51 protein-coding genes are annotated in these 50,614 nt (G+C 40.6%); 34 read left to right on the forward strand and 17 right to left on the reverse strand.

Features of this window, described 5'->3' with window-relative positions:
- Window positions 1-135 precede the first annotated feature (135 nt).
- The 17 genes from Q7J41_RS04525 to rpmH form a co-directional block, all read right to left on the reverse strand.
- Window positions 136-582 carry a single-stranded DNA-binding protein gene (locus tag Q7J41_RS04525; protein WP_304885648.1) on the reverse strand — a complete coding sequence of 149 codons (447 nt, stop codon included), beginning with the start codon at window positions 580-582 and terminating at the stop codon, window positions 136-138.
- 11 nt (window positions 583-593) lie between these two features.
- On the reverse strand, window positions 594-881 hold the full coding sequence (gene rpsF, locus Q7J41_RS04530; RefSeq protein WP_026394927.1) for a 30S ribosomal protein S6: 288 nt from the start codon (window positions 879-881) through the stop codon (window positions 594-596).
- 112 nt (window positions 882-993) lie between these two features.
- Entirely contained in the window at window positions 994-1,626 is a 633-nt protein-coding gene (locus Q7J41_RS04535) for a stage II sporulation protein M (protein WP_304885651.1), read from the reverse strand.
- Complete coding sequence (locus Q7J41_RS04540) at window positions 1,623-1,829, reverse strand: DUF951 domain-containing protein (protein ID WP_304885653.1); 207 nt, start codon at window positions 1,827-1,829, stop codon at window positions 1,623-1,625. Before Q7J41_RS04540 ends, Q7J41_RS04535 begins: the two co-directional genes overlap by 4 nt.
- Entirely contained in the window at window positions 1,819-2,718 is a 900-nt protein-coding gene (locus Q7J41_RS04545; RefSeq protein WP_304885655.1) for a mechanosensitive ion channel family protein, read from the reverse strand. Before Q7J41_RS04545 ends, Q7J41_RS04540 begins: the two co-directional genes overlap by 11 nt.
- Window positions 2,719-2,727: 9 nt before the next feature.
- Window positions 2,728-3,381, reverse strand: coding sequence for a CvpA family protein (locus tag Q7J41_RS04550; protein WP_304885656.1), 654 nt, complete (start codon window positions 3,379-3,381; stop codon window positions 2,728-2,730).
- Window positions 3,378-4,463, reverse strand: a complete 1,086-nt coding sequence (locus tag Q7J41_RS04555) for a hypothetical protein (RefSeq protein WP_304885657.1) — start codon at window positions 4,461-4,463, stop codon at window positions 3,378-3,380. Before Q7J41_RS04555 ends, Q7J41_RS04550 begins: the two co-directional genes overlap by 4 nt.
- Before the next feature lie 44 nt (window positions 4,464-4,507).
- Window positions 4,508-5,401 (reverse strand): ParB/RepB/Spo0J family partition protein, encoded by an 894-nt coding sequence (locus Q7J41_RS04560; protein ID WP_304885659.1) that lies wholly within the window; start codon window positions 5,399-5,401, stop codon window positions 4,508-4,510.
- 2 nt (window positions 5,402-5,403) lie between these two features.
- Window positions 5,404-6,168: a ParA family protein gene (locus Q7J41_RS04565; protein ID WP_304885661.1), complete on the reverse strand. Its 765-nt coding sequence runs from the start codon at window positions 6,166-6,168 to the stop codon at window positions 5,404-5,406.
- 237 nt (window positions 6,169-6,405) lie between these two features.
- Window positions 6,406-7,128 carry a 16S rRNA (guanine(527)-N(7))-methyltransferase RsmG gene (rsmG, locus tag Q7J41_RS04570; protein ID WP_304885663.1) on the reverse strand — a complete coding sequence of 241 codons (723 nt, stop codon included), beginning with the start codon at window positions 7,126-7,128 and terminating at the stop codon, window positions 6,406-6,408.
- Window positions 7,121-9,022 carry a tRNA uridine-5-carboxymethylaminomethyl(34) synthesis enzyme MnmG gene (mnmG, locus tag Q7J41_RS04575; RefSeq protein ID WP_304885665.1) on the reverse strand — a complete coding sequence of 634 codons (1,902 nt, stop codon included), beginning with the start codon at window positions 9,020-9,022 and terminating at the stop codon, window positions 7,121-7,123. Before mnmG ends, rsmG begins: the two co-directional genes overlap by 8 nt.
- 10 nt (window positions 9,023-9,032) lie before the next feature.
- A complete protein-coding gene (gene mnmE, locus Q7J41_RS04580; protein WP_304885667.1) occupies window positions 9,033-10,412 on the reverse strand; it encodes a tRNA uridine-5-carboxymethylaminomethyl(34) synthesis GTPase MnmE in 1,380 nt (459 codons plus the stop codon).
- Between the two features lie 168 nt (window positions 10,413-10,580).
- Entirely contained in the window at window positions 10,581-11,210 is a 630-nt protein-coding gene (gene jag / locus Q7J41_RS04585; RefSeq protein WP_304885669.1) for an RNA-binding cell elongation regulator Jag/EloR, read from the reverse strand.
- Window positions 11,211-11,240: 30 nt separating this feature from the next.
- Complete coding sequence (locus Q7J41_RS04590) at window positions 11,241-12,203, reverse strand: YidC/Oxa1 family membrane protein insertase (protein WP_304885671.1); 963 nt, start codon at window positions 12,201-12,203, stop codon at window positions 11,241-11,243.
- Window positions 12,204-12,236: 33 nt separating this feature from the next.
- Window positions 12,237-12,449 carry a membrane protein insertion efficiency factor YidD gene (gene yidD / locus Q7J41_RS04595; protein ID WP_304885673.1) on the reverse strand — a complete coding sequence of 71 codons (213 nt, stop codon included), beginning with the start codon at window positions 12,447-12,449 and terminating at the stop codon, window positions 12,237-12,239.
- Between the two features lies 1 nt (window position 12,450).
- Window positions 12,451-12,789 (reverse strand): ribonuclease P protein component, encoded by a 339-nt coding sequence (rnpA, locus tag Q7J41_RS04600; RefSeq protein ID WP_304885675.1) that lies wholly within the window; start codon window positions 12,787-12,789, stop codon window positions 12,451-12,453.
- A gap of 64 nt (window positions 12,790-12,853) precedes the next feature.
- Window positions 12,854-12,988 (reverse strand): 50S ribosomal protein L34, encoded by a 135-nt coding sequence (rpmH, locus tag Q7J41_RS04605; protein WP_084504966.1) that lies wholly within the window; start codon window positions 12,986-12,988, stop codon window positions 12,854-12,856.
- A 463-nt stretch (window positions 12,989-13,451) separates the two neighbouring features.
- Between rpmH and dnaA the strand changes: the two genes are divergently transcribed.
- The 34 genes from dnaA to Q7J41_RS04775 form a co-directional block, all read left to right on the forward strand.
- A complete protein-coding gene (dnaA, locus tag Q7J41_RS04610) occupies window positions 13,452-14,807 on the forward strand; it encodes a chromosomal replication initiator protein DnaA (protein WP_304885678.1) in 1,356 nt (451 codons plus the stop codon).
- Between the two features lie 196 nt (window positions 14,808-15,003).
- Window positions 15,004-16,116, forward strand: coding sequence for a DNA polymerase III subunit beta (gene dnaN, locus Q7J41_RS04615; protein ID WP_304885679.1), 1,113 nt, complete (start codon window positions 15,004-15,006; stop codon window positions 16,114-16,116).
- A gap of 236 nt (window positions 16,117-16,352) precedes the next feature.
- Complete coding sequence (locus Q7J41_RS04620) at window positions 16,353-16,592, forward strand: RNA-binding S4 domain-containing protein (protein ID WP_304885681.1); 240 nt, start codon at window positions 16,353-16,355, stop codon at window positions 16,590-16,592.
- The gene (gene recF, locus Q7J41_RS04625; protein WP_304885682.1) at window positions 16,574-17,689 is read left to right on the forward strand and encodes a DNA replication/repair protein RecF; all 1,116 of its coding nucleotides are present in this window, start codon (window positions 16,574-16,576) and stop codon (window positions 17,687-17,689) included. Before Q7J41_RS04620 ends, recF begins: the two co-directional genes overlap by 19 nt.
- 33 nt (window positions 17,690-17,722) lie before the next feature.
- Window positions 17,723-19,639, forward strand: a complete 1,917-nt coding sequence (gyrB, locus tag Q7J41_RS04630) for a DNA topoisomerase (ATP-hydrolyzing) subunit B (protein ID WP_304885684.1) — start codon at window positions 17,723-17,725, stop codon at window positions 19,637-19,639.
- Between the two features lie 20 nt (window positions 19,640-19,659).
- A complete protein-coding gene (gyrA, locus tag Q7J41_RS04635; RefSeq protein WP_304885686.1) occupies window positions 19,660-22,161 on the forward strand; it encodes a DNA gyrase subunit A in 2,502 nt (833 codons plus the stop codon).
- A complete protein-coding gene (locus Q7J41_RS04640) occupies window positions 22,161-22,613 on the forward strand; it encodes a PTS sugar transporter subunit IIA (RefSeq protein WP_304885687.1) in 453 nt (150 codons plus the stop codon). Before gyrA ends, Q7J41_RS04640 begins: the two co-directional genes overlap by 1 nt.
- Window positions 22,614-22,647: 34 nt before the next feature.
- Window positions 22,648-23,298, forward strand: coding sequence for a ribulose-phosphate 3-epimerase (gene rpe / locus Q7J41_RS04645; RefSeq protein ID WP_304885689.1), 651 nt, complete (start codon window positions 22,648-22,650; stop codon window positions 23,296-23,298).
- Between the two features lie 27 nt (window positions 23,299-23,325).
- Window positions 23,326-23,610, forward strand: coding sequence for a PTS sugar transporter subunit IIB (locus Q7J41_RS04650; RefSeq protein ID WP_304885690.1), 285 nt, complete (start codon window positions 23,326-23,328; stop codon window positions 23,608-23,610).
- Window positions 23,611-24,011: 401 nt separating this feature from the next.
- Complete coding sequence (locus tag Q7J41_RS04655) at window positions 24,012-24,689, forward strand: class I SAM-dependent methyltransferase (protein ID WP_304885736.1); 678 nt, start codon at window positions 24,012-24,014, stop codon at window positions 24,687-24,689.
- 304 nt (window positions 24,690-24,993) lie between these two features.
- Window positions 24,994-26,565: an ABC transporter substrate-binding protein gene (locus Q7J41_RS04660; protein WP_304885692.1), complete on the forward strand. Its 1,572-nt coding sequence runs from the start codon at window positions 24,994-24,996 to the stop codon at window positions 26,563-26,565.
- An 88-nt stretch (window positions 26,566-26,653) separates the two neighbouring features.
- Window positions 26,654-27,601 (forward strand): nickel ABC transporter permease, encoded by a 948-nt coding sequence (nikB, locus tag Q7J41_RS04665; protein ID WP_304885694.1) that lies wholly within the window; start codon window positions 26,654-26,656, stop codon window positions 27,599-27,601.
- A complete protein-coding gene (nikC, locus tag Q7J41_RS04670) occupies window positions 27,601-28,524 on the forward strand; it encodes a nickel transporter permease (RefSeq protein WP_304885696.1) in 924 nt (307 codons plus the stop codon). The genes nikB and nikC overlap by 1 nt, the downstream gene beginning before the upstream one ends.
- A 10-nt stretch (window positions 28,525-28,534) precedes the next feature.
- Window positions 28,535-29,527, forward strand: coding sequence for an ABC transporter ATP-binding protein (locus Q7J41_RS04675; protein WP_304885698.1), 993 nt, complete (start codon window positions 28,535-28,537; stop codon window positions 29,525-29,527).
- A complete protein-coding gene (locus Q7J41_RS04680) occupies window positions 29,511-30,281 on the forward strand; it encodes an ABC transporter ATP-binding protein (RefSeq protein ID WP_304885700.1) in 771 nt (256 codons plus the stop codon). Before Q7J41_RS04675 ends, Q7J41_RS04680 begins: the two co-directional genes overlap by 17 nt.
- A gap of 196 nt (window positions 30,282-30,477) precedes the next feature.
- Window positions 30,478-32,007: an ABC transporter substrate-binding protein gene (locus tag Q7J41_RS04685; RefSeq protein WP_304885701.1), complete on the forward strand. Its 1,530-nt coding sequence runs from the start codon at window positions 30,478-30,480 to the stop codon at window positions 32,005-32,007.
- 11 nt (window positions 32,008-32,018) lie between these two features.
- Window positions 32,019-32,792, forward strand: coding sequence for a class I SAM-dependent methyltransferase (locus Q7J41_RS04690; protein ID WP_304885702.1), 774 nt, complete (start codon window positions 32,019-32,021; stop codon window positions 32,790-32,792).
- Window positions 32,789-33,556 (forward strand): ABC transporter ATP-binding protein, encoded by a 768-nt coding sequence (locus tag Q7J41_RS04695; RefSeq protein ID WP_304885703.1) that lies wholly within the window; start codon window positions 32,789-32,791, stop codon window positions 33,554-33,556. Before Q7J41_RS04690 ends, Q7J41_RS04695 begins: the two co-directional genes overlap by 4 nt.
- Window positions 33,540-34,010 (forward strand): ATP-binding cassette domain-containing protein, encoded by a 471-nt coding sequence (locus Q7J41_RS04700; protein ID WP_304885705.1) that lies wholly within the window; start codon window positions 33,540-33,542, stop codon window positions 34,008-34,010. Before Q7J41_RS04695 ends, Q7J41_RS04700 begins: the two co-directional genes overlap by 17 nt.
- The gene (locus Q7J41_RS04705) at window positions 33,992-34,339 is read left to right on the forward strand and encodes a hypothetical protein (RefSeq protein ID WP_304885738.1); all 348 of its coding nucleotides are present in this window, start codon (window positions 33,992-33,994) and stop codon (window positions 34,337-34,339) included. Before Q7J41_RS04700 ends, Q7J41_RS04705 begins: the two co-directional genes overlap by 19 nt.
- Before the next feature lie 161 nt (window positions 34,340-34,500).
- The gene (locus tag Q7J41_RS04710; RefSeq protein WP_304885707.1) at window positions 34,501-35,868 is read left to right on the forward strand and encodes an MATE family efflux transporter; all 1,368 of its coding nucleotides are present in this window, start codon (window positions 34,501-34,503) and stop codon (window positions 35,866-35,868) included.
- A gap of 301 nt (window positions 35,869-36,169) precedes the next feature.
- Window positions 36,170-36,886 (forward strand): class I SAM-dependent methyltransferase, encoded by a 717-nt coding sequence (locus Q7J41_RS04715; RefSeq protein ID WP_304885709.1) that lies wholly within the window; start codon window positions 36,170-36,172, stop codon window positions 36,884-36,886.
- Between the two features lie 26 nt (window positions 36,887-36,912).
- Window positions 36,913-38,514 carry a nickel ABC transporter substrate-binding protein gene (gene nikA / locus Q7J41_RS04720; protein ID WP_304885711.1) on the forward strand — a complete coding sequence of 534 codons (1,602 nt, stop codon included), beginning with the start codon at window positions 36,913-36,915 and terminating at the stop codon, window positions 38,512-38,514.
- An 89-nt stretch (window positions 38,515-38,603) separates the two neighbouring features.
- Window positions 38,604-39,533 (forward strand): nickel/cobalt ABC transporter permease, encoded by a 930-nt coding sequence (opp1B, locus tag Q7J41_RS04725; protein WP_304885713.1) that lies wholly within the window; start codon window positions 38,604-38,606, stop codon window positions 39,531-39,533.
- On the forward strand, window positions 39,533-40,408 hold the full coding sequence (gene opp1C, locus Q7J41_RS04730) for a nickel/cobalt ABC transporter permease (protein ID WP_304885715.1): 876 nt from the start codon (window positions 39,533-39,535) through the stop codon (window positions 40,406-40,408). The genes opp1B and opp1C overlap by 1 nt, the downstream gene beginning before the upstream one ends.
- A complete protein-coding gene (locus tag Q7J41_RS04735) occupies window positions 40,405-41,391 on the forward strand; it encodes an ABC transporter ATP-binding protein (protein ID WP_304885718.1) in 987 nt (328 codons plus the stop codon). The genes opp1C and Q7J41_RS04735 overlap by 4 nt, the downstream gene beginning before the upstream one ends.
- A complete protein-coding gene (locus Q7J41_RS04740) occupies window positions 41,309-41,968 on the forward strand; it encodes an ABC transporter ATP-binding protein (RefSeq protein WP_304885720.1) in 660 nt (219 codons plus the stop codon). Before Q7J41_RS04735 ends, Q7J41_RS04740 begins: the two co-directional genes overlap by 83 nt.
- Window positions 41,969-42,046: 78 nt before the next feature.
- On the forward strand, window positions 42,047-43,567 hold the full coding sequence (locus tag Q7J41_RS04745) for a methyltransferase domain-containing protein (RefSeq protein ID WP_304885722.1): 1,521 nt from the start codon (window positions 42,047-42,049) through the stop codon (window positions 43,565-43,567).
- Window positions 43,568-43,600: 33 nt separating this feature from the next.
- The gene (locus tag Q7J41_RS04750; RefSeq protein WP_304885724.1) at window positions 43,601-45,343 is read left to right on the forward strand and encodes an ABC transporter ATP-binding protein; all 1,743 of its coding nucleotides are present in this window, start codon (window positions 43,601-43,603) and stop codon (window positions 45,341-45,343) included.
- Window positions 45,336-47,090, forward strand: a complete 1,755-nt coding sequence (locus Q7J41_RS04755; protein WP_304885726.1) for an ABC transporter ATP-binding protein — start codon at window positions 45,336-45,338, stop codon at window positions 47,088-47,090. The genes Q7J41_RS04750 and Q7J41_RS04755 overlap by 8 nt, the downstream gene beginning before the upstream one ends.
- Before the next feature lie 67 nt (window positions 47,091-47,157).
- The gene (locus Q7J41_RS04760) at window positions 47,158-47,901 is read left to right on the forward strand and encodes a class I SAM-dependent methyltransferase (RefSeq protein WP_304885728.1); all 744 of its coding nucleotides are present in this window, start codon (window positions 47,158-47,160) and stop codon (window positions 47,899-47,901) included.
- A gap of 156 nt (window positions 47,902-48,057) precedes the next feature.
- Window positions 48,058-49,209 (forward strand): ABC transporter substrate-binding protein, encoded by a 1,152-nt coding sequence (locus Q7J41_RS04765; RefSeq protein WP_304885730.1) that lies wholly within the window; start codon window positions 48,058-48,060, stop codon window positions 49,207-49,209.
- Window positions 49,200-50,279: an iron ABC transporter permease gene (locus tag Q7J41_RS04770; RefSeq protein WP_304885732.1), complete on the forward strand. Its 1,080-nt coding sequence runs from the start codon at window positions 49,200-49,202 to the stop codon at window positions 50,277-50,279. The genes Q7J41_RS04765 and Q7J41_RS04770 overlap by 10 nt, the downstream gene beginning before the upstream one ends.
- The coding region (locus Q7J41_RS04775) for an ABC transporter ATP-binding protein (RefSeq protein ID WP_304885734.1) at window positions 50,272-50,614 on the forward strand (343 nt) is incomplete at its 3' end. The genes Q7J41_RS04770 and Q7J41_RS04775, both read left to right, overlap by 8 nt.

Consider the following 50,614-nt stretch of genomic DNA (forward strand, 5'->3'; position numbering starts at 1 on the left):
GTTATTTATACTATTGATGATAATGTATTATACTATGATTAAATAAATGTTATGCATAGTGTAGGGTTACATCATGCTTTAAGCTTGTTTTTACCTGCGTTTTATCCAGTTCTATGTACCTTTATAGGCAGGTGGCTAAAAAGGTATATCGTCATCATCGGCCATCAGATGAAAATCTTCATCCAATCCCATTACTGACATATTATTATTATTTGCTTGTGGCGCTGAAGCTTGTTGGTATCCAGTTGTGGAATTTGAATCTTTCCGGCTGGATGACAGGAAATTAATCTCATCGGCAACAACTTCCGTCACATAACGTCGTTGACCATCCTGTGCGTCGTAACTTCTTACTTGTAGTCGTCCTGATACACCAATTTGGCTACCCTTTGACAAATATTGACCAGCAAATTCTGCCTGTTTTCCCCACACGACAATTGGCACGAAGTCAGCTTCTTTTTGACCATCTTTGTTTTTAAAACGACGATCCACCGCTAAGGTAAATGTAGCTACCGCTTTGCCCGTTGTTGTGTTTTTTACCTCAGGATCTCGGGTTAGTCTTCCTACTAGAATTACTTTATTCACAGAACTGCCCCCTATTTCTCTTTTTTAATAACGATGCTTCGAATAAACTGTTCGTTAATTTTGTATAAATGATCCAATGCATCAAGTACTGAGTTCTCAGCTTTGAAGTCTACTAATACGTAGAAACCTTCTTGATACTTTTTATCGATTTCGTAGGCTAATTTTCTTTTGCCCCATTCGTCGACTTTTTCAATCTCTCCAGCTGCTTCAATTACAGCCTTTACTTTGCCGACTAATTCTTCAATCGCTTCTTTTTCAAGATCCGGTTTTAAAACAAATAATGTTTCGTATACTCTCATTCCATTTCACCTCCTCATGGACTATGGCTCACTTTTCCAGCGAGCAAGGATTACAGCTTTTAATTATATCATATCTTCCAATTCATGCAAGGATTTTATTTTTATTTTTTATTTATAACGGCGCAACTGCGTTAAATAGAATTGGCGTCATAAATGTTTCGATAAAAGCCGCTAAAAAGAAAAGTGGAATCAACCATAGCAGATAAATTCGCAAACATCCAATCACCGCCTGTTTTAATTCACCTTTAAAACTTCTTCTTAAAATTGTTTTCGACAGTTTAAAACAGAGATGAACCCCCAGGGTTACACCTAACACCAGGGCCGGAATCTCAATCATACCATGGGGCAAAACACCAACCAGAAAAGCAAACCAACCGATGCCATTGGTTTGATAAACGGCTCCAATCAAGCCGATAATGATGGCATTGGAGGCCAGCGAAAACAGCGGCAAAAATAAAAAAGGAATAACGCCCAAAAGACTACTGATTCCGCTGGCAATGACATTATTCAGAAAAATGCCGAGCCACAGGTCGATGCCAGTGCTATTAAGAAATCCCTTCTGATTGAATAGTGCCTGCAACTCCATAAAATAACTTTGACTCAAGGTTGGATCATTGAGAAATAGCAAGGTATTTAAAACAATCATGATACCAAAAAAAGCCAGGCAGAAATAATATGTTGATTTAAGTTTTTTTTCAAAATAGCTTTCGGCGCCATTCCATTGGGTCATAAAAAAAGTTTTCATCGCTCACCCTTGCTCTCACTATTTAGAATTTTCTTGATCTGTTTATTGAATTTTGATCGTTGCAGCATGACAATATGTCCACAACCGAGACATTTTATTTTAATATCTGCCCCGACCCGGATAATTTCCCACTGAAAGCTCCCACAGGGGTGCTTTTTTTTCATTTCTACCCGATCCCCTAATGCATAAACTTTAGTTTCCATGTTTTGCCTCTACTTCTTTTTTAATACCGGCATCCTTAATTGATTCATGGGTATAAATAACTGACTTATTGTATGGAATTTCGACTCCTTTTTCTTGGAAGACTTCTTTGATTCGTTGACGCAATATATTTTCAGCCATAAATTTAGTCGATGCATCCTCATCGCAAACGACCCGTATATTAACGGCTGATGGATCAAGCCGTGTTACGCCTTGGACTTCTGGTCTCGTTTTGAATAACTCTTCATGATTCTTATGTAGATCATCACATAACTCTTCAAGTAATTCGGTCACCTTAGCAATGTTTTCTTCATAGGCGATACCGACATCCACAATAGCTTTTATATGACCTTTTGAATAATTGATCAAACGGTCAATTTTCCCATTATGAATAATAAAGAGCCCGCCATTAAATTCCCGGACACTAGTGGTGCGGATGCCAATGGCCTCGACAATGCCATAATGGGTTTCGTCAATGATCACATAATCGCCGACACTGAATTGATTTTCAAAGACAATCACAAATCCGCTCATCACGTCTTCGACAATGCCCTGGGCACCAAAACCAATGGCCAAGGTTCCTACGCCGGCTACCGCCAACAGTGAACCGACATTGATAAACTGACCCAGGATAATCAGACCTGCCAGGGTCCAGATGCTTGCTCTGGCGGCCGTTTTTGTGACATTGTTTAAGGTAATGATGCGCCGGGCATCTCTGGCTTCAAGCCCGGCCTTTTCGCCGTCAAAAATCCGGTCAACAACACCAAAGGTGATTTTTAAGCCGATCATAACGCCAATCAGGACAATTCCGCAAATCAGACATTTATGCAAAAGATTTGAAAAATCGATTTGACTGATATAGGATGAAAAACTTGTTGTTATATATTCCATTATCGTCTCCTATTGAATTCCCATGTAGTTAAGTACCATTGGTGCGGCAATTTGCAGCAGGTTGCTGTTTTGGGCGGTTGGCAGATTTGACACGCCACCGGTCGAAAGATTAATGACTGAAAACACCCACAGCATGACGGCGATGATTGCGCCCCCTAAAATCAGTCCGATCAGCATTCCGGCCAAGTGATTGATTGTTCCGATAACCGGAATTTTCGATATTCCCAGAAAAATAATCTGCAGGAGCCAACAAAAAACGGATACCCCCAGAACAATGATCCCAAAACTGATACTCTGGGCAATGCCATGGATGATCAATGCGGTCATGGTGGCAAGGCTCTGATCGGTAGCGGACTGACCACCGTTGCTCGCCGCTGCTCCCAACAGTGAGTTAGTTAAACCGCTTTGCTGGGCACCCAGATCCATCAACGACTGGGAAAACGCTTCCACATTGATGGTTTCAAATAAGCTGTTAAGCACTCCCGTCTGAATCAGCCAGTCGCCCAGCAGCGGCGAAAATATCCAGGCGATTACAAAAGATGCAATAAATCCCCCGAAACTGATCAGGGTATTTATTGCACCTCGTTTGTATCCTATGATTCCTGAAAGCGAGCAAATCAGGATGCAAATAAAATCAAGTGATGTCAATGCTGAAAAACTCATTTTTTATTCCTATAGTATTCTTCGATGTCTTCTTCGTTGATGATCCGTACGGCACTGGTTTCCATTAGGAAGGACTTGTCGTCTGTTTCTTCATGCTGGTTCAGCCCTTTATTTAAATTTTCCAGTTCGATGGGATGAGACAGATCCCAGTCGCCGACTGTTTCTGACTGTCCTTTACCACTTACCGCAGCGGTCGTAATATCCGGCATCGCGGCGGGTTGTATTTCGGACTCATAGGCTGGCTGAACTCTTTCTGCGGTGAAGCGTTTTTCTTCCGTGACGGGATCAATTGTTTCAAAAAGTCCGGTTTCTGATTTGCCTCCCCGGCGCGGTTTTTTATAATTTGTTCGTTCTGGTGCGACATAGTTATCATCAATGATTACTTCGGTCATGTTCATGGTTTCCGGTGCATTGGGGGTAAATCCTTCATTGATTTGTTCATTGGAAAGACCATCCAAACCAATGCTTTCACGTTTTGGCACACGTGATTTTTTTCGCGGTTTCTTCTTTTCTTTTTTCGTTTCCAGATCGTACTCCAGATCCCGCTGATCTTCGGCCTTGGTTTCTTCCCGGTATTTGTGACCCAGGAGCCGTCCTAAAACAATCCCAATCACCTGAAAGACAATCGTCAATACTAATCCGATTCCAAATAATACAAAAATTGATATCTCACTACCAATTAATTGATAAATTAATCCATATGGTAGATACCAAAAAATCGTTGGTGCGGCAATAAAAGCAAATTGATTCCAGATACTGCTTGTATCCTGTCCTGGGAACATGGTCGAAACAACCGTTAATGTCCCGGTTAAAACGACAATCGGAATCAGACTGTATAGCATGTATCTTATCGTCTTGGGTTTTTCATCACCACTGATATTCTTAAAGCAGATTGCAAACAAGGTGATCCAGAATGCGCCAATGGTCAATAATTGGATACCATTAAACAGATAGTTAAAATCGCTTGTTCTGATCAGATCAAATACATTTTTAAATATCAGAACAATCACAATATATAGGATATTACCTAATACTGCAGCTTCTAGAGCTGATAATCGTCTCTTTCTTTTGATTTGATTCATTATTTTCTCCATTTCATATTCGAATTGTCGTAACTTGACAGATCCTAATTTGTTTTTTCATATCCCAATTGTTCGAGCAGACGATCCAGTTCTTCCAGTGACGAATAGACAAACTCGATTTTTCCTTTTTTTCCGCGGCTACTTAAATGCACTTTGGTCTCAAATTTTTTCTCCAAAGCATCCTGGATTTCGATGATATAACCTTTGTCGTCTTTTTTCTTTTGCAGTGGTTTTGCCAGACCTTCGGTTTGCATTTTTTTGATGCGATTTTCAGCTTCTCTGACACTCATGCCCTTTTCAATGATCTCGTTGGCAAAAACTTCCATTTTTTCCGAATCTTCCAGAATAAGAATTGCCCGGGCATGCCCCGAGGTAATCTGTCCCTGCGCCAATTGGTCTTGAATCGTTGTTGGTAGTTTTAGCAGCCTGAGGGTGTTGGCAATGGCCGTTCGGCTTTTCCCGATTCGAATGCCAATTTCGCCCTGGGTCAGGTTGAAGTTTTCCATCAGTGCCTCAAAGGCCATCGCTTCTTCAATACTATTCAGGTTTTCCCGCTGCACATTTTCAATAATGGCAATCTCCAGCACTTCTTCCGGGGGGAGATCTTTGACGATCACCGGAATCTCTTTCAGGCCGATCATATTTGCTGCCCGCCAGCGTCTTTCGCCGGCAATAATGGTATATCCCTTTGTTTCTGGTTTAACCACCAGTGGTTGGACGATGCCATGTTCTTTGATCGACGCGCCCAATTCTTCCAACTTACTGCGATCAAAGGTTTTTCGGGGTTGTTTCGGGTTTGGTCGAACGTTATTTGTTTTTACATAAAAAACAAGCTTTTCAAGGTCAACCTCCAGTATTTCATCTTCTTGTGAGGTCACCACCGCTTCGTCGGGAAACAACGCTCTCAGCCCTTTTCCTAAACCGGTATTTTTTCCCATAACTACTCCTGTCTCTGTATAAACTCTTTTGCAAGAGCAAGATATGCTTTCGATCCTTTTGATGCATTGGCATATTCAAAAATAGTTTGCCCATAGCTGGGTGCTTCTGCCAGCCGTACATTTCTAGGAATCATCGTTTCATAAACCTTATCTTTAAAATAGTCGACCACTTCATCGACAACCTGATTCGATAAGTTAGTGCGGCTGTCGAACATCGTCATCAGCACGCCTTCAATTTCTAATTGCGGGTTTAACCCCTGTTTGACCAGACTAATGGTATTCATCAACTGGCTCACCCCTTCCAAGGCATAAAACTCGCATTGGATCGGTATCAATACCGTATTTGTCATCGCCAGGGCATTAATCGTCAATAACCCTAATGATGGTGGGCAGTCAATAAATATATAATCATAGAATGGTTTGACATTTTCAATGCTATTTTTAAGGCGCAATTCTCGCTGCGGCATATTCGTCAGTTCAATCTCGGCTCCGGCCAGATCTGGATGAGATGGAAGGATATGAAGATTATCGTAAGAAGTCGTCAGAATGATCTCTTTAAGGTCATCGCCGTGAATAATGCCATTGTAGACGCTTTTTTCTAGATTATTCTTTTCAATTCCGAATCCACTACTGGTATTTCCCTGGGGGTCGATATCGATGACCAGGATCCGGTATCCTTCCAAACTGAGGGCAGTGGTTAAGTTTATATTTGTGGTTGTTTTTCCAACACCACCTTTTTGATTAAATACTGCCACGATTTTCGCCATACTCTACTCCTTAAATTTAATCACTCGCTCGATGTTTGCGAAGCTACCATAAACAATCTGGCTCATTTAGTTCTGATGCTATTAATTTTTGCCAGTCTCATGTTTCACGTGAAACATATGAAAAGACTAACCATCTGCATATTTTCATTTTCAAGAGATGTTTCACGTGAAACATCTCTTGGAAACCAGGTCAAATAGTATCATAAAACCCTTTATTTCTTCTTGCAATTTTAATATTTAAACGGGGAATACTTCTTTTTTGATCTTGCCATTGATGCGTGGAAATAGATCAGGTGTTGATTTTATCTTTTCCACATTCATTATAACATGAACATAATCGCTTTGCAGTAATAAACCCTTTTCTATTTCAACTATTTTCCCACCCAAAACGGCGATTGGCTTTCTGGCCGCTTCCAGCTCTTCCTGGTAATCTCTCCCTTTCATCGACAAAAATCGTCCCCCCACCTTTGTCAGTGGTAAGCAGTATTCAGCAAGGAGGGTCAGATTTGCCACTGCCCGGGACGTGACTACTTCATATCTTTCCCGGTAATTACTGTTTTGTCCCAATTCTTCGGCTCGGCCATGAAGAATTTTAACGTTGCTAATCCCTAACTCCTGGGCAATGGACTGAACCACATTCAGTTTCTTTTTAGTGGAATCCATTAAGGTAATCTCCGCCTCTTCTAGTAGAATAGCCAACGGAATACCCGGAAAACCACCGCCGGTTCCGACATCCAGGATGCTTGACCGGGGGTTTTTGATCAGTTTAAGCAGGGTCAGGGAATCTAATAAATGAAGCTTGATAAACTCATCTTCATCGGTAATCCGAGTCAGATTGATGTGTTTATTCTTTTCTAACAGCTGATCCATATAAGCGATCAGCTTTTCTGCCTGTTTTTCATTGATAGCTATCTCGACCTCTTTGCCCAGGGCAATCAACTTTTCACTACGATTATTCATTATCTGTTCCATCCTTATCTGAACTTCTTCGGCGCTGTTCCATGGCAATTAACAAAACCGAAATATCCGCCGGCGAAACCCCGGAAATTCGGGAAGCCTGTCCCATTGACAGGGGCTTTATTTCCTGAAGTTTTTCGGCCGCTTCGATCCGCAGTCCACCGATTTTAATGTAATCAAGTTCGGGCGGTATCAACTTGTGTTCAAGCTTTTTAAATTGTTCTACCTGCTGCAGTTGTTTTTTAATATAGCCTTCATACTTGATCTGAACCTCAACCTGTTCCACCACACTCCAGTGCCGGGTTGGCCGTTCGGGATCAAAAATCGCGGTTTGCAGATATTTAACTTCCGGCCGCCTGATCAGTTCCCCGATCGATAAACCATGCTGGATCTCCGAGCTGCCAAAAGATTTGAGCGCCTCGTTGTTTTGTTGATTGGGTTTGACAATAACCTGATTGAGACGGATGATTTCCTGTTTGATCTGTTCTTTTTTCTCCCGGAACTTCTGATAACGGCTCTCACTGATCAGTCCGACCCTATGTCCGATCTCGGTTAACCGCAGATCGGCGTTATCCTGCCGTAACAATAACCGGTATTCGGCCCGGGATGTCATCATCCGATAGGGTTCGTCGATCCCCTTAGTAATAATATCATCGATGAGTACCCCAATATAACCTTCGGATCGATCAATGATTATCGGTTGTTCACCCCGTGAATAAAGCGCTGCATTAATGCCGGCAATCAGCCCCTGAGCACCGGCTTCTTCGTAACCGGAGGTACCGTTGATCTGTCCGGCGAAAAACAAACCCGCAACCTCCTTGGACTCTAGTGAAGCCTTTAACCTTGTTGGATGGATACAGTCATATTCGATGGCATAGGCCGAACGCATAAATTCCACCTTTTCCATTCCCGGCACCGTTCGATATAAGGCAATCTGAACATCCTCTGGCAGACAGGACGACATCCCCTGGACATAGATTTCATTGGTATTTAATCCTTCCGGCTCCATAAAAATCTGATGTCGTTCCTTATCATGAAAGCGCATCACCTTGGTTTCAATGGAAGGGCAGTAACGGGGGCCAATCCCTACCACGTCTCCGGTATATAGCGGTGATCGCTCAATGTTGGCATTGATAATATCATGGGTTTCCGGGTTGGTATAGGTCAGGTAACAGGGTACCTGGTCGATATCAATCCGATCGGTTTCAAAGGAAAAGGGAACGATGTGTTCATCACCTTCCTGAATAATCATTTTGGAGTAATCCAGGGTTTTCGCATCGACCCGCGCTGGCGTTCCGGTTTTAAAACGCTGCAGTGCGATGCCATTTTTTTCGAGACTGTCCGATAAAACCATGGCCGGAAATAAGCCATTAGGTCCGCCATCATATTGAACATCGCCAATAATAATGCGGCCCTTTAAATAGGTGCCACTGCAGATGATCGCGGCTTGACAGTTATAAACTGCCCCGGTATTAACCATCACACCGGTAATTTTTCCATCTTCAACAATAATCTCGGTGGCTTCCTGCTGTTTTAGCAGTAGGTTCACCTGGTTCTCAATCACTTCTTTCATCCGGAACTGGTAGGCTTTTTTATCGGCCTGAGCCCGCAGCGAATGAACTGCCGGACCTTTGGCGGTATTTAACATCTTACACTGAATCATCGTTGCATCAATGTTCTTTCCCATTTCACCGCCAAGGGCATCGATTTCTCTGACCAGATGTCCTTTTCCGGTGCCGCCAATCGATGGATTGCAGGGCATCATCGCCACCGAATCCAGATTGATCGTTAATAACAGGGTTTTCAGTCCCATTCTGGCACTGGCCAGAGCTGCTTCGGAACCAGCATGGCCGGCACCAATGACGATAATGTCGTAGTCTCCTCCTGGGTATGTCATTCTCTTTCCTCTACTTTCCAATGCAAAAATTCTTAAAAATCTGATCGATGATATCCATCCCCACAGCCTTGCCGGTGATCCCCCGAAGCGCCTCCAGGGCTTCCATGACGTCAATACTGACGAGTTCCAAAGGCATCTGGCTGGTCATCGTGGCGATGGCGTTTTCCAGACTGTTCTTGGTTATTTCTAATAATTGAATGTGCCGGGTATTGGTTATCAGGTAGTCCGCATCCTGATTGACGGTTCCTTCAAAAACCATTTCCAGCATTTTTTGTCGCAGTGTTTCAATTCCCTGATCTTCCAGCAGCGACATCGGGATCCAGGGCTCGGGAATTGCGATATCACTTCCCGTGATAGCATCGGTCTTATTAGCAATATAAATGGTCTTGCGGTTTTTCAGCAACTCGATCAGTTCCTTTTCCCCGGCTGACATCTCCTTTGAGATATCGCGCATAAAAATGACCAGATTGGTTTGCTTTAAAAGCGACCGGGATTTTTCCACGCCAATTTTTTCGACCAGGTTATCGGTTTCTCTAATCCCGGCGGTATCAATAATTTTAAAGGGAATCCCTTCGATATTAAGATACTCTTCAATGGTATCCCGGGTTGTTCCGGGAATATCGGTGACGATCGCTTTGTTTTCCATTAATAAGGTATTTAATAACGATGATTTCCCGACATTCGGCTCACCCAGAATCGCGGTGGTGATGCCTTCGCGGTAAATCTTGCCGGTTTCTGCCACCACCAGGATTTCTTTTATCTTAGATAACAGCCCCAAGATCTGGCTATTGACAAAATCATATGAGATTTCGTCAATATCATATTCAGGATAATCAATGTTGACTTCCATATGCGATAAAATCCCCACCAGGGTCTCATCCAATTCTTCCAGTTTCTGCGACAGTCGGCCTTCCAGTTGAGCCACCGAATACTCCAGACTTTTTTCGGTTTTAGCATTGATGATATCAATGACGGCTTCGGCCTGGGTCAGGTCCATGCGCCCATTTAGAAAAGCCCGCTTGGTAAATTCCCCGGGTTCAGCCAAACGTGCTCCGGATTGAATCACCAGTTTTAGTATTTTACGCATCGGAACAATCCCGCCATGGCAGTTTATTTCCACCACATCTTCGGCGGTATAGGAATGCGGTGCGATCATTTTAGAAATGAGCACCTCGTCAATATCTTTGCTTTCAGTTGGATCGACAATGCGTCCGTAAATCAATTCGTGACTTTTAGCGGCGACCAGGGTTTTTCCCCGGGGATTGACAAACAGCTTATTGCTAAGTGTCACGGCCTGAGCGCCGCTGATTCTGATAATGCCAATTCCGGCGCCGCCCATACCGGTGGCTACCGCAGCAATGGTATCTTCATTTTGTAATAAGACTTCCAATTTTTTCTCCTGTCTCAATAATCGTTTCCTAATCTCTTATAATATAATAAAACCCTGGGGTTGACAAGTATCGCTCATAAAAAAAGCACTTTACAATTAACTCTTAAGCTAACTTGCAAAGTGCCCGATTATTTTTTTAATTCTTTTCTTGATCTTTTGTTTTTTCTTTTAGTTTTTATCTTTTAACTGGATAACAACCCGGCGATAAGGTTCTTCCCCCTCACTAAAGGTAAAGACCTTGTCGTGATTCTGAAGTTTTGCATGGATGACCCGTCGCTCCGAAGGGTTCATCGGTTCCAGCAGCATTTTCTTCTGATAATAAACCGCTTTATTGGCCATTTTTTCGCCCAGATCTTCCAGTGTCTTTTCCCGCTTAGCACGGTAGTTTTCAGTGTCCAGAATAACCCGAACGTATTCTTCATGCTGTCGATTGATAACTAAACTGACTAAATATTGGAGAGAATCAAGGGTTTGACCGCGACGTCCAATCAAGACGCCCATATCCTTACCTTCCAGATCAATGAATAATACTTTATCCTCGAGACGAGTATGGATTTTACAGCTGATTTTCATGGCATCGAGGACATCATTTAAAAAATCAAACGCCCGTTGTTCAGGATTATTTATCAGTGATACCTCAACAATGGCTTCTTTTTTTCCAAAAATCTTCATTAACCCACTGTCCGGTACTTGCAATACATTTGTTTCAACTTGTTCTTTTGTCACACCAAGCTGTTGCAAACCATGGTTAATAGCATCTTCTACGGTTTTACCAGTACCCGTTACTGTCTTATTCATTTTCCCTCTCCTTAGCTTTGCGTCATCATTTTATTTGTTATCATAACGTTCCTTGGCTTTTTGATAGGCTTCTTCCTGAGCTGCGTCGCGCTCGGGAATTTCAACTGATGGTTTTTTTCGCTGTTCCTCCGTTGGCTGATAGGATTTTGAACTCTGAATTCTTTTATTTGACGCTGGCCGTGTTAAGGGCTTTTTCGGTTCATCGCTCGGATCCTTTTTATTGCCTTTGGGGGCATTGGGATTGGCTGCCGCCCGTTTGGCCGCTAAATCAGCCTTTCGTTCTTCTTCTGCTTCACGAACCCGGCGTTCCGCTTCTTCGATGGAAATATCCGGTTCCGGAATGCGCATCATAATAAATTGTTGCACAAAGGTAAAGACATTCTGGACAACCCAGTAAAGGGCAACCCCAGACGGCATCGAAATGGAAATATATCCAATCATCAGCGGCATCGCATAAAGCATAATTTTCTGGGTTTTAGCATTAGGATCATCCGGATTTGTACTGGGTGAAGCTGCCATCGTAAATTTCTGAGTGATAAAGGTAAATAACGCCGCCAAAATCGGTAATACATAAATTGGATCTGGGACGCTTAAGCTTTGCAGCCATAAAAAGGACATATCAATCCCACTGATGCTTCCATTAACGAACACCCAGGTTTCTGGATGTAGCAAGGTCTGATAGAGACCAATTAGGATTGGAAATTGTAATAATATTGGTAAACAGCCACCGGCTGGATTAACCTTAAAGGTTTTGTAGAGTTTTAAGGTCTCTTCATTTAATTTTTCTTTATTATTCTTATACTTTTTGTTAAGCTTCTGTAATTCCGGCTGAAGGCGTTGCATATCCTTCATCGATTTGGTTTGTTTAATATTAAGCGGTAGTAATAATACCTTCATTAATATTGTAAAAATGATGATTGATAATCCATAATTATGGACAATTCCATAAATCTGAAATAGCATCCAACCAAAGATCTGGTATAAAAACTCCATTCATTAACTCCTTAAGTTTTTCTCCCTAACATTCTAAGGAAGGGGATCATATCCCCCGGGATTAAAAGGATGGCATCTAAGAATGCGTCTTCCACCCAAATAGCTTCCCTTAATGACACCGTATTTTTCAACGGCCAAAATAAAATACTCTGAACAAGTGGGACTGAAACGACAATTATTTCCTAATAGAGGCGAAATGAATTTCTGATATCCTCTAACAATTAAAACTAAAAATTGCTTGAACATCCTATGGCCTCATGAGATTCTTCTTATAAAACAAATGTTTTAGTGATTTTTCCAAACTACTATACGGCACTTCTTTAATGGATTCCTTAGCAATTAGAATAATATCATAACCCTTTGAAAAAGAATCTTCATTAAGACGATATGCCTCTTTAATTCGTCTTTTAACCTTATTTCTGATCACAGCTTTTTTAGAAACTTTTTTGCTTACTATTATTCCCAAACGATTGGTATTCTCTTCGTTCTTTATATAATAGATCACAAAGACCTTATTTCCGAATACATCCCCAACTTTAAAAACACGTTTAAATTCATTTTCCTTGCTCAGGGACTTTATTCTCACCAAAGGAATTCTCCTTAATTTTTATTAAACAAAAGACCGCTTTTGAAAAACGGTCTACAAAGGATTATGCTGATAATTTTTCTCTGCCTTTTTGTCTTCTTTTCTTCAAAATAAGTCGACCGCTTTTGGTAAACATTCTTTTTCTGAAACCATGTTCTTTTTTACGTTGTCTAACTTTTGGTTGATAAGTTCTTTTCACTTCGACACCCCCTGACTAATACTTTATATTCATTTGTTTATAAGCTAATAAGACTTTTACCCTAGAATTATATAATCTCGCTTATTTTATGTCAAGTCATATTATCAAATATGAGGCGTTTTCGCAAGCTTTATGTTTATTTTAATTATATTGAATGCCTTACCGCAATTTGTTATACTAGGTTTATCAACCGAAATGTGGATAAGTTCTATGAAATTGTCCAATTAATCCACAAATTTTGGGATTCTGTGGATTAATTGGGGATAACTTGTCGATATTTTTCAACTTTCCGTTTGTTTTCATCTTTTCCTGTTGGTAAAACTTTTTTAAGTTATCAACAATTTTTCTTATAAATTGCTTGATTTATTTGGCTATTCACATTAAAATAGATTCTCTGTGCATAAGTTAGAATTTTATCCACAATGACACGACTTAAATTTATTAGAAATTGGAGGTTCATTTAATGGACACTTCCTTTAAAAAAATATGGGATGCCGCACTTGAAATTATCAAACCGGATATTAGTCCAACCAGTTTTAACACCTGGTTCTTAAAAATAAAGCCCATAAACTACGTCAACAACACCTATTATTTTTTATCAGAAAATGAATTCGAAAAAGGAATTCTGGAAAGTCGGCATATTCCCTTAATCACGAATGCCCTGGCTGAGGTTACCGGAAAAACCGGTCAGGTGAAAATCGTATTAAAAGAAGAAGATGCGATGATCCCCCAAAATGACGCTTCGCCACAGATATCCATTACCAATGTGGAAGATAAAATATCAAACTATCAGAACAACTCGATGAACCCCAAGTATACCTTTGACAGTTTTGTTATCGGCGAAAACAACCGTTTCGCCCACGCTGCCTGTGTCGCTGTTTCCGAAGCACCTTCTGAACGTTATAATCCACTGTTTATTTATGGCGGCGTTGGTTTGGGAAAAACCCACCTTATGCAGGCCATCGGACATTACATTTTATCCTATGCACCGCATAAGAAGGTTGTTTATGTGTCCTGCGAAAAGTTTACCAATGACTTTATCGATGCGATTCAGAATAAAACAAACATTTCTTTTCGCAACAAATACCGCAGCGCCGATATCCTGTTAATTGATGACATCCAGTTTTTAGCTAAAAAAGAAGGAACTCAGGAAGAATTTTTCCATACCTTCAATACTCTGCACCAGGAAAATAAACAGATCGTTATCAGCAGTGACCGTCCACCCAAAGAAATACCAACCCTTGAAGAGCGGCTCCGCTCCCGTTTCGAAAGCGGTCTGATCACCGATATCTATGCCCCTAATTTTGAAACCCGGATTGCCATTATTAGAAAAAAAGCTGAATCTTTCAGCGATGAGATCCCCAACGAGGTTCTGAGTTTTATCGCTGATAGCATCCATTCCAACATCCGAGAACTTGAAGGCGCTTTAACTACGGTATTTGCTTATTCAAAATTGCATAAGGTTCCGATTAATCTGGAATCGGCCAAAACTGCCCTGAAAGATATCTTTAGAAAAAAAGAAGACATTGTCATTACCGGCGAGTATATTAAAGAAGTCACGGCAAAATACTTCAATATTACGGTTGACGACATGAATTCCAAAAAACGCACCCGTTCCATTTCGTTGCCCCGTCAGGTAGCGATGTATATTACCCGGGAAATCACGGATTTGTCATTGCCCCGGATTGGCGAAGAGTTCGGCGGCCGGGATCATTCGACCGTAATCCATGCCTGTCAGAAAATAGCTGAAGAAATGAGTACCAATACCGATTTTAAAAATCTCATTCTGCGAATTGAACGAGAAATTAACGGTAATTAACAACCCACATTCTCTGTCGGATCAATGAAGAGGTTATCCACAATTTATCCCCCGACTTTTTCTGTTTTTTTTGTGCTATCAAATCATTCGCAGAGTTATTAACACTATCCACACCCCCTACTACTATTACTATTAATTTAATCTATATATTTATATATAAAAGGGGTTTTCAAATTTAAAAAAGGAGCGATTACTTATGAAATTCAATTGTTCAAAAGAAAGTCTCATGGAAGCATTGTCTGTTGCTCAAAAAGCAGTTTCATCAAAAACAACCATGAAAATATTAGAAGGTATCCTTTTTAGCGCAGCTGATAATAAATTATTATTAAGAAGTACTGATCTGGAAATTGGTGTCGAAGTGACGATTCCGGCTGAAGTGGAAAGCGGCGGCGAGATCGTTTTAACTGCCTCCATCATCAGTGAGTTGATTCGTAAAATGTCCGGTTCTGATATTTTCTTTGAAAGTGATGAACATCATCAAATAAAAATAGAGTGTCTGTTGTCAAATTTTACCTTAAAAGGATTATCTGACGAAGAATTCCCAGACTTCCCCGAAGTCATCGACGACCATATTTTTACCATTGATGCGGCTGTTTTGAAAGAACTGATTAAAGGCACCTTATTTTCGGTGGCTACCAATGAAAATATTCCAGTTTTGACCGGCGTAAAAATAGAGCTTCATGATGACAATATCAATTTGATTGCCCTTGACGGGTACCGGTTGGCGCTCAGAGCTGGTAAAATTAAAAGTCCAGTGGCGGAAGACCTCAGTGTGATTATTCCGTCAAAATCCTTATCTGAAATCAATAAGGTGCTAGCCAATTACAATGGCGATGTCGTAGTCAAATTTTCAAAAAATCAGATCTTTTTTGAAATGGATAATACCCAGTTCACCTCCCGCTTACTAGAAGGTGACTTTATTAATTACAAACAGATCATCCCTGCGGAAAAAGCCACCCAGGTTAAGGTCAACCGCCGGCTGTTGCTGGAAAGCAGTGAACGGGCAGCGCTACTGGCCCGAGAAGGTAAAAATAATTTAATCAAAATGGATTTTAATCAGGATCAGCTAATTTTAACCTCTAATGCCGAAATCGGCGATGTTTTTGAAGTGATTCCGATTGAAAATCATGGCGAGTCTTTAAAAATAGCCTTTAACTCCAAATTTCTGATCGAAGCCTTGCGGGTGATCGAAGGGGAAGAGCTGATGATTGATATGACAACTTCGGTTGGACCAGGCGTTTTGCTTCCCATCGAAGGAAGTAATTTTATCTATTTAATCCTGCCGGTTCGGATTGCTGAAGAAAATTAAATACGCAGTTTAAAATAGTCAATAAAATAATGATTTTAAAATAGCATTAAAAGTAGTTTAAAAGATCAGAATTATGCAAATGATTCGTTGAAATTTTAGACTATTTTTTATTTTTATGTTATAATAGTTTGGTTAGAAGATAAACATATAAAAATTTAATCAATTTTGGCATAAATAAAGGGGATTCGTGTAATGCTCTTTCATTTTTGTCAAAAATATAATGCGCGGGGAAAAATATGCAAATAATTGAAATTAACACAGAGTTCATAAAAATTGATCAGCTGATAAAATATGCCGGTATTGTCGGCAACGGCAGCGATGTCAAATTTATGATTTTAGATGGTTTAATTCGGGTGAACGGGGAGTTGTGTACCCAGCGGAATAAAAAAATAAGAGATGGTGATCTGGTAGAAATAAAAGATTATGATACCCTGCAAGTAAAAGGGATCGGGAAACCATGTTTATCGAAGAATTAAAACTCATTCATTATCGCAATTATGAAAATGAATGTTTCACACCGCAAAGAGGAATTAATATTATTCTGGGCGAAAATGCCCAGGGAAAAACAAATCTTATTGAAGCTATGTTTTTTTTATCCCGAGGTTACAGTCATCGTGCTTCAAATGTGGCAGAACTTGCCCAATGGGATCATGATGATTTTTTTATGAGTGCCAGGGTTGTCAGCGAAGAGGTTAAACATACCCTCTCGGCCAAAAGTTATCAGGGAAAACGACAGTTTTTACTGGATGGAAAGGTAAAAAAAAGAGATAAGATCAATGGGATTTTCAATACCATCCTCTTTGAACCGGATGATTTGAAAATAGTCAAAGAAGGGCCTGATAAAAGACGGCGCTTTCTTAATCAAGAAATATCCGGGTTCCGGCCAGAGTACCACTATATTTTAAGAGATTATGAAAAAATATTGAATCAGAGAAATTCCCTATTAAAAAGTATTCATTATGAACCCAGTCTGATCACGACCCTGGATGTTTGGGATGAACAGCTTATTCAAACCGGGGTTCGGTTAATGAATCACCGAATTCGCTATCTGCATCGACTTAACCGGGAAGCAAATAATCTGCATCAAATACTTAGTCTTGGAAAAGAAACTCTTTCATTATCCTATCTGAACAACATTATCGATTCTTTGGAAGAACTGTCAGAAATAAAACACTTATACCAAAAACGGTTAGAATCCAGCCGGGAGGAAGAAATTTCACGGGGCGCCACGATTTATGGACCCCACGTGGACGACATGATCATTCAAATTAACGGAAAAGATGCCAGGCGCTATGGATCCCAGGGTCAGCAGCGTTCGGCCGCCATTTCCCTCAAATTGTCCCAAATAGAGATATATTATGATAACACTGGAGAATACCCGGTGGTTCTTTTGGACGATATCTTTTCTGAATTGGATGAACACCGCCGCAAAAGCATTCTCTCGCTTTTAAATAAAACCCAGGCCTTTATCACCTGTACCGAAGATATCTTAAACGATGGCGAAGTTACGCAAGAACATCGACACGTCATTGAGATCGTTCAGGGCAAGACCCAGGTAATCATTAACAAATAATCATTAATAAACCATGAAAATCAGGAGGAAAACATGCCAGAAAACAAATCAGATAATTATACAGCTGATCAGATACAGGTCCTCGAAGGATTAGAGGCTGTTCAAAAAAGACCGGGAATGTATATCGGAAACACCGGTTCCCGGGGTTTACACCATTTAGTTTATGAGGTGGTGGATAATAGTATTGATGAAGCCTTAGCTGGTTATTGTAAAAGTATCAGTGTCACCATTCATCAGGACGATTCCATTACGGTTGTCGATGATGGCCGGGGAATTCCCACCGGGATGAACCATTCTCAGGGAAAAACCGGGGTTGAGTTGGCCTTAACGGTTCTTCATGCCGGCGGTAAATTCGGCGGTGGCGGATATAAGGTATCCGGCGGACTGCATGGGGTTGGGGTATCGGTTGTTAATGCTCTGTCTGAAAAATTGACCGTTGAAGTCAAACAAAAAGGGCAAATCTTTTTTCAATCCTATGAAAAAGGCAAGCCGACCTGTGATCTGACCGTCACCGGAACCACCAATCGTACCGGAACCACCATTTATTTTAAACCCGATAAGGATATTTTTGAGGAAACCGACTATGACTTTGATATCTTAGAGCATCGTTTAAGAGAATTGGCTTTTCTTAATAAGGGCGTTTCAATTAATCTGATTAATGAAAAAGAATCACCTAAACGGAAAGAAACCTATTATTATACCGGCGGGATTCATTCCTATGTGGAATACATGAATCGCAATAAAGATCCCCTGTATGATAAGATTACCTATTTTGAAAAAGAACAGGACGACTACGCGCTGGAAATCGCCTTTCAATATACCACCGGTTATTCGGAAAATATTTTTTCCTATGCCAATAACATTAACACCCCGGAAGGGGGAACCCATCTTAATGGATTTAAGAGTGCGCTAACCCGAACCGTTAATACCTATGCGAGGAAAAACGGCTTTTTAAAGGGGAATGATAAAAATCTCACCGGCGAAGATGCCCGGGAAGGTTTAACTGCGATTGTCAGCATCAAGCTGCTCGATCCGCAGTTTGAGGGTCAGACTAAATCAAAACTGGGAAATACCGAAGTTAAGGGAATTGTTGAAACCATTGTCGGCGATCAACTTTCAGCGCTGATGGAAGAAAATCCCAGCATTGCTAAAAATATTATTGAAAAAACCCTATCGGCCGCTAGAGCCCGGGAAGCCGCTAAAAAAGCCCGTGAATTTACGCGCCGTAAAAGTGCTTTAGATTCCACAGCGTTACCAGGGAAACTGGCGGATTGCCGGGAAAAAGATCCGGCGCTGTCTGAAATATATATCGTGGAAGGGGACTCGGCGGGTGGTTCTGCCAAATCTGGCCGAGACTCTAAAACCCAGGCGATCTTACCCCTGCGTGGTAAAATCTTAAACGTTGAAAAAGCCCGATTGGATCGGATTCTGACGACTGATTCCTTAAAATCGATGATCATTGCTTTCGGTACCGGAGTCGGAGAAGAATTTACTGTTGAAAAAGCCCGTTATCATAAAATCATCATCATGACCGATGCCGACGTCGATGGGGCTCACATCAGAACGCTGTTGTTAACCTTCTTTTATCGCTATATGCCAGGTCTTATCGAAGCCGGATATGTTTATATCGCCCAGCCTCCCCTTTATAAGATCACCCGGGGAAAACAGGTTGATTATGCCTATACTGACCGGGATCTGGAGAAAAAACTGGAAGGCGTGGAAGATCGCTCCCGCATCAGTCTGCAACGATACAAAGGTCTTGGGGAAATGGATGCCCATCAACTCTGGGAAACCACCATGGATCCCAGCGTGCGAACCTTGCTTCAGGTCAATATTGAAGAAGCCTCTTATGCGGATGAAATCTTCACCATTCTGATGGGTGATAAGGTTCAACCCCGTAAAGAGTTCATCGAACGGAATGCTAAAAAAGTTAAGAATTTGGACATCTAGTCAAGAAGGAGTAACGTTAAATGCAAGAAATAATTGAATTTGATCGGATAAAATCGATCAATATTGAAGAAGAAATGAAAACTTCCTATATTGACTACGCCATGAGTGTCATCATAGGTCGAGCCTTACCGGATGTTCGGGATGGCTTAAAACCAGTTCATCGCCGGATTATTTATGCGATGAGCCAACTGGGGTTAACGCCCGATAAAACCTTTCGTAAATCAGCCCGTATTGTCGGGGATGTTTTAGGTAAGTATCACCCTCATGGTGATTCGTCGGTTTATGATGCGATGGTGCGGATGGCTCAGGAATGGTCGATTCGGTATCTGATTGTTAATGGCCAGGGTAACTTTGGTTCGGTCGATGGAGACAGCGCCGCGGCGATGCGTTATACCGAAGCAAAAATGGGTAAAATAGCGGCTGAACTGTTGCGGGACATTAATAAGGAAACCGTTGACTTTATTCCCAACTTTGATGAGTCGGAAACGGAACCATCGGTTTTGCCATCAAAATATCCCAACCTTCTGGTTAATGGATCTTCAGGGATTGCGGTCGGGATGGCCACCAATATTCCGCCCCATAATCTGGGCGAAATCATCGATGGTACCGTGGCCTTTATTGATGACCCGGAGATTACCATTGATGAACTGATGAAGCATGTCAAAGGACCAGATTTCCCAACTGCTGGGATTATTTTAGGCAAATCGGGCATTAAAAGTGCTTATCGCACCGGCCGGGGTCGGATTAAGGTTCGTGGTAAGGTTGATATTGTCACTACCAAAAAAGGTAAGAAACAGATTGTTATCACAGAAATCCCCTACATGGTCAATAAATCCAAGCTGGTTGAAAAAATTGCCGAACTGGTTAAAGAGAAAAAAATCGAAGGAATTTCTGATTTAAGAGATGAATCCGACCTGAAAAAAGGAATGTCGATCATCATTGATTTAAAACGGGATGCCAATGAAACGATTATTTTAAATCAGTTATATAAACATACCCAGCTCCAGGAAACCTTTGGGGTGATCATGCTGGCTTTGGTCAACAATGAACCCAAGGTTCTCAATTTAAAAGAGATCCTCTTTCACTATATTGAACATCAAAAAGAAATCATTACCAGACGAACGATTTTTGATCTTAAAAAAGCCGAAGCTCGAGCGCATATTTTAGAAGGTTTAAAAATTGCCCTGGATCATATTGATGAAGTGATAAAATTAATTAGAGCGGCTGCCGATGGCAAAGTCGCCAAGGAACAATTAGTTTTACGGTTCAGTCTTTCTGAAATTCAGGCTCAGGCGATTCTGGACATGCGTCTCCAGCGTTTAACTGGTCTGGAACGGGAAAAAATCGAAGAAGAATACAAAGAACTGATGGTGACGATTGCCAAATTAAAAGCAATTTTAGGCGATGGTCAACTGGTTCTGAATATCATCAAAGAAGAACTGATCGAAATCAAAGAAAAATACGGCGATAAACGTCGCACTAACTTTGATATCGATGTCGAAGACTTTGAAATCGAAGACCTCATTGAAGAAGAAGAAGTTGTCATCACGATGACCCATATCGGATATGTGAAGCGGATTACGGCTGATAATTACCGCTCACAAAAACGCGGCGGAAAAGGGATTACGGCCCTCAGCACCCGGGAAAATGATTTTGTCGAACACCTCTTTACCACCACTACTCATCACTATCTGATGTTCTTTACCAATCTTGGTAAGGTCTATCGCTTAAAAGCTTTTGAAATTCCCGAAGGTGGACGAACCGCCAAAGGAACCGCCATTGTCAATCTCTTACCATTAGAAGCTGGCGAACAGATTGCCACGATGATTCCGGTTAAAGAATTCACGGCTGATAAGTACCTGATTATGGCAACCAAGCAGGGGATTATCAAGAAAACCGATTTAACCGAATATGACACTTCCCGAAAAAATGGTATCATCGCCATTAACCTCAGAGAAGGGGATGAGCTGATTAATGTCCGGTTAGTTGAACAGGATGAAGAAATCGTTATGGGAACCCAGTGTGGTTATGCGATCCGCTTCAGCTCAGAAGAGGTAAGACCGATCAGCCGAACATCGATCGGGGTGCGCGGTATTGATCTGCGCGAAGATGATGTGGTTGTCGGGATGGACATTGTCAAAGAAGAGCTGTTTGTCCTTTGTGTCAGTGAAAATGGCTACGGTAAACTCAGCGCATCAGACCTTTATCGACCTCAGAAACGCGGCGGCAAGGGTGTTCAAACCTATAAGGTCACCAAGAAAACGGGTGAACTGGTGGGCTTCTGCGTGATCAGCCGGGATGGCGAAATCATGATGATTAATAATCAGGGCGTTGTAATCAAGCTGGAAGGCAATGATATTACCGCCGTTGGCCGAAATACTCAGGGCGTCCGTCTGATGAAATTAAAACCCGAAGAATCTATTGCCACGATTTCTAAAGTTTACAAGGAGGATCCAGTGGATGATCTCGACGACGAAGGCGAAAATCAAATCTCACTCGTTAACACCACTGAAAAAGAATAATGGACTCATTAATCCATATCGATCGCATTCAAGTCAATTGTACGGTCAATGATCAGTTTGATGCCATTGCTTTAGCAGCCAAACCGCTGCTTGAGCAGGGGTGCATCACCGAAGATTTTGTTGAAGCCGCAGTGGAAAGGGAAAGAACCTTTCCCACCGGCTTACCCACAACCATAGGGGTAGCTCTACCCCATACTGAAGCGAAATATGTATTAAAAGAAAGTATCTCCATTGTTACCTTAAAAAATACCATCGTTTTTGCCGGCATGGGAAATCCCAAAGAAAGTATTCCGGTTCAGATTGTCTTTTTACTGGCCATTAATAATCCTGAAAAACAACTCAGGATATTACAAACTATTATTACCATTATTCAAAATGAAAAAATGTTAAAAAAAATAAAAGCTGCAAAAGAGCCGCAAAGCATATACAATCTCATTAAGACATTTTTATAGTCAAATCACAGGAAGAAAAAGAAAGTGAATACCGATGAATATTAAAATAGCACCCTCGATGCTTAGTGCAGATTTTGCCAATCTGGAACGGGATCTAAAAGAAGTAGAAAAAAATGGCGCCGATTATCTCCATGTCGATATTATGGATGGTCATTTTGTACCGAATATCACCATCGGCCCGGATCAGGTGGCGCAGTTGCGAAAGACGGTAGCCATTCCCTTTGATGTCCATTTGATGATTACTGAACCACTTAAGTATATTGACCAGTTTGCCGATGCCGGAGCAGATATCATTACCGTTCATGTCGAATCGGATGGTGATATCCAGGCTTGTCTTGATGCCATTGTCAAGAAAGGAGTCAGACCGGGGCTGGTGGTTTCTCCTGATACATCCCTGGAGGTGATTAAGCCTTATCTTGATCAGCTCAGTATGATTCTGATTATGTGTGTTTATCCCGGTTTTGGCGGACAAAGCTATATTCCGGCCAGTACTGAAAAAATAAGAGCCTGTCGCCAACTGATTGGCAACCGGAGTATTGAACTTCAGGTTGACGGCGGGATTAATTTTAACACTTTAAAAGATGTGGTGGAAGCCGGGGCCAATGTGATCGTTTCCGGATCCTGTTTATTTAAAGGCGATATGAAAGAGAACATAGGACAATTTAGAAAAATCATCCAGCGATAAATTCTAAAATTGAAAGAGGGAAAAACGATGAAACTTGTTTTAGTTGCGTGTGGAACAGCCCTGGCAACATCAACAGTGGTTGCCAAAAAGATTGAACAGATTGCTCAGGAAAATGGCATTGAGTGTCGAACCGTTCAAGCCAAAGCGGTTGATGCATTTCAAAAATATCAAGAATTACATCCGGATGCGATTGTCTGTACCTGTCAACTAGAAGGGGATATTGACATCCCGGTGATTAATGGTCGCGCCTTTTTAACGGGCATTAATTTACAAAGTACTATTGACCAGTTGATTGAGATATTGAAAAAATAGAAAACATATTAAAATAGTTAGTTGAAAATAAAGTTTGAATTGAGATTGACAAATATTCTAAATATTGGTATGCTTAACCACAGATTTGGAGAATGAAGCTCCGGTCATAAGAATTCCATTTTTGAATATAAAAAAACAAAACCTGAAGGTTCCTCAAAAATATAGGAACCTTCTTTTTTGAGTAATGCATATAAATTAGAATTGCGGAATAAATATTTTAATTAAATAAGCACTACACTAAATAAAAACAATGAAGCCATGAAGGTTCCTAAGTCAATTAGGGATCTTCTTTTTTTGAGGAGGATGATAACGGTTATTATAAATTTTTGTTAAAAATAGTTTATTAATTGATATTGGTTAATTAAAAAAAGTGAAAACAAGGAGAAAAGAAATTGGAAGTAATGAATGTTATCAAAAAAATTGGTGAGTATTGGGATGAAAGATCTTTGGTATTTGATAAGGAACATGATACTGAAGATTTAAATGCCTGGGGAGCTACTTTAGAAAGATTATTAGGTGAAGATAAAAACAAAAGTGTTTTAGATTTAGGCACCGGGACAGGTTTTCTGGCGAACATGACTTCTAAATTGGGTTATTCAACCATTGGAATTGATATTTCAAAAGAAATGATGAAGCTTGGAGTTAAACATGCAAAGACTGTTGGTTCAGACACTGTGTTTATGGAAGGGAATGTATTAGCATTGCCTTTTATGGATAATACCATTGATTTTATTATTAATTCACGGTTAATCTGGACACTGGTTGAACCAGATGTGGCAATTAAAGAATGGCTACGCATTTTGAAACCAGGTGGTAAAATCATGTGCTTCAATCGAATGCAAGAAGGGATCGGGTTAAATATTGGTAAGATCAATATTTATGAAGATGAAGAAGTGGATAAGCAATTAGCCATAAAAGGCGCTCGGATGGAAGAACTTCGGGATTTACTGGAAAGAAACGGGCTGGTGGATGTTCAGATTCAAAAGCTTCCAGATGTGACCCGCCACGGTTATGACTATGACCCTTGGTTTGTGCTGATGGGAACAAAAGACGAAGAAGAAAATCAATTAATTTCATAAAAGTCATTAAAAATAAATAAGCCAATAAGGCAGTTACTCCTTGAAAGGAGTTGTGTTATATTGGCTTTTTTTGTTGCAAATTTTTAAAGGGAAGGATTGTTATGGGTCACTTAAAAATAAAGAATCTCGTTAGAACTGGGCTTGATTTAGTGCTTGGACTTTTTATTATAAACTGTTACACACAAGATGACAGCTTATATTTTTAGACATATGATTAATGGTGTAAGTCTGATATAAGAAGCTGTTAAGGGTTTAGGTATGTTATAGGAAAAAAAAATACTATTTATTAAGAGGAGAAAAGGATTTGAAATTAAAATTTAAAGGTTTTTTGTTGTTAATGGTGATCGGGTTAAGTTTAACCCTATTTGCCGGTTGTTCAGGAGCTAATGCTAAAACAGCTGATGGAGAAAAGGTTCTTACCATTGCTTTTCCATCCACGGTTACGACTCTGGATGTCAGCAACGGTGATGGTGCCACGATGTTAAAAGAGGTTGCTGGGGTCATTGAAACACTGGTATCGGTTGATTCAGATTTCATTTTGCACCCTTCCCTGGCTAAAGAATGGGAACGAACCGGTGATACGACCTGGGTGTTTAAGCTGCGTGATGATGTAACTTTCCATGATGGCAAAAAATTCAATGCAGAGGCTGTTAAGTGGTGTATCGATCGTAGTTTAGTAGAGAATACCTCATTGGCTAAAACAACCGGGATTGCATCGGTTGATGTTATTGATGACTATACCGTTCAATTCAATACCTCTGTTAATACCGGAGATCTGCCAGAAGCGTTAACGAATGTTGGTACTGCCATTGTTGCCAAATCATCCGTAAATGATAAGGGCGAATTTGTGACGGCTGTGGGAACCGGGTATTTTAAACAGGACAGCTTTGATGTTTCTTCTGGTAAATTTGAATGTGTACCTTATGATAAATATTGGCAAAAAGTTGATTCGAATGTAACCAGACGGGTGGTTCTGAGTCTATCTGATTCCAGTACCCGTTCTCTTTCGGCACAGAATGGCGAAGTTGATATTGCGACTGACGTACCGTTTAGTGATCTTGAAACTCTTACAGACAAGGATGGGATCAACGTTGAAAAATTCAATACCGCCCGAACCTATTTCTTTAGCTATAATTTAAATAAGGACTATCTAAAAGACGTTAACGTGAGAAAAGCGCTGATTTATGCTGTTAATAAAAAAGATATTGTTAATGATGTACTGCTTGGGGTTGGATCGGTACCGAAAGGGATATTCTTAGAAACCATGCCATGGGCAAATACAAATGTCGATACCTATGAATATGATGCCCAGAAAGCAGGGTCTTTACTCGATGCAGCAGGTGTTAAAGATACGGATGGCGATGGTTTTAGGGATTACAATGGTCAAAAAATTTCAATGAATATTATTACGTCCTCAAGACGACCGGGTAATTCACTGATTGTCCAGGCGGTTGCCGGATATTTTGCGAATCTGGGCATTGAAGCAAATGTTCAAGTTTTAGATGGCAATGCACTTACCGAAGCTCAGAAAGCTGGTAATTTTGACATGGTTCTTAGCTCCGCGGCGACGGGTTATGTCCCTTCAGCTTCCTATTATTTAAGTACCTACTATCAGTCTGGAAGTAGTAATGCAAAACAAATTAATTACAGTAACCCGGAACTTGATAAACTAGTAGATGCGTGCAAAGCAACCAGTAATATGGAAGAAAAATATTCATTAAGTAAACAGGCTCAAGTACTTGCACAAAACGATGTAGCGGTTTATACAATCGCAAATTATGGTGCCGTATTTGTGCTCTCAGATGATGTCGAAAACTTTTCCTATAGTGCGGCTGTTCATGATTTCATTGTACCCTATGAAACAAGTTTAAAATAACACTTTTTAAAATCCGTGCAATCCTTAAGATTGTACGGATTTAGTTTCATTTATTCTTTGAATAGAAGTTAAATGAATAGGAGACAGAATGATAAAATATATAATTAAACGAATGATTATCGTGTTTTTTGTTTTGTGGATGGTTGCGACCTTAACCTTTTTTACCGTCCATGTCACCCCAGGCGATACGGCCAATGCAATTATCGTATCGGTTTATGGCGAAGATGCGGTCTCACCAGAAACACTTGAAAATGTTAGAACAAAATTTGACTTAAAAAGACCTGTTTTTGTTCAGTATACGGATTGGTTAAAAAATGTCGTAACCGGAGAGTTGGGTACCTCTTATAAATATAACAAACCCGTGATTGATATCCTGAAAATTAGATTACCGAATACGCTAATTCTAGGATTTAGTGCGTTTCTGATATCGATTGTTATTTCAATACCGTTTGGAATTATCAGTGCCTTGAATCATAATAGGCCCATTGATCATTTTAGTCGGTTTTCTACATTGCTACTTTCATCATTTCCATCTTTTTGGATTGCATTGCTCTTGATCATTATCTTCTCGATTCAGTTAAAAGTGCTTCCAGTCAGTGGTATGGCCGGTTTTAGCAGTATCATCTTGCCCGCGGTTACCTTGTCCATCGGAATGACTGCAGCGACAACAAGAATGCTCCGGTCCAGCATGCTTGATGTTTTGGGACAGGACTATATCACCGTTGCCCGGGCAAAGGGGTTGGAAGATAATCAGGTTATTTTTGGGCATGCATTAAGAAATGCCATTCCGCCGATTATTACAGTCATTGGTCTGCAGATTGGTCATATTATTGGTGGAGCTGTTATTATCGAAAATATCTTTGCCTGGCCAGGAATTGGCGGACTCTTGATTGATTCCATCAATACCAAAGACCTTCCCATGATTGAAGGTTGTGTTTTGATTATTGCCTTTGGCTATGCTATTGTTAATCTCATTGTCGATATTACGTATTCTTGTATTGATCCACGAATTAAATATTCAGGAGGTGACAACTAATGATGGAAAAGCCTGTCTCTGTTACAGAAGGGTTAAGATATCCGCGACCAAAACTGGCTGGAATTCCCAAGTATATGAATGTTCTTTGGCGAAGTTTTAATAAAAAAAACATCATGCTTACTCTGGGTATTATTTTCGCAACTTTTATCATACTTGTGGCAATCTTCGCTCCGGTACTGGAACCTTATGATCCCACGAAAATGGATCTGGCACTTAAATTTATTCCACCATCCGCAGCTCATATTTTTGGAACCGACAACATGGGACGAGATGTCCTGAGCCGGATTATCGAAGGATCTCGAATTTCATTGAGCACCGCCTTTATGGTTGTCATTTTCAGTGCCTGCATTGGCACGCTTGTTGGGATGATCTCGGGTTTTTGGGGTGGAAAGGTTGATATGATTTTCATGCGCATTGTCGACGTCCTGCTGGCTTTTCCGACGATTATATTTGCACTGGCCATTTCCACTGTTTTGGGTACCGGGGCGATCAATCTAGTAATTGCCATTTGTTGTATCCAATGGACCAGTTATGCTCGGGTTTCCCGGGGAGAAGCCATTCTTTTGAAAAATGCCGAATATATTGAAGCGGCGAAAGCCATTGGCAATAATAGTTTGCAAATTATGTTCAAGTATTTTTTACCGAATATTGTTTCAAAAATATTGATTCTGGCATCGCTTAATATTGGCAGTATTATTCTATACTGTGCTTCGCTCAGCTTTTTGGGGCTTGGCGCTCAACCGCCATCACCGGACTGGGGTGCAATGATAAGCGATGGCAAAGAGTACATGCGTTATGCCCCATGGATGGCGATTTTTCCGGGATTGGCGATTGCAGCCTCAGCACTAACTTTTAATATGTTGGGTGATGGGGTCAGAGATTTACTTGATCCGCGGATGCGTGATTCGGTCAAAACAGAATAGGAGGATTTAAATGAGAGGTCTTTTAGAAATTAAAAACCTAAATGTGAGCTTTGCAGTTGACGATAATCATGTTCATATTTTAAATAATGTATCGATGGATATAAATGAAAATGAAGTTCTAGCAGTGATCGGAGAAACCGGCTGCGGAAAATCTGTGACTGGTAGTGCAATTCTTCATTTGCTTCCAGATAATGCAATTGTGACGGGCAATATTTTTTTTAAAGGGCAGGATATTACAAAAATGAATGATCATGAATTCCGTCAATTGAGAGGTCAGGAGATTTCATCAGTTCCCCAGAGTCCCAGTACTTCACTTAATCCTTTAATGCATGTGGGCAACCAGGTAGCTGAATGTGTTCTTGAAAAGAATAGCAGCGAAGCTGATAAAAAGAAAACAGCATTAAAAGTTCATGAGATTTTTTCCAGGTTAGGCCTTCCCCGAGGAGAAGATTTTTATGAAAATTACCCATGTGAACTTAGTGGCGGTATGTGTCAACGGGTACTAATTGCTATGGGTGTGATCACACACCCCGAATTACTGATTGTTGATGAACCCACAAAAGCAGTGGATTGGGCATTACGTAAAGATGTTATGGATGTGTTTTGTGAATTAAAAAATGATATGAAGTGTGCGATGCTGTTTATTACCCATGATATTGCCGCGGCTAAATATGTGGCCGATCGCGTTGCGGTGATGTATTGCGGGGAAGTTGTAGAAATTGGGCCTACCGATTCAGTCATTAATCAACCCCGTCATCCCTATACCAAAGGTTTGATCGCATCCATGCCATCGAAAGGCTTTAATGTAATGAATGGATTTATGCCATCTTTTCAAGATCTTCCCAAAGGGTGCCGCTTCAGCGATCGATGTGAATGTTCTAGTGATATTTGTGTCAATGAAGAACCAGAGAGTGTCGAAATTTCAGCGGGGCATTTCACAAAGTGCAGTATTTATAAAAATATGAATGTAAGTGAGATTTTTAGCCATGCAATTACAAGTTAAAGGATTAAGCAAAAAATACTATTCCGGTTTTTTAGGAAACAATGTGACAGATGCAGTGGATGATGTAAGTTTCGATATTAAAGAAGGTGAAATTTTTGGACTGGTAGGTGGAAGTGGATCAGGAAAAACAACCGTTTCAAAAATAGTAATGGGACTTATCAAACCAACTTCTGGGGGAGTGTTTTATAATGGCCGGGATTTAACAAAGGTTAATAATCGTGATTGGTATTATTTAAGAAGAGAAATACAAATGATTTTTCAACACCCACAGATGACTTTTAATCCGCGACGAAATATTTACTTCGCTTGTGCTGAACCCATCAGACTTTATAAGCTGGCAAAAAATAAAGCCGAAGAAAAGGCAATGGTGGAACATCTGATCGAACGGGTAGGACTAACAAAGGATCAGTTAAAAAAATATCCGCACGAACTAAGTGGTGGCCAGGCACAACGGTTATCAATTACCCGAGCATTGTGCTTACAGCCTAAATTCATTATTTGTGATGAGCCAACGTCGATGCTGGATGTATCAGTTCAGGCTCAAATTCTGAAATTATTAAAAGAAATTCATGATGAATTTAACATCACCATGCTTTATATTTCACATGATTTAGAAGTAATTCAATCAATTTGTGATCGTGTAGCCGTGATGGAAACAGGTAAAATCGTCGAAATTGGAAACACAGAAAAAGTTTTTAATATGCCACAACACCACTATACAAAGCAATTACTGCAGTCAGCGCTGTATATTTAAATTTGAGTAGGCGGTGCAGGAATTAATTTAACAGGATTTTATTTAATAATTCATAAAAATTTAACCGTGAAGGTTATACGAATTCAGAAAATGATTTTTTTGAAGCGGTATAATTTTCACGGTTTTTTTATAAATATAAAATTTGAAAAGAGGAAGAAATGAAGAAAAGAGCAGTACAAGTTTAGTAGTATTTTTAATGATTACCATAATCATGTCGGGATGTAGCAGTAAAAACAGCGGTGATAGCGGAACTATTACCAAGAAAAATACCTTGGTTTATGGTGCCGAGTTTGAAGATGAAAAAATTAATCCAATTTTAGATTCCACCTATGAAGATGATTTGCTTTTTAGAGGGTTGATGAAACATGATGAAAATAATGTTCCTCAAAATGATCTGGCCAAAGAGGTCATAGTCAGTTCAGATAATTTGACCTATACCTTTAAAATACGCGATGGCGTTAAATTTCATGATGGTGAAACGTTAACGGCGGCTGATGTAGTATTTACCATTAAAAGTATTATGGAACCCAGTGTTAATTCAAGTCGGGCAACCGATTTTAGGGAAGTTGCCAGCATTGAAAAAGTTGATGATTTAACCGTTAAAATCGTTTTAAAACAAACATTTCCACCACTTTTGGATAAACTGACCGTCGGGATTGTGCCAGAACATGTATTTACCGGAAAAAATATCAATGATTCTGATTTCAATCATAATCCCATTGGTTGCGGTCCTTATAAGTTTGTCAGTTGGACAACCGGAGAGTCTTTAACGATGACCCGATTTGCTGATTTCTATGGTGAACAGGCAAAAATTGAGAATGTCATTTTTAAATTTCTCCCGGACTACAATACCAGAGCAGTACAGTTAGAATCAGGCGAAATTGATTTGGCATTTATCGAACCAAGTCAGGTTGAAAAGATTAAGAGCGGTCAAAACACGGCGGTTCATATTATCGACTCGGCTGACTACCGTTGCATGATGTACAATTTTACCGCGCCCATCCTGCCTTTGCAGGATCCGCTGGAAGTTGATTTAAACCAGGTGCTTCAAGCCCCCAGTTTGAATCATTACTGTGGAACCGATAATCTAGGTCGGGACATTTTTGCCAGAGTGCTTTATGGCGGGATTGTATCCCTATCGATAGCAACGATTGCGACGACGGCAGGGATTACCATCGGGATTATTTATGGCGGCATCAGTGGCTATAACGGGGGGAAAACAGATGCAGTCTTGATGCGTTTTGTTGAGATCCTCTATGCAATTCCCGCCACCATTATTATTCTTTGTTTTCAAATGATGGCACCCAATAAGGTCATTGGTTTAGTGATAATAATGAGTTTAACCAGTTGGATGACCATGGCGCGGGTTATCAGAGGTCGTTTTATGGAATTAAAACAGAAAGAATTTGTGGCGCTTGCCAGAGGGATGAACACGCCGACCTGGAAAATATTATTTAATCACCTTGCCAGAAACAGTGTTTCCAGTATTATCATTGTTTTTACCTTCACCTTTTCAAGTGCCATTATGAATGAAGCGGCTTTGAGTTTTTTAGGGGTTGGGGTACCCCAGGAAATACCGTCTTGGGGAAATATGATTTTTAATGCTCAAAACTATATTCTGACAGGCGTCTGGTGGGCGGCTCTTTTTCCAGGAATCATGATCGTCTTAAGTACTATGTGTGTGAATTATATCAGTGAAGATTTAAAAAATAAATATTTAATATGAGTGAGGGTGTTATGAGTAACGAAAATAGTTTAGAAGTCAAAAATAAAATCAGTACGATCTGGGATAAATGCGGAAGCAGTTATGATAATAGCTATGCCCATGGATTAAAAAGTGAAAAGGAAAAACAGGAATGGCTAAAACTCCTGGATAGTATGATTCCAATTAATCCCAGTAAAATTTTGGATGTTGGAGCAGGAACCGGATTTCTGTCGTTGCTTCTTAGTGAGCTGGGTCATCAATGCAAAGGGATTGATTTATCTGAGGGAATGCTGAGTCGGGCAAAATTAAAGGCTCAGGAGAGCGGTTTTAAAGAGATCGTTTTCGAAATTGGTGATGCTGAAAATCTGAATGAGCCGGATAATAGCTATGATGTTGTTATTAACCGTCATTTGGTTTGGACACTGCCTCATCCCAAGAAAGCGATTGCGGAATGGGTTCGGGTTTTAAAACCCGGAGGGCGTTTGATCATTATCGATGGCGATTGGTTTCATGACAGTTTTAGCAATAAGGCAAAAATTTTTATCGGAACCTGTCTGGTTAGTGTAAAAGAAGGAAAAAATGCCTTTAAAAATGTTGGCAATTATGACGATGAGTTAATCTCAAAGTTGCCTATGATGCATGATAAAAACGCCCGACAATTGGTCAATCTGGTTAGAAATTCGGGGTTAGATATTGAAGTCCGGGATGCAAAATACGTCGAAGAAGCTGAAAAGGAAATAATGAGTCTGGGGTATCGGTTAAAAAATCCATACAAGCGGACCATTATTATTGGAACAAAAATGTGAACAGTGAAAATCTCCTGGAAGTCAAAGGCTTAAGTTTATCGATTGTCGGAGATGAAGATGACCATCAGGTTATCAACAATGTCTGCTTTGATGTAACCAAAGGTAAAATCACCTGTTTAGTAGGCGAAAGTGGCAGTGGAAAAACTATGACGATTGCATCCATTTTGGGTTTAACGCCAGAAAAAGCCTATTTTTCAGACCAGAGTAGCATTCAATTTTCAGGTGAAAGTATTTTTTCAATCTTTCAGGATCCAATGAATTCGTTCAATCAATCGATAAAGATCAGGAAACAACTTTTTAATATGGTGAATGGTTATATGGAGATGACTCAACCAGATTTTGAAAGAAGCATGGAAACGATTTTAAGAAAACTCAATTTTAAAGACCCCCAGAGGGTGCTGGGGCAGTACCCTTTCGAACTCAGTGGCGGGATGCTGCAGCGATTGATGATCGCTTGCGGCATGCTGATTGAACCAACCCTGATCATTGCCGATGAACCGACAACCGCCCTTGACGTCACCATTCAAAAAGAAATTCTAAAAGAGTTCATCACGATTAACCGGGAGCTTAAAACAACGCTATTCGTGGTAACCCATGATTTTGGAGTGGTGGCGGAAATTGCCGATGAAGTGATTGTTATGCAGAAGGGTCGCATCGTCGAGCAGGGTAACGTTTTTGAAATTTTTGACAAGCCCAGAGAAGGCTACACCAAACGATTGATTAAGGCAACCTTTAAGGAGTTAAACCATGCTGATGTTTATTGAAAACCTGACTAAAGAATATAATCGTCAGACCGTGTTAAAAGACCTTAATTTTAGCATTTGTGAGGGCGAAGTTCTGGGATTAGTAGGGGAAAGTGGTTGTGGAAAGAGTACCTTAGCCAAGCTGATCGGTCGATTTGAGAAGCCCAGCAGGGGGAATATTTACTTTAGGAATAAGAATATCTACTCACTGCCAAAAGAAGATTTGAAATCTTTCCGGCGAGGTTGCCAGATGGTTTTTCAGGATAACCTGGCATCCTTGAATCCGGGGATGAAAATCATGTCGAAATTAAAAGAACCCTTGGTTAACAATGCTGATTTGAACACCCGAGAACAAGAAGAAAGAATCAGAAAAGAGCTGGATCGGGTACATCTTAAAGAGGATGTGCTGTCGAGTTTCCGATCAGCATCAGTGGTGGTGAGCGGCAGCGTGTTAATATTTGCCGAGCCTTGCTGATGTCGCCGTCGATCATGATCTGCGATGAAATCACGTCGAGTCTGGATGTCATTACCCAGGAAAAGCTACTTGAATTGCTGAAAAAACTAAATAAAGAACTAAATATGACCATCTTATTTATTTCACACGACATCGAAGCTGTAAAAAGTATCAGCGATCGGGTGATGGTAATGGAGCAAGGTGAAATTGTTGAGATCCTTGATAGCGAAAATAAATTTAATTTTAAGCATCCTTACACGCAAAAGCTGTTTAGTGCTTTGCCAGTTAATCAACCCGGGAAAAGAAAGTTAAACATACCTGCTGATCCTATCAATGAAATTTGTATTTAATGGTTTTTATTTGACAAATTAAATGGATTTAAAGTATAATTCAAATGGTTAGATTTAAAAACGAAGAGGATAACAAATTTATTGTCATGAAGCCAATAAAAAAGCCATGAAGGTTGTGAAAGCAATTTGTATGGCTTTTTTTGATGGCAAAAAGGAGTAAAATGAAAAATAACAGTTTAACTTTAACAGAAGGCGTTATATGGAAAAAATTGTTGTTTTTCGCATTGCCTTTACTGGGAACCAGCCTGATCCAGCAATTATATCATACCGTTGATCTGATCTATGTAGGTAATTTTGTAGGCAAAGAGGCAGCGGCAGCAGTTGGGGCCAGCACTTTGTTTGTCACCTGTCTGGTTGGTTTTTTCTCCGGTATGTCAATTGGTTCAAGTGTGGTAGCGTCCTATGTTTTTGGCACGGGTAATCAGAAAGAGCTAAAAAAAGTTGTTCATACAGCCATTGCATTAGGATTTGTCAGCGGGATTATTATTATGGTGATTGGACTGATCGGCGCACCCTTTTTCTTACAACTGATTAATACGCCGGATGAGATTATGGATTTAGCGGTCATATATATTCGCATTTATTTTCTGAGTATGATCTCGGTAATAACTTACAACATGGGATCTGGCATTATTAGGGCGATGGGAAATTCCCGAACACCAATGAATATTCAATTAATTGGCGGAATCGTCAATGTGATAATGGGTGGGATTTTTGTTATTGTTTTAAAATTTGGAGTCGTGGGAGTTGCCTGGGCAACCTTATTTTCACAGACAATTGCGGCCCTAATGGTGTTACATTATTTAATGAATACTAACAGTGATTTTAAATTGGAACTCAATAAAATCAGAATCGATAAGCAATACTTTTTTAGAATTTTAAAAATTGGTGTGCCCGCTGGTTTTCAGACACTGGTGATAACCATCTCCAATGTTTTTGCTCAATTTCATGTCAATAGTCTGGGTGTCGATTCGATTGCCGCATTTACAGTGTATTTTAAAGTGGAACTGTTAATTTACCTGCCGATTTTGGCGATGGGACAGACGATTACCACCTTTACCAGTCAAAATATCGGTGCGGGCAACTATGACCGGGTCAGAAAAGGAACCAGGGTTTGCCTTATTATAGGAATTGGAATAACCGCTGTGATGAGTTTAGTTTTACTGGTCTTTGGCAGACAGGCCTTTGGTGTGATTAATAATGATCCTTCCGTCGTGGCTTATGGCCTTCAAATTATCCGGATTACCCTGCCCTTTTATTGGATTTACCTGATTCTGGAAGTGTTGGGGGGAACCATCCGAGGTGCCGGCAAGGCGGTCCCACCGATGGCCATTATTCTTACCAATATTTGTGTGTTGAGAACAATTCTTTTATTTGTGATCATGTCGTCTTTCCATGATATTCAGGGAATTGCAATAACTTATCCCATTACCTGGGCTTCAACTGCTCTTTGTATGGCGCTCTATTATTGGCGAGGAAATTGGATGGGAGAAGTTAATTCGTTAAGAGTAGTAAATGCTGAAAGTTGATTCGAAAAGTTGACATATGTAAATAAATGGAAAAACAAACTTGACATTACAACTATATACATGTATACTTTCATCAGTTAAAGATTAAAGTAAATATAAATTCGACTTATGTTTTGAAAGCATAAAAAAGCCATGAAGGTTGTGAAAGCAACTTTCATGGCTTTTTTGTTTCCGATTGACAAGGAGGTTGGCTGAGGGGTATTGATTATTAAGAAGGGTGGAAAATCTGCAACAAAAATAAGAAGAATTACCAACGAATGTCACCAATATTTATAATTCAAACAAAAAAGGAGGGGGATAAATGGAAGTATTACAACGGGTTAAGAATTATTGGACTGAACGTTCAGATACCTTTGGGGTGAATATGTTCAGTGAATCAGAAAAAGAATATGACAAGATCTGGACAGAGATACTTGAAGAAAAGATTGCTTTAAAAAGTGTGGGTCATGTTCTTGACATTGGAACCGGTCCAGGATATTTTGCACTCAATTTAGCTTTAATGGGTTATCAGGTGACTGGAATCGATTTGACTCCAGCGCTGTTAGAGCGAGCGAAAGAACATGCTGTGCGATTGAAGTGTGATGATAAAACACAATTTTTAGAAATGAATGCTCAAAGCCTGGAATTTGAAGATGGTTCGTTTGATGTGGTTGTTACAAGGAATCTGACCTGGACATTACCTAGTGTGGAGGAAGCCTATATTGAATGGAAACGAGTACTTAAACCCGGGGGAAGACTGATCAATTTTGATTCGGATTATGGCGCGGTATCGTTTATCGAACAGAAGAAGCAATTTCCACATAAAGCAATTGATACAAAGAGATCAAAAGAGTGTGACGAAATTAAGGATTGTTTGAGTATCAGCCAGTTGAAGCGACCACAATGGGATATCAATTTTCTGGATTCCATTGGGATGAAGGGAGTTTCAATCGAAGATGATGTCAGAAAACGATTTCCGAAAGAATTGAATTACGAACGCGATGGATGCCCATTATTTTGTATTTGTATGGAAAAATAATCGAACGTTAAAGAGGAGTAAACTTGATGAAAAGAATCAGAATTTTAATTTGTTGTGTGATGATGATGGCAATGTGCGTGTCACTTGGTGCTTGTACTAGCCAGGATAGTGGCGGAACGGGTGAAGCAAAGACGACTTTGACTACGGCCAGATCAAAGGATATTGGTGATCTTAATGGTCATCTATATGCTGGTGATATGGCGGCCCAGGGAATGGTATTTGATACGTTAGTCGAAAACACGGCCGATGGCCCTAAAGCTGCCTTAGCTGAAAGTTGGGATATATCAAAGGATGGGACGGTTTACACGTTTCATCTGCGAAAAGGTGTGAATTTTACGGATGGTCAACCATTTAATGCCGAAGCGGTTAAAGCCAATATCGATGCAGTACAAAGAAATCCTGAAAAACATGCATGGATCAGTTTGAGTAAAAAAATTAAAAGTGTGGATATCGTCGATGACAATACCGTTAATATCGTCTTATCCGAGCCATATTATCCCATCTTAACTGAGTTGGGATTACTGCGACCCTATTGTATGATGTCACCGGCGACATTTATTAATGGTGAAACGAAAGATGGCGTTTCAGCATTTGTTGGAACAGGGCCATATAAATTAACTGAGCATGTACAGAATCAGTATGCTACCTTTGTCAGCAACGATGAGTATTGGGGTGGAGAACCGAAAATAAAGACGGTTACCTTTAAGGTTTTGCCAGCTGGTCAAACAGCACAGCTGGCTTTACAAAATGGCGAAATTGATTTTCTGTACAGTAATTACTCTGATGCAATGTTGGATTCAGAAACATTAAAAAGCATGGGAACAAATAAAGATTATCAGATTGTTTATAGCGAACCATGTGCAACCCGTTTTTTAATGGTCAATGCTTCTAAACCAGAGACCATTATTGCGGATAAAAATATCAAAGAGGCAATATGGTATGGCATCAATAAAGAAGAACTCTCTAGCGAAATTTTGTCTGGGTTGGAAACGCCGGCGGAAACCTTATTTCCTTCAACAGCGCCATACTGTGATGTGAAGCTGAAGGAAAGAACGTTTGATACTGCTAAGGCAAAGAAATTGATTGAAGCATCGGGCTGGAAAATGGAAAGTGGATCGGAATACTATACCAAAAATGGTGAGAAGCTTTCGGTAAGAATTGAATATCGGACCGATGTGGCTGGGGTTAAAGGTATTTGTGAGTACCTCCAAAGTAATTTAAAAGATATCGGGATTGAACTGGTGCTCACTGGTGAAGAGAAAAGTGCATATTATGATCGTAGAAAAACAGGGGATTACGATTTGTTAATCGATGCAACCTGGGGTGTGCCTTATGATCCGCAAAGTACAATGTCAGCATTTTCAGCACCGTCATCGTATTTAACCAGTACCCAAAATCTAGAAAATTCACAAGAAATGTTTGATTGGATTGACCAAGCCCTGGTGTCGACTGATGAGGTCAAGCGACAAGAGCTCTATACAAAAGTACTAAATAAGATTCAGGATGATGCCTGTTTTATTCCATTGACAGATGTACAAGTCATTGCTGTAGCGCCGAAAGATTTAAAGAACATTACGTTTAATCAATCGCAATACGAAATTCCATTTGAAAAAATGTATTTTGAATAGATAATTGATGAGAAGCTGCTTAAGAGAACATAGAACACAAATAAATGATGTTTCTTGGTAGCTTCTTTTTTCCTGAAAAGAGGATAACTATGCGCAACTATATAATCAGGCGGATCCTGACAATTATACCAATGTTTTTTATTATTTCCTTTATTTCGTTTGTGCTTATTAATTTATCACCATCCGATCCAGTCGAAATAATTTTAAGAGCAAACGGGGTACCAGTGGTCACTGAAGAATTAATCGAAGAGACAAAAATTGAATTGGGCTTGGATCAACCTTTTCTGGTTCGTTATGTCAATTGGTTAAACGATGTGATTCATCTGGACTTTGGAAAGTCCTATGTCACCCAACAACCGGTTTTTAAAATGATTTCGCCAGCTTTTGGCTATACCATGCAGTTGGCGCTGGCTAATACGGTGGTGACCATCATGCTGTCAATTTTTCTGGGAATTATCTGTGCTCAATTTGAAGGACGGATGATTGATCGGGGAACCCGAAGTTTTTTATTTATTATATCGGCAATGCCGGCCTTTTGGATTGGAACATTGGCGATCTGGTTTTTTTCGGTAAAATTAAATTTATTGCCCACAAGTGGGGTAGGGTCATGGACCAATTTTGTTTTACCGACAATGGTCATGTCCATTGGGTATTGTGGGTTCTATTTTAGAATGATACGAAATTCAATGCTTGAAAATATGAATGAAAATTATGTGGTTTATGCCAGATCCTGCGGTGTTAAAGAGAAAGTGGTCGTCAAGCATATTTTTAGAAATTCCATCCAGACAGCAGTGGCGGCCTTTTGTATGGCAATACCGGGAATGATGGCCGGAACTGTGGTGATCGAAAACGTTTTTGCCTGGCCGGGATTAGGGCGGCTCTGTGTTTCTTCGATATTTAACCGCGATTTACCGATTATTCAAGCCTATGTTTTAATACTGGCTCTTTCCTATTGTTTGTTTAATATTTTTGGAGACATCGTCACTGCTGTTTTAAATCCTAAATTGAGGAAGGCGTAATGATGAATGTTTGGAGTAAGATAAAAAAAGATCGGATTGCAGTAAGCTGTCTGGCAATCATTCTGATGATTATAATTGTTGGTATTTTTGCAAATTTTTTTGCCCCTAATGATCCGCTGGAGATCAATGCAACCTTGAAATTTGATGGTCCCTCATGGGAATATCCATTGGGAAATGATCAGCTGGGACGTTGCATGCTGTCCCGTTTAATTTTTGGAATTCGTACCAGTGTATTGTTTGTTCTGGTAGCGATGTTTGCGACCATTTCGATTGGTACTATTTTAGGGATTATTGCCGGTTATTTTAAGGGTAAGGTTGATGAAGTGATTATGCGGGTCTGTGATATTGTTTTATCTTTTCCCAGTGAAGTCATGACCTTAGCCATTGTGGGAATGTTTGGGACCGGCTTAAAAAATATTTTGTTGGCCTGTATCTTGATGAAATGGGCTTGGTTTGCCCGGGTATTTCGATCAGCCGTGATGAAGTATACAGATAAGAACTATGTTATGTTTTCCAAGGCCTCAGGCTGTAAAACCGGCCATATTCTACGAAAGCATATTTTACCGGCAATTTTTCCCGAAATTGCCGTCATGGCGAGCAATAATATCAGCTCCCAGATATTAATGGTATCGGGATTATCGTTCCTGGGACTGGGGGTTCAGGCTCCGACACCTGAATGGGGCATGATGCTAAGTGAAGCAAAGGATGCGATGCTGATCCATCCCTATCAGATGCTTCCCTCGGGAATTGCTATTATGGTGATGGCGGTTTCGTTTTCTTTTTTAGGGGATTCAATCAGAGACGCAATGGATGTCAAGCATGAGGGGTACGCACTGAAGAAAAATCGGTTCAAAAGGAAGAGGTTGGCCGCATGAGCAGCAGTATAAAAATTTCAAATCTTAAAATCTGGGATGATCGTGACGACGATGTGATTATTAAAGATCTTAGCTTTGAAGTGAAAAAAAACAGATGCCTGGCTATTGTTGGGGAAAGTGGTAGCGGCAAATCGATGACTGTCAAGGGAATTACCGGTATCCATAAACCATGGATCGAATGCACCGGTTGTATCGCCTTTGACGGTGAGAATCTGCTGGAGTTGGGTCAGGAAAGTATGCAAAAAATCAGAGGCCGAAAAATATTTATGATTTTTCAAGACGGCATGACCGCTTTTGATCCGTCTTGTATGATTCGGGTTGGATTAAGAGAAACACTTGCTGAAAAGCTTGATTTAAAAAAAGAAGCCGCGGATCATTGTATGATCTCGGCCATGAATCGTGTCATGTTAAATAACCCCGAAGAAATTCTTCAAAAGTATCCCCATCAATTGTCGGGGGGAATGCTGCAGCGGATTATGATTGCCCTGGCGTTGGCACTGGAGCCCGAATTAATCATTGCCGATGAACCGACAACCGCTCTGGATACCATTACCCAATATGAAGTTGTTGACCAATTTATTAAATTACGGAAAGAAATAGGAACAACAATGATTTTTATTTCTCATGATTTGGGCGTGGTTCGTCAAATAGCGGATGATGTTCTGGTTATGAAAGATGGAGAAAAGGTGGAGGAAGGTCCAATTGAGGAAATATTTACTAAACCTCAGCATCCTTATACTCAGTATTTAGTAAGTACCAGAGCGGCATTAGGAACAAACTTTAAAAGAATTATGGAGGAAACAGGTGATGTTGGCAGTGAAGAATGTGAAAAAGTCCTATCAACAGGGCGGGGTTTTATCCATGAAGCGGAAGATGATTCTCAAGGATGTGAGCTTTCAAATGAACAAGGGAGAATGCCTTGGTATCATTGGCGAAAGTGGAAGTGGAAAATCGACACTTGGAAGACTGGTTCTTGGGATTGAGAAGCCTGATAGCGGCGAAATCCTGTATATGGGCAAAAATGTCAATAATCCCAATACCCGGCTGGGGCATATGAGTACCGTTTTTCAGGATTACAGTTCATCAATCAATCCCAACGCCTGTGTTTTTGAAGCCATTGCAGAACCGATGATGGTGATCGATAGAAAATATAATCACAAACGATACGAAGAGAAAATAATTCAATTATTGGAAGATGTTGGATTAAATCGATCATACCTGAAAAAATATCCCCACGAATTATCCGGTGGGGAGGCCCAGCGTGTTTGTATTGCAAGAGCTATTTCGACTGAGCCCCAATTCCTGCTTTTAGATGAAGCAATCAGCTCGCTGGATGTCTCCATACAAACCCAGATTCTCAACCTTTTTTTAAAACTTAAAGAAAAATATAAGATGAGCTACCTGTTCATTACCCATGATATTCAGGCGGCGGTTTATATCTGTGATCGGATTATTTTTTTTAATGACGGAAAAATAATCGAAGAGACGGCGGTAAATAATATCGGAAGAGTGAAAGACCCTTATTCAAGAAGTTTATTAGCGGCGGTTATTCCCTTTTAAAGAATAATCGAATGAAAAAGTTTTCAAAATTTTGCAGCAGCCCTTATAAACAATCAAACACATCAGGAGGATAAACATATGAATAATTATGAAACAACAGTGAAACGATGGTCTGAATCAGCTGAGAATTTTAACAAATCGATTCAAAGTCAACTATTTGATGAAAACAGTGTTACCGTTTGGACAAATTTAATCAAAGAGAATGCCCTTCAAAAAGAAGCTATAACCGTCTTGGATATTGGTACCGGCCCCGGCTTTTTTGCCATTATTCTGGCAAAAATAGGTTATCAGGTTACTGGCATTGACTGCACCCCAGAAATGATTGAAAGTGCAGTAAAAAATGCCGAACAGCAAGGGGTGAAACCTGAGCTTAAAATCATGGATAGTCATGTCTTGGATTTTGAAGATAACACCTTTGACTTGATCGTTAATCGAAATGTTACCTGGACACTTTATGAACCAGAGAAAGCATATAAAGAATGGAAACGAGTACTGAAACCAGGTGGGAAGTTGTTGATTTTTGATGCGAATTGGTATATGAGCCATTTTGATCCGTTAGCTGGACGAGAAATGACCGAAGGGATGCGGGAATATCGGGAAAAATATGGTGAGCTTCCCGAAAAGTTTTCAATGAATGTAGTTGAAGATTATTGGCTGAAATTGCCGATGGTCGGGGTACAGCGGCCGCAATGGGATAAAGCAGCGCTATGGAAGCTGGGCTTTCAAAATCTGGTTTTTGACACCAATCTTTCCGAACGCGTTTCACTAACGGATATGGATCGGATGCTCTATGGTTGCACACCTATGTTTATGATCTCAGCAACCAAGGCCACAAAAGCAGAAGAGGAAGAGGCTTTTAATCGGGTCTATTGGGATGGTGCCGCCATCAATTGGGGTTCCAATTGTCTGAGAGACCATCACTCCTTCAAAAAAAATGCCTACCTTGAGCTTCTGGAGCCTCATTTTGAGGAAGAAAAGAAATATAAAATACTGGATATCGGGACGGGAAGCGGCTTTATGGCAACCTTACTGGCAGAAAAAGGATATCAGTTAACAGGGGTGGATTTTTCTGAAAAGATGCTGGGCGAAGCCGCCTATTGTGCTCAGGAACTGGGGGTGCAGGTTGAGTTTGTTCAGGCAAAAGCGGATCATCTGCCGTTTGATGACAACAGCTTTGATGGGATTATCTGCCGAAATGTGACATGGCTGATGAAGGATCCCCAGGAGGCCTTTTCTGAATGGAACCGGGTACTGAAAAAGAATGGAAAACTGATCTATATCGATGGTAATTGGAATTTATATCAATATGATGAAGAAGAGAAACAACGGTTTATAAAGAATCGAGAGGAACTGGAAGCACTCGGAGAGAAAAAGCTCTATGGTTATGGACACAGCAGTACGGTGTTGATTGACAAACTTTCTGCTAATCTGCCCTTTTCAAAGCTGAGAAGACCGGCTTGGGATCAGGAAAACTTGTCGCAATTTGGCTTTAATGTTTTGGAAATAGAAGAAAACATTTCTCAGAAAGTTTTGACCGAAATAGAACAAAAGCGGGAAGCAACAACCCCAATGTTTATGGTTGTTGCGCAGAAAAAGTGAAGAACCCACCAACCACAAAAGGAGTGAATCATATTGGAAGCTTATAATCGGTTACTGCACTACATAACACTAATCCGTAGAGAAGTTTTTAACAAAGTCATGATTTCGATCGCAATCAGCGCAACCTATATTATTCAGGCGATTACCATGGCAGCAGTTGTTTCAGCGGTATTTATCGGTGTTGATCTTAGGCAGATTTTACCTTATCTTGGTATCGCCCTGCTGATGGTGATCCTGCGGGGGATTTTTTCCCGGATTAGGGAATGCTATTCCAAGGTGATGGCAATAGCAGTAAAGAATAAAATCAGAACCATGATTTTTGACAAAATTTTGCATTTAGGTCCAGGCTATTTAAATGATAAGCGAAGCGGAAAGGTGCAATCGCTGGTGTTGGACGGCATTGAATCATTGGAGCCTTTTTTGATTGACTATGTTCCCCAAATTATCAGCATTGGGATTTCTGGGCTTGCCATTGGTATTTATCTGGCTACATTGGATACGGTAACTGGGCTTGTGATCATTGCCGCAATGCTATTGTGTGTGGCAGTGCCTTATTTTACGCTTCCGCTGGTCAGAGAACGGTTTGTTGCTTATTGGCAGGCTTATGCAGAATTGAATGCTCAATATGTCGATGCAATCCAAGGGATGACGACGCTAAAAGCCTTTCATGCCAGCAAAATAAAAGGAACAGAGCTGGAAGCCAATGCCACGACTTTTTATCATGAGCAGCTTAACAGCACGACCTTCTCACTGATTGACTCTAGCTTGATGACCCTGCTTACGTCCATCGCATCCACCATTACGGTAGCCATTGCGGCCTATCGAACCGGTATTGGCATCATCCCAGTGGCGTCCGTTTCAGCATTTTTATTTTTGGCGGTAGAGTGTGCCCGACCCATGGTGGATTTAAATAATTACTGGCATAACAGTTTTTTAGGCTTATCGGTGGCAAAAGAACTATTTGAAATTGTCGATGAAGAACTGACAATTGTTAATATCGACAACGCTAATAAAACAAATTTGGATGAAGGTTTACCGGGAATTGAATTCAAGGATGTCAGTTTTTCCTATCGTAAGGATGCACAAGATGCGGTATCAAATATCTCATTCACCATTCAACCCGGAGAAACAGTGGCTTTTGTAGGGAAATCAGGTTCGGGCAAATCGACGATCGCCAATCTGCTGCTCCGTTTTTACGATATGGATGTTGGTACCATTAAAATTAGTGAGATGGACATCCGGGAGTATGATCTTAATTATCTGCTGCGAAATATTGGGGTTGTTTTTCAGGACACCTATTTATTTCATGGTACCATCGCTGAGAGTATTGCAATGGCCAAACCACAAGCGGCAGAAAAAGAGCTTAAAAAGGCTGCCCAGGCGGCAGGAGCCCATGAGTTTATCATGAACATGCCGGATGGTTACCAGAGTATGATTGGCGAACGAGGGGCAACACTATCCGGCGGCGAATGTCAGCGGCTGGCCATCACCAGAGCCATTCTAAAAGATGCACCACTGCTAATTCTTGATGAAGCCACATCCAGTGTTGATGCGAAAAATGAAAAGCTGATCCAAAAAACACTGGAGTCCCTGACTCAAAATAGAACCACCATTATTATTGCCCATCGACTTTCGACGATTCAAAATGCGGATAAGATTTTTGTTTTATCGGAGGGACGACTTGTGGAACAAGGAAATCATGAAGCGTTATTAAAACTAAATGGTGTCTATTCAGGCTTGATCAATGCTCAAATAAGGGGGGAAGCCTGTGGTTGAGAAAAATAAAAATTATCGTTGGAAGAATATTTTTATGCTCGTTTCCAGTATGCGAGTCTATGCCCTGGAAATGATCCTAACCATTCTGGCCGGACTAAGCAAGCATCTTGTTACCATTGGAACATCCCTGATTGTTGCCTATATGGTTGGTCTGGCAATGGAAGGGCAGCTTGAAGATCAATTTACAAGCCTTTTTATGTTACTGTGTCTTGGTATTGTATTACGGGCCGTGATGTTTTATGGTGAAATGTGGTTTGGCCATGATGTTGCATACCGGGTGCTCAAAGATTTCAGAGTACGTTTGTATGACCGGATTGACAAAATATCGCCAGCTTATTTGATCAGCCAGCGTTCGGGACAAATTGGTTCCACTTTAATGAGCGATGTCGAGCTGCTGGAATGGTTTCTGGCTCATACCTTGGGTTCCTATATTGTCGCGGCGGGTGTAACGATGATCATCCTGGTTGTTCTGGTACAGATAAACATTTTACTGGCTGGTTTAATGCTGATTTTTGTGGTGCTAACCGTCTGGACCTCTTTCTTTATGCGAAATAAAGCCGACGAGCAGGGAAAAGCGGTTCGGGAGCGACTTTCCGATGCCAATGCAATCACCGTCGAAGGCATTCAGGGATTGCGGGAACTATTGACCCTTAACTATCTGGAACCTTATAAAGAGAAGAACAAAGTAGAAATGAAAAAGCTTTATGACGCTCAAATTATCTACGGTAAACGTCTTGGCACTGAGAGTATGTTAATGCAGATTTTTGTCGGTACTTTTACGGTTATCGTAATGGGGGTAACAGCCCTGCTTGTACAAGGCGGTTCGCTGGCGTTTTCCTACTATCCGGTTGTGGTTATGTTATCGGCGCTACTTTTTAATCCGATCATTGAAATATGTGGTGTTTCCCGGAACTTTGGCCTGATTTTTGCGGCCGCAAACCGAGTGGGGCAGGTTTTAAATACCGAGCCGATGGTAAAAGACGATGGCCAGACGGTTAATATTCATATTATGGAATGTTCGATTAAGTTTGACCAGGTAACATTCCGTTATCATGAAGATTTAGAGGATACCCTCCAAGGGGTATCATTTGATATAAAAGAAGGCGAAACAGTCGCTTTGGTCGGGCCGTCAGGAGCCGGCAAGACGACTTGTTGCAATCTTCTTTTACGCTACTGGGATGTCCAGAAAGGAAGCCTTTCGATTGGTGGAATCGATATTCGGGATATTGCTCAGGATAGTCTTCAGGATATGGTTTCAGCAGTGCTTCAGGATGTTTATCTATTTCATACATCAGTGAGGGAGAATATCCGGTTAGGTAAGCCGGATGCCACCGATGAGGAGATTGAAAATGCCGCCAAGATAGCCTATGCCCATGAGTTTATCATGGGATTACCAAATGGATATGACACCACTACTGGGGAGCGCGGATTTCGGCTTTCAGGAGGACAACGCCAGCGGATTGCTATTGCCAGAGCAGTTTTAAAAAATACTCCGATTCTGATTCTGGATGAAGCGGTATCAAGTCTGGATACAGAAAATGAGCAATTTATTCAAAAAGCCCTCAAAGATCAGGCTGGAAAAAGAACGACCATTGTCGTGGCCCATCGTTTATCGACGATTATGGCTGCAGATAAACTGGTTGTGATAAACAATGGTAGGGTCGTACAGGTTGGCAATCATCATGAGCTGATTGAAAAAGATGGATTCTATAAGGAGTTAGTGGCATATCAGTTTGATAAGGGTTAAAAAAGCGAGAACAATGAGCTAAACTCCAAAAGTGATAAAAAGTAAGCGTAATACAAGGGGGTATTTCATGGAAAACAATATGGGCAAGTACTGGACACAGGCTGCTGACAATTACGGAAAGATTATTGATGATGAATTAAGCAGCTTCAGACCAGAGGCATGGAAATCGATTATTTTAGGAGAAGTAGCAACGACAAATCAATTAAAAATTCTTGATGTCGGCACCGGACCGGGGTTTTTCTCGATTATCTTGAGTCAGGCCGATCATGAAGTAACCGGTATTGACTGTTCCGAAGGGATGCTGGAGATTGCTAAAAAGAATGCCAAAAAGCACGGGGTCTGGCCGGTTCTAAAAATGATGGACAGTCATACATTGACCTTTGAGGATAATTCCTTTGATCTGATTCTTAGCAGGAACGTTACCTGGACACTCAAAAATCCAACCGCGGTTTATGATTCCTGGCACCAGATTTTAAAACCCGGCGGAAAACTGCTGATCTTTGATGCCAATTGGCATCATCATTATTTTGATGAGGCTCTCATGGAAGAGGTAAAAGAACGGGAACAGCGGTGTTTAGAGATCTTTGGGTCAACCTTTTCAGATGCTAAAAGTCAGGAAGAACAGATTAACATCGAGCTTTTACCATTAAGTAAGGTGATGCGACCGGATTGGGATATCAATGCGCTTAAAAGTTGTGGCTTTATTGGCGTTGACTATATTCGGGATATAACCGAAAAGGTTTGGGATGCCAAAGAAAAGATGCTGTTTGGTGCGTCACCGATGTTTATGATTTCAGCGGTAAAGGAATAGCGGACAAAATTCAATACTGAAGAGTTACTGCAGTTACTGTTGTTAACAGGCATTTACGTATTTTTTACAACAAAGTGAAACTAATAAATGAAAAAAGGGTTAAGGACAAGCATTGAACAAATTATGACAATTAAAATATGAGAAAGAGGGATTGATATGTTTAGGAAAGCAATTTCTATTTTAATGATAATGGTACTGAGTCTTACTTTATGTACGGCTTGCAGTGGAACTCAGACCGAAAAGGATGTATCTAAGAGCGAAACAGTCGAAGTGACGGATTTAGCAGGCAGAGTGATCGAACTGGAACTGCCTGTTAAAACAGCGGTAATCAATTGGTCCGGTTCTGGCGGTGCTTTTATGACCATGTCGGCTTTGTTAGGTGAAGATGTCGCGGACCATATTGTTGGATGGGGAAATTCCCTTCAAGTAAATCGCAATGATATGTATCAGGCTTATGTATCAAAAGTACCGGATCTGGCAAACATACCAAATGTCGGGAGTGTGGATACGGATGATTTTAACATTGAAAAAGTCATTCAACTGAATCCCGACGTGTGTATCTTTGCACTAGGAACAAAGACTGCTGCAGAGGCAAGTGCACAGGGAAAATTGGAAGAAGCTGGCATACCGGTCGTCTATATTGACTATCATGCCGAGACTGTTGAAAATCATGAAAAATCAACCCTGCTTCTTGGTCAGATTTTTGGAGAAGAGGCAAGAGCTCAGGAAATTACCGACTATTGTCTGGATAAACGAAAGGTTGTTGAAGAACGGGTCGCCAAGATAACCAGCGAAAAAGCGGATGTTTATGTTGAATGTGGATCTACAGGTGTCGGTGAGTATGGCAATACCTATCCCAGTACAACCATGTGGGGGAGCATGGTTACCATTGCTGGTGGTAATAACATTGCTGAAGGCAGTGTTTCAAAAGCGACCCCTATTAGTCCGGAGTATTTGTTGAGTAAGAATACTGATGTTATTTTTCTGACCGGTTCTTACTGGCCTAAAACTGAAAGCTCTTTACGCATGGGCTATGAGTCAAATGAGACAACACTACAAAAACAATTGACAGAATATACCCAAAGAACTGGCTGGAGCGAACTGAATGCCGTTAAAGACAAGAAGGTTTTTGCGATTCATCACGGATTAGCCAGAGAAATCTACGACTTCGCCGCCTTTGAATTTATTGCAAAATCTCTTTATCCAGATGAATTTAAGGATATAGATCCTTACGCGGATCTCCAGGAGTATTATGAAAAATTCCTGCCATATGATTTATCCGGAGTATGGATGACACAATGGCAGTAACCAATTTAAATGCTTCCATTAAAAGAAAAGAAAGTAATTATTCCTACAAAGAAGAGGCTAAAAAAAAATCAGGAGCGCTTTTATTTATCTTTCTTTTATGTTGTATCAGTTTTTTTGCCGACATTATTCTGGGACCGGCATGGCTGAGTATTGGCGAAACATTTCAGGCTTTGTTTCATTTAGGTAATGTTGAGAGCACGACAATGATTATCGTTTGGGATTACCGACTACCAACGGCATTGATGGCGATTGGTGTGGGTGCGTCCTTAAGCTTTGCCGGAGCCGTGATGCAGACGATCCTAAATAATCCCCTGGCCAGCCCATATACCCTTGGGGTTTCGGCGGGAGCAGGGTTTGGCGCCGCGATGGCGATTGTAACCGGCGCATCAGCGTTATCTTTCGTTGGGATTTATACGGTTCCGCTGTTTTCTTTTGTTTTTGCAGGGATCACCTGCTTTTCGATTTACGGATTTGGAAAATATACCAAAATGAAACCCCAGACAATGATCCTGGCAGGGATTGGTTTATCTTTTCTATTTCAGGCACTGCAATCAATGATGCAGTATATGGCAACACCGGAAGAAAGTCAAAACATTGTTTTTTGGTTATTTGGCAGCTTATCCCGATCAAATTGGTTTACTGTGGGACTGATTTTTCTTATATTGGCTCTGGTCATACCATTAACACTCAAAGATGCCTGGAAGCTGACGGCGCTTAAACTGGGAGATGAAAAAGCGACCGGTTTAGGGGTGGATGTTGAAAAACTGCGAATTAAATGTTTTGCTTTGATATCTATTATTACGGGTATAGCCGTGTGTTTTGTGGGAACGATTGGTTTTATTGGCCTGGTTGGACCACACATGGCCAGGCTGTTAATTGGTGAAGATCAACGTTTTTTTATTCCGTTATCATCATTATGTGGGGCATTGGTGTTGTCGGTAGCCTCCGTCTTGAGTAAATTGATTGTCCCGGGATTTATTTTTCCAATTGGGATTATCACCTCACTTATTGGGGTGCCGTTTTTCTTTTCGTTAGTATTATCAAAAAGAACGAGGTTGATCAATGATTGAAGTAAAAGATTTAAGCTTTGCCTATGGCAAAACAACGATCCTTAAGGATGTCAATTTTATCGCGAAACCTAAAGAAATCACAGCAATTATTGGCGCGAATGGGATTGGAAAATCGACACTGCTTAAAAATATCTGTGGGATTTTAAAAAATGATGGGGAAATTTTTTATTCTGGCAAAAATCGCAGTCAGTATTCACCCAATGAATTCACCAAAAGAATTAGTTATTTATCTCAGGACAGCGGTTGCGAGGCTGACTTGAATGTGTTTGAAGTCGTGCTTTTGGGCAGAATCGGAAATCTGAATTATCGGGTTTCGGATGAGGAGATAGAAAAAG

The organism is Acetobacterium sp., assembly GCF_030652775.1.
GTDB lineage: Bacteria > Bacillota > Clostridia > Eubacteriales > Eubacteriaceae > Acetobacterium.

Excerpts from the sequence above, each read along its gene's own strand:
- nikA (WP_304885711.1), top strand. The coding sequence starts at position 36,913 with ATGAAAAGAATCAGAATTTTAATTTGTTGTGTGATGATGATGGCAATG.
- Q7J41_RS04535 (WP_304885651.1), bottom strand. The coding sequence starts at position 1,626 with ATGAAAACTTTTTTTATGACCCAATGGAATGGCGCCGAAAGCTATTTT.
- Q7J41_RS04710 (WP_304885707.1), top strand. The coding sequence starts at position 34,501 with ATGAAAAATAACAGTTTAACTTTAACAGAAGGCGTTATATGGAAAAAA.
- nikC (WP_304885696.1), top strand. The coding sequence starts at position 27,601 with ATGATGGAAAAGCCTGTCTCTGTTACAGAAGGGTTAAGATATCCGCGA.
- Q7J41_RS04590 (WP_304885671.1), bottom strand. The coding sequence starts at position 12,203 with ATGGAGTTTTTATACCAGATCTTTGGTTGGATGCTATTTCAGATTTAT.
- Q7J41_RS04765 (WP_304885730.1), top strand. The coding sequence starts at position 48,058 with ATGTTTAGGAAAGCAATTTCTATTTTAATGATAATGGTACTGAGTCTT.
- Q7J41_RS04685 (WP_304885701.1), top strand. The coding sequence starts at position 30,478 with ATGATTACCATAATCATGTCGGGATGTAGCAGTAAAAACAGCGGTGAT.
- Q7J41_RS04620 (WP_304885681.1), top strand. The coding sequence starts at position 16,353 with ATGCAAATAATTGAAATTAACACAGAGTTCATAAAAATTGATCAGCTG.
- recF (WP_304885682.1), top strand. The coding sequence starts at position 16,574 with ATGTTTATCGAAGAATTAAAACTCATTCATTATCGCAATTATGAAAAT.
- Q7J41_RS04700 (WP_304885705.1), top strand. The coding sequence starts at position 33,540 with ATGCTGATGTTTATTGAAAACCTGACTAAAGAATATAATCGTCAGACC.
- nikB (WP_304885694.1), top strand. The coding sequence starts at position 26,654 with ATGATAAAATATATAATTAAACGAATGATTATCGTGTTTTTTGTTTTG.
- Q7J41_RS04560 (WP_304885659.1), bottom strand. The coding sequence starts at position 5,401 with ATGGGAAAAAATACCGGTTTAGGAAAAGGGCTGAGAGCGTTGTTTCCC.
- Q7J41_RS04550 (WP_304885656.1), bottom strand. The coding sequence starts at position 3,381 with ATGAGTTTTTCAGCATTGACATCACTTGATTTTATTTGCATCCTGATT.
- rpe (WP_304885689.1), top strand. The coding sequence starts at position 22,648 with ATGAATATTAAAATAGCACCCTCGATGCTTAGTGCAGATTTTGCCAAT.
- Q7J41_RS04655 (WP_304885736.1), top strand. The coding sequence starts at position 24,012 with ATGAATGTTATCAAAAAAATTGGTGAGTATTGGGATGAAAGATCTTTG.
- dnaN (WP_304885679.1), top strand. The coding sequence starts at position 15,004 with ATGAAATTCAATTGTTCAAAAGAAAGTCTCATGGAAGCATTGTCTGTT.
- rpsF (WP_026394927.1), bottom strand. The coding sequence starts at position 881 with ATGAGAGTATACGAAACATTATTTGTTTTAAAACCGGATCTTGAAAAA.
- Q7J41_RS04740 (WP_304885720.1), top strand. The coding sequence starts at position 41,309 with ATGAACAAGGGAGAATGCCTTGGTATCATTGGCGAAAGTGGAAGTGGA.
- Q7J41_RS04760 (WP_304885728.1), top strand. The coding sequence starts at position 47,158 with ATGGAAAACAATATGGGCAAGTACTGGACACAGGCTGCTGACAATTAC.
- Q7J41_RS04565 (WP_304885661.1), bottom strand. The coding sequence starts at position 6,168 with ATGGCGAAAATCGTGGCAGTATTTAATCAAAAAGGTGGTGTTGGAAAA.
- Q7J41_RS04650 (WP_304885690.1), top strand. The coding sequence starts at position 23,326 with ATGAAACTTGTTTTAGTTGCGTGTGGAACAGCCCTGGCAACATCAACA.
- gyrA (WP_304885686.1), top strand. The coding sequence starts at position 19,660 with ATGCAAGAAATAATTGAATTTGATCGGATAAAATCGATCAATATTGAA.
- gyrB (WP_304885684.1), top strand. The coding sequence starts at position 17,723 with ATGCCAGAAAACAAATCAGATAATTATACAGCTGATCAGATACAGGTC.
- Q7J41_RS04680 (WP_304885700.1), top strand. The coding sequence starts at position 29,511 with ATGCAATTACAAGTTAAAGGATTAAGCAAAAAATACTATTCCGGTTTT.
- opp1C (WP_304885715.1), top strand. The coding sequence starts at position 39,533 with ATGATGAATGTTTGGAGTAAGATAAAAAAAGATCGGATTGCAGTAAGC.
- yidD (WP_304885673.1), bottom strand. The coding sequence starts at position 12,449 with ATGTTCAAGCAATTTTTAGTTTTAATTGTTAGAGGATATCAGAAATTC.
- dnaA (WP_304885678.1), top strand. The coding sequence starts at position 13,452 with ATGGACACTTCCTTTAAAAAAATATGGGATGCCGCACTTGAAATTATC.
- Q7J41_RS04735 (WP_304885718.1), top strand. The coding sequence starts at position 40,405 with ATGAGCAGCAGTATAAAAATTTCAAATCTTAAAATCTGGGATGATCGT.
- Q7J41_RS04640 (WP_304885687.1), top strand. The coding sequence starts at position 22,161 with ATGGACTCATTAATCCATATCGATCGCATTCAAGTCAATTGTACGGTC.
- Q7J41_RS04715 (WP_304885709.1), top strand. The coding sequence starts at position 36,170 with ATGGAAGTATTACAACGGGTTAAGAATTATTGGACTGAACGTTCAGAT.
- opp1B (WP_304885713.1), top strand. The coding sequence starts at position 38,604 with ATGCGCAACTATATAATCAGGCGGATCCTGACAATTATACCAATGTTT.
- rsmG (WP_304885663.1), bottom strand. The coding sequence starts at position 7,128 with ATGAATAATCGTAGTGAAAAGTTGATTGCCCTGGGCAAAGAGGTCGAG.
- Q7J41_RS04770 (WP_304885732.1), top strand. The coding sequence starts at position 49,200 with ATGGCAGTAACCAATTTAAATGCTTCCATTAAAAGAAAAGAAAGTAAT.
- jag (WP_304885669.1), bottom strand. The coding sequence starts at position 11,210 with ATGAATAAGACAGTAACGGGTACTGGTAAAACCGTAGAAGATGCTATT.
- Q7J41_RS04545 (WP_304885655.1), bottom strand. The coding sequence starts at position 2,718 with ATGGAATATATAACAACAAGTTTTTCATCCTATATCAGTCAAATCGAT.
- Q7J41_RS04555 (WP_304885657.1), bottom strand. The coding sequence starts at position 4,463 with ATGAATCAAATCAAAAGAAAGAGACGATTATCAGCTCTAGAAGCTGCA.
- Q7J41_RS04690 (WP_304885702.1), top strand. The coding sequence starts at position 32,019 with ATGAGTAACGAAAATAGTTTAGAAGTCAAAAATAAAATCAGTACGATC.
- Q7J41_RS04540 (WP_304885653.1), bottom strand. The coding sequence starts at position 1,829 with ATGGAAACTAAAGTTTATGCATTAGGGGATCGGGTAGAAATGAAAAAA.
- Q7J41_RS04745 (WP_304885722.1), top strand. The coding sequence starts at position 42,047 with ATGAATAATTATGAAACAACAGTGAAACGATGGTCTGAATCAGCTGAG.
- mnmG (WP_304885665.1), bottom strand. The coding sequence starts at position 9,022 with ATGACATACCCAGGAGGAGACTACGACATTATCGTCATTGGTGCCGGC.
- Q7J41_RS04675 (WP_304885698.1), top strand. The coding sequence starts at position 28,535 with ATGAGAGGTCTTTTAGAAATTAAAAACCTAAATGTGAGCTTTGCAGTT.